This is a genomic window from Cohnella sp. (assembly GCF_041641335.1).
In the GTDB taxonomy this organism is placed as follows: domain Bacteria; phylum Bacillota; class Bacilli; order Paenibacillales; family Paenibacillaceae; genus Cohnella.
On the sequence record NZ_JBEPYQ010000031.1, the window covers coordinates 1 to 57,671 of the forward strand.

Below are 57,671 nucleotides of genomic sequence, written 5' to 3' on the forward strand. Positions count from 1 at the left end.
GCCATGGCGGCCAGCGCAGCGACGGAGCGCCACGCGAGCCGCGCGCGCGGGGCAGGCAGTTGGACGCGCTGGCGCAGGGACAGCGCGTTGAGGGTTGCGGCGATCGCGTAGGCGATCGCGATGGCTGCGGCGGCGCCCGCGATGCCGTGCTGCGGCACGAGGGCAACGTTCAGCGACAGCTTGAGCAGCGCGGCAGCGGCAAGGTTGACGGCGGGCGCCCTCAGCTCGCCCATGCCCTGCAGCAGGGCGGCGCTGACCGCCTGCAGCGTGCCTCCGGCGGCGGCCAGCCCAACGAGCGCCATCGTACCGGAGCCGCTGTCGTCGCCGAACAGCGCCGTATTGATCGGCGCCGCAAGCAGCGCCAAGCCCACTGCTGCCGCGCAGCCGAACCACCAAGCCATCCGCAGCGCAAACGTCGCCCGCCCGACGAGCTCTCCCTCGTCTCCGCGCGCCCGGGCGGCCGTCAACGCGGGCACAAGCGCGGCCGCCGCTCCGGACGCGCCTAGAATGACCAATTGCAGCAGCGCGATTCCGCGACTGTAGATGCCGAACTGGGCGAGCGCCCACGATCCGCCCTCGTCGAGCAGACGAGGGATGGAGAACGCATCGATCAGCGCGAACATCGGCGCGACGACCGAGGCGATCGCCACCGGCACGGCAACCCGAATAATCCGCTTCACGAGCTCGGTTCGAGTCTCGCCCCAGATGACGACCCGTCCGGCAGGTCGACCCGCAGCGACGTTACCCTCGCGACCGGCCAGTGTCGACTCTGTCACCGTCCCGTCCTCTCCGGTACGCTTCCTGACACCGTCCGATCGTCCGGAAAGCTCGCTCGCCCTTCCGGCTGCCACCGTCTCTACAACAGCCTCTCCCGCCGCTCCGAAGCGCTTCCTGGCTCCGGAAGCCCGAAGGACGACCGGCTCAGCTGCTCGCCGCCGGTCACGCGCGGAGAACCAGGCCATAACAAGCAGCCCGGCAATCGCTCCCGCCGCCAAACCGCCGTGCACGGCCGCCGCCGTGGCGGAAGCCGACCATGCCCCGCCCAGCGCGACCGCCAGCGCGACGAGCATAAACGCCACTCTCGCCATCTGCTCGACGAGCTGGGACACCGCCGGCCCAAGCATCTGCATCCGGCCCTGGTGATAGCCTCTGAGCACAGCCGTGGCGGGAGCGAACAACAGCGCGAGCGAGGACATTCGAATGGCCGGAGCCGCCGCTTCCAGCCCCATCCATCGGGCGAACGCGTCCGCTCCCAGCCACAGCGCGAGGAACATCGCCAGTCCGATAAGCCCGATGAGGCCGCCGGCCCAGCGAAGCACGCGCATCGCGCCCTCTTCGTCGCCCTTCGCCGCCTTCTCGGCGACCAGGGCGCTGACCGCCACCGGGATGCCCGCCGAGGCCAGCGTCATCCACATGATCGCCAGCGCGTACACGGCGGTATACAGTCCGAACACTTCGTCTCCGGCCAGATTCTGCAGCGGAATTTTCTGCAAGGTGCCGATCAGCTTCGTCAGCAGGGCCGCTCCTCCGAGCAAGGCGGCCCCTTGCCAGAGCGCTTTTTTCCCCGGACTCCCGGTTTCGTATTCGATTCGCATGCCGCCCATTCCCCATTCCTTGGTCGAACCGCTTCCGCATTTCTCCGTCCTGTTCCCGTGACTTGATTATAATCGAAAGCCGTAAAGCAAAAAAGCTTCCCTAAGAACGGGAGCGAAGCCATCCGTCCGGGGAAACTTTTTCGTCCATTGCGCTCTGTCTTACTGCTCCATCTGCTTCGCCAGGAAGCCCGCGGCCGTCTCGACCATCTTGCTCTCCATTGCGCCCATCTTCACCGAGTCGTCCTTGCTGAGCAGCACGACCGTGCCGATCGGATCTCCTCCCGCCACGATCGGCGCCGCTGCGAACGAGCTGATCGACTCGGATATGTCCCTGAGCACCTCGTGGCTGCCCGGAGACGACTCGAGAATGATTTTGCGATTCTCCATGCAGCTTTCGAGCAGGTTGCCGATCGCCTTGTCGAGATATTCCTTCTTGGAGACGCCGGCCACCGCGATGAACGTATCCCGGTCGGAGATCATGGCGATGTGCCCCGTGCTCTCGGACAACGATTCGGCGTACTCCTTGGCGAAATCGCCCAACTCGCCGATCGGTGAGTATTTTTTGAGGATAACTTCACCGTCGCGATCCACGAAAATTTCCAGCGGATCTCCTTCCCGAATGCGGAGGGTGCGACGAATTTCTTTGGGAATGACGACTCTTCCGAGGTCATCGATGCGGCGTACAATTCCGGTTGCTTTCATGCTCGTGTTGCCCCACTTTCGTTGATGTATTCGCTCTGCTGCTGCCGCCGGCGCGGATGGCTTGCCAGCCTGTATGACGAACCTTGTACAGTCGGAAAAAGAGATCTCGAATCGTAAGGGTAGTATTCAACCTCTCCCATTTTCTTATGCGTTCGCCCTCGGCTGACGTATTCCTCCAGTCGAGACGGCTTTCGTCTCGTTCCGTCGGGGGTGCATGGGGGACGGGGCTTGGCCCTTCATCCGTCCATTGGCTATTTTAGCATGAACGACCGCCCGGTTTCCTCTTTTCTCCAACGCGGTTTTGGACGTTAATGGCGTTTGTAGAGCGTTCTAGCCAGCCGAAATGCCAACTTTTTCTAGTTTCTCCCGTTGTATCCCCGTTTTCCGCCGCATAGCTCCCTTTTCTGTTTTCGACAACCGACTTGTTCTTGTCCGGCACTCGACTTGCCCTTGTCCCGACGCCTAATCCTATTTTGATCCGGCACACCACTTATCTGAGACTCAGCATGCGCGCTCATCCGCCGCCCGGCCTCGACTTGGCGACCGAGTCCTCCGGGTCAACCGCGCCGGCGAAACCGCCGGAAGAGCTTCTTGCGATCAGCTTCCAGATCGCCTGCGCGGCCTGCTTCACCGTGCGCGGCTTGGCGTCGGTCGCCTCGTCCAACAAGCGGAACGGCCTGGCGAGCCGCGGCAGATGCAGCGACGCCTGCTCGATCAGCCCGTCGTCGAACAGCAGCTCGACCGTGCCGGAAGCGAGCAGCCTGCCGTCCTTGAGCAGCAGCACGCGATCCGCCCATTCCGCAGCGAAATCGACGTCGTGCGTTGCCACGACCACCGTCATTCCGGCCGAGGCCATCTTCTCCAGCAGCGCCTGAAGCTCGTCCCGGCCTTTCGGATCGAGGAAGGACATCGGCTCGTCGAGAATGATCAGGTCCGGCCTCATAGCCAGCACGCCGGCAATGGCGACCCGTCTCTTCTGGCCGTAGCTGAGTTCGAAGGGAGACCGCTTGCGCATGCCGTCCATGCCGACGCTGGCCAGCGCCGTCTCGACCCGTTCCTCCGCCTCCTCTTCGGACAATCCCATGTTGCGGGGGCCGAATGCCACGTCCTCCTCCACCGTCGAGGAGAAAATTTGATCGTCCGGGTCCTGATACACGACGCCGATTCTGCGCCGCAGCCGCTCTCCGTTGTCCCGCTTCACCGTCTCCCCGAACAGCCGAACCTCTCCCGCCTGGGACAGCTCCAAGCCGTTCAGCAGAGAGATCAGCGTTGACTTGCCCGCTCCGTTCGGCCCCATCAGAGCGACCTTGGAGCCGACGGGAATCTCGAAGGAAACGCCGCCGAGCGCCTTCAACTTGCCGTAAGAGAAGCTGACGCCTCGGACTTCTACGGCCAATTCCCCTTCGTCACGCCTACTCGACCTGACAGCCGCCTCTCCCGTCCCTGTTGCGTGCACCTTTTCTCCTTCTCCCCGAGGACATTCCTCTGTACGCGTTTCCCCGCTTCCTCCCCCGGATCGTTCCCCTGCGCGCGCCTTTTTTCCTTCTTTCGGGTACCGTTCCTCTATGCGCATTTCTCCCCTGGCTCTTTTCCCGGAACGCACCTTATTCGTCGTCTTCTCCCCCTCCAGTCCGCCTCTGGCCGACATGGCGATGTAGATTCTTTTGCTCCGCTCGTACGACCGCAGGAACAGTACGCCTGCCAGCTCGCCGAACCGCTTGTAAGTTCGCGGCCCCCAGCGCCAGCCTCGGAAGCTCATTCCCCGCGCCCGCTGCGCCTTAAGCATGCTTGCCGCCTCTTCCTTAAGCAGAAAGAAGTATCTCACCATCAGCAAAATCAGCTCCAGCAGCACGGCCGGCACCCCGACGGAGCGCAAGCTGCGCAGAAGCGTGAACAAAGGCGTTACGGCCAGCAAATACGTGAGCAGCAGATTGGCGACGGCCAGCTTCAGAAGGATGACGGCAGCCTTAAGCACGCCTTCTTCCGTAGCGACGAATCCAAGCCCTGTCCAAACCGCGGTCCCTTCGGTATGAAAGGGAATAAAAAGCGCCGCCCCCGCTCCAAAAGGCAGCAGAAGCAGCATGCGACCGACAATCCATCTTATGGATATTCCGCACCAGAGCAGCAGGAGCAGGAGAACGCCCCCGGCCGCCGCCAGTACATAGGGATTCCCCGTCGCCACCGTCGCGCACAGCAGCGCGGCGACCGCCCACAGCCGGCGGGACGGCTTGGCGATCAACGGATGGATCCCTTCCTGTTCATGAAGCGTAACGATCGCCTTGCTCATTCGCGGCCTTCTTCTCTTTGCTTCGCCGACAACGGCCTGCTGATCGCGTAGAGCACGCCGAACAGGATTGCCGCTCCTATGACGCCTGCCAAGCCGACCTTCAGCATAGGCGACGAGATGCCCGGAACCTCGTAATCCGGAATCCAGGCCCTCCAGGAAGGCTCGCTCGCCTTCTCCAGAAAACCGTGATCCTCCGCGACCCGCTCCAGTCCGTCCGGATGAGGAGATGCGAAGTAAGACACGATTCCGGCAGCCAGCAGCGTCACGATGGCCATCACCAGCCATTTGCGCTTCTTGCCGGTCACCTCCACTCGCGCATCGCCCGTATCGGCCCGCTCCGCCGACCGTTCCTTTGTTTCATTCACGGGATCTCTCCTGCTCATACCGCCGACGCCTCCTTGCTTGCGGAAGCCGAGTCGAACGTCACGTTCCGCTCCGCCAAATAAGCGACGACCAGCGCGGTGACCAGACCTTCTCCGATGCCGATCAGACTATGCCAGCCGGCCATCGCCGTCAGCGCGACGTTGAGCGGGAACGTACCCGACCACGCCAGCAGCACAGCGACGGCGCAGGAAGCCGCTACGATCGAACACCAGGCCGCCAGGAACGTGACCGCCTTGGTCGCCTTGCCGCGAAGCAGCGTCAAGCCCAGCCGATAGACGCCGTATCCGACGTAAGAGCCGATGACCCCGGAACAGAAAATATTCGCGCCCAGCACGGTCAACCCTCCGTCCTGGAACACCAGAGCCTGCACGATCAGCACCGCCGACATCATGACGACGCCTACCGCCGGCCCGAATAGAATCGACGCGAGCGCCCCGCCGAGAAAGTGTCCCGACGTCGCTCCGGACACCGGGAAGTTCAGCATCTGCGCCGCGAAGATGAAAGCCCCGATCAGCGCGATCTTCGGCACCTCCGGCCGTGCCAGCGTCATTTTCGTCTTCTTCAGCCCGTAGGCGATCGCCCCCGCGCCGAGCGCGCCGGTCGCAATGCAAGCTTTCGCATCCAGAAAGCCGTCCGGTATGTGCATTTTCTCTATCCCCTCTGCGATTTCGTATGTTGTATTATTTGTCAGGGACCTGCCTTTTTCCTGCTAGATCGGGTTTGCATACACGCCCTAGATCGTCAAGTGCTTCATCACGGCAGGATCGTCCAGGTCCTCGCGGCCGCCCTGCCATACGATCGAACCCTTCTCCATAATGTAAAAGTAATCTCCCACGCTGCGAACGAAGTCGAGACTTTGTTCCACGAGCAGGATCGCGGTTTTGCCTTCGTCGCGGATCGAGCGGATGACGTCCTGGATGTCGTCCACGATCGACGGCTGAATGCCTTCCGTCGGCTCGTCGAGCACGAGCAGATCCGGCTCCGCGATGAGCGCCCGCGCGAACGCGAGCTGCTGCTGCTGACCGCCGCTCAGGTCCCCTCCTCGGCGCTTGTAGAACGTCGGCAGGATCGGGAACTTCTCGACGGCCTCCGGCGGAATGTCCTTGCTGCGCCGCTTGGCGGAGCTCCGGCGGGCTTCAAGGCCGATTCGCAAGTTCTCGTACACCGTCAGTTGAGAAAAAATTTCGCGCCCCTGCGGGACGTAACCGATGCCCCGCTTCGCCCGTTCTCCGGGAGCCCGCTTCGTCACGACCTCTCCCTTGAACGAAATTTCGCCTTTTCTCGCTTTAAGCAGCCCCATAATGCTCTTCACCAGCGTCGACTTGCCCACGCCGTTGCGCCCCATGAGACAGACGACCTGGCCCGGCTCCACCCTTAGCGACACGTCCCGCAAAATGACGCTTTCCCCGTAACCCGCTTCAAGCCGTTGAACCGACAGCATCGTAATCCCGCCTTTTCCTGCCCAGGTACACTTCCGCGACCCGGTCGTCTCTTTGCACCTCGTCCATCGAGCCCTCCTTCAGCAGCTTGCCCTCGTGCATGACGGTCACCTTGCTCGCGAAGTTCCGCACGAACTCCATGTCGTGCTCCACGACGACGACCGTGCGCTTGCGCACGATTTCCCGCAGCAGCTCTCCGGTCTTGTCCGTCTCCTTGTCCGTCATCCCCGCCACCGGCTCGTCGAGCAGCAAAATCTCCGGCTCTTGAAGCAGCATCATGCCGATCTCCAGCCACTGCTTCTCTCCGTGGGACAGCAATCCGGCGCGCAGCCGTTTCTTGTCTTCGAGGCCGATCAGCTCCAATTCCGCATCCACCCGTTCACGGTCCGCCTTCGTCATCGCCGCTCTCAGCGTTGCCCATACGCCGCGATTTTGCGCCATCGCGATTTCCAGGTTCTCCTCGACCGTCAGGCCGGAGAAGATCGAAGGGGTCTGGAACTTCCGTCCGATGCCGAGCTGCGCGATCTCGTGCTCCTTGCGCCTCGTGACGTCTACCGTACCTTTGAGGCCGCGGAACTCGACGACGCCTCCGGCCGGCTTCACCTTGCCGCAGATTGCGTCCAGCATCGTCGTCTTGCCCGCCCCGTTGGGACCGATCAGAAATCTCAGCTCGCCTGAAGCCAGCTCCAGACTCATCTCCTGCACCGCCTTGAACCCGTCAAACGACACCGTTACTTTTTGGCACGATAGAATCGAGGGTGATTTCATTTTCGCTCCGCCTCCTCAGAATGGCCTGGCGCGCTTGCCGGATCAATCCGACAATGCCTCCGGGCATAAACACGGTCACGATGATAAACAACGCCCCGAGCAGAAACAGCCAGAAGTCCGGATAAGAAGCGCTGAGCTGGCTTTTCGCCTGGGTCAGGAGAATAGCTCCGATGACGGCGCCGATCAGCGTTCCCCGGCCCCCGATCGCCACGAGCAGCACGAGCTCGATCGACGGCACGATCGCCATCATCGTCGGGGAGATAATGCCGACGTGGAGCACGAACAGCATGCCCGCCAGTCCCGCGAGACCGGCTGACACGGCAAACACCGCCATCTGGTAATAAGCCGGATCGTAACCGAGAAACCGCGTCCGGTTCTCCCCGTCCCGGATCGCCCTAAGCACCTTCCCGAACCGGCTGTTGACCAAGTACCTGCAGACCGCGAACGCCGCGAGAAGCGCCGCCGCCGTCGCCAGATACGCCAGCGTCTTCGCCGTGCCCGACGTCAGACTGTATCCGAACAGCTTCGTATACCCGGTCAGGCCGTTCGTTCCTCCCGTGTAAGCCTGCTGTCCGACGAACAACGTAACCGTAATGATGACGAGCGCCTGAGTCAGAATCGTAAAATAAACGCCGCGAATCCGATTCCGGAACGTGAAGAAACCGAGCAGCAGCGCCAGCGCCGAAGGAAGAATCAGACCCATGGCGGCGGCGAAGGCGAAGCTCTTGAACGGCTCCCAGAACCACGGGAGCTTCGTCAGCCCCATCCAGCCCATGAAGTCGGGGATGCGCGAGCCTCCGGCGGCCAGCTTCAAGTGCATCGCCATCGCGTAGGCTCCCAGTCCGAAGAACACGCCGTGGCCCAAGCTCAGAATGCCCGTGTAGCCCCACAGCAGATCGAGTCCGAGCGCGACGATCGCGAACGCCAGACATTTCGCAAGCAGATTCAACCGAAAATCGTTCAAATATAGCGGCGCCGAGAACAGGGCGGCGGCAGCGGCCGCATAGCCGATCAGCAGCCAAGCCCGGCGCGGCAGGCGGGACATCCATTGCACCGCGATCACCTCCATTGCGCGAGTTCGTTGTTGCGGGACGGCTGCTTAGCCGTCCAACGAGCGGGACCGGACCGCGAACATCCCCATCGGCTTCCATTGCAGGAAAGCGACGATGCAGAGGAACACGAGTACCTTGCCGAGCGAGGCGTCCGTCCACCATTCGAACAGCGTATTGAACACTCCGATGCCGAGCGCTCCCGCGACCGTGCCGACCAGCTTGCCGACTCCGCCGAGCACGACGACCATGAACGCGTCGACGATATAGTACGTGCCGATCGAAGGGCCGATCGGCCCGATCAGCGTCAGCGCGCAGCCGGCAATGCCGGCGATGCCGGAGCCGATCGCGAACGTGAACGCGTCTACTCGCCTGGTCGAGATGCCGAGGCAGGCTGCCATGTCGCGGTTCTGCATGACTGCCCGCATCCGCCGCCCGGCGTTGCTGCGGTAAATATACAAGTACATCGCGAACAAGCAGAACGCGACCAGCGCGATGATGAACAATCGCTTGTAGGGCAGCACGACGCCCGGCATGAGCGCCCAGCCTCCGTCCAGCCAAGTCGGGCTCGACACCGCCACGTTGGGCGCGCCGAAGATCGTCCGCGCCAGCTGCTGCAGCATCAATCCGACGCCCCAGGTGGCGAGCAGACTGTCGAGCGGCCGACCGTACAAGAAACGGATGAGCGTCACTTCGAGCAGATAACCGATCGCGAAAGCCAAGACGAAGCTGGCGAGAAGAGCCACCGGAAAATAAGCGTCGAACAGGCTTCTGGGCAATGCCGATTTGAAAATTTGCTGCGTCATATACGCCCCGTAGGCGCCGATCATGATGAATTCCCCGTGCGCCATGTTGATGACTCTCATCAGGCCGAACGTAACGGCCAGACCGAGAGCGATGAGCAGCAGAATCGAGCTGACGCTAAGCCCGTTGAACAGCTGCGAAATCCAGATCTCCATCCTCGTAACCCCCGTCTCTCACTGGCCGCATGGACAAGCGAGGGGAAGCTCCGGCTTGCACCGGACACTTCCCCAGCCGAGACCGCGACCGCAGCGTCGTTATTCGCTCAAGCCCTTCGCCCACTCATAAGTAGCCAGATACGGGTCCGGCTTGACGGGGCCGCCAGAATTCCACAGCTCCACGATCTGGCCGTCTTCCTTGATCTCCCCGATGCGAACGGTTTTGTAGATATGCTGGTTGTCGCCGTCGATCGTCACCTTGCCCTCGGGAGCGTTGAATTCGATCCCCTTGGCCGCTTCCTTCACTTTGTCTACCTCGAACGAGCCCGCCTTCTCGACCGCGGCCGCCCAGAGATAGACCGCCACGTAACCGGCTTCCATCGGATCGCTGGTCACGCTGTCCTCGCCGTATTCCTTCTTGAAGCTTTCGACGAACACTTTGTTCTCCGGCGTATCCGTCGTCTGGAAGTAGTCCCAAGCGACCAGATGTCCGGTCAGGTACTCCGCTCCGATCCCTTTCACTTCTTCTTCCGCGATGGATACCGAGACCGTCATCAGGTCGGCGGAAGTAATGCCCGCATCCTTCAGCTGCTTGAAGAACGCGACGTTGCTGTCTCCGTTCAGCGTATTGTAGACGACATCCGGCTTCGCTTCCTTGATCTTGGCGATAATCGTCGTGTAGTCCGTATGTCCAAGCGGCGTATATTCTTCGGCGACGGTCTCTCCGCCGTTAGCGGCGAGCTGCGCCTTGATGATCTTGTTCGCGGTCCGCGGGAATACGTAGTCGGAGCCGAGCAGAAACACTTTCTTCTTGCCTTGCTCAAGCAAGAAATCGATGGAAGGAACGATCTGCTGGTTCGTGGTTGCGCCCGTGTAGAAAATGTTGGGGGAAGATTCCATGCCTTCGTACTGAACGGGATACCACAGCAGACCGTTCAGCTCTTCGAATACGGGAAGCATCGCTTTCCGGCTCGCGGACGTCCAGCCGCCGAACACGGTTGCGACTTTGTCTTCCGACAGCAGCTTGCGGGCTTTCTCGGCGAACGTCGGCCAGTCCGATGCGCCGTCTTCCACGACCGCTTCGATCTGTTTGCCGAGCACGCCGCCTTTGGCGTTGATCTCCTTGATCGCCATGAGCTCGGAGTTTTTCACGGTTACTTCGGAGATGGACATCGTTCCGCTCAAGGAATGCAAGATGCCTACCTTGATTTTGTCTCCGCTCGCCGCCGCTTCGGACGCCGATGCGGACGGCGAACCTGTGGCAGAGGCGCCTCCCGCTTCGTTGTTCTTGTCGCCCCCGCAGCCCGCCAACACCAAACTTGCCGCCAACACCGTTGCAAAACCTTTTAACCAGCCGACTTTCCTCATCCTTCCACTCCCCAATCCTTTGTTTTGGTTTTTCTCTATTTACGAACGTTCAGGTCTTGTTACGACCCGGTCGTTCGTTAGTGACATTATATGGTTATGTTAGTTTTTGTGTCAATATAACTTACATAAATTACTGAAATTCGAATCTTTAGACGTGTTTTTGCTATATTGTGTTATGTATTATTACCCAAATATAACACTATCGGCAGCGGAACTCCGGAGACTCTCTTCGAAAAACAAGAAGGAGCCGTCTCAAAGGCAGGTTTAGTCGCCTGATGAGACAGCTCACTTCTTGAATGAATCCGCTGAAATGAAGAAATGACGGGCGTGTGAACGAAGGGAGGGGGGGGGAAGCTGCAACTCGTGTGCGCCGGGTTAGAATGCCGGAACGACCGCAACCCCGTAAGTATCTTCAATGAATTTTTTCACTTCCGGCGTCGTCAGCGCGGCGTCGAGCTTCTTCACCGCTTCGTTGTTCTCGTCTCCGGTCCGAACGACGATGATGTTCGCGTACGGAGAGTTGGCGTCCTCGCGGAACAGAGCGGAGTTCGGATCGATCTTCGCCTCCAACACCAGGTTCGTATTGATGATCGCTCCGTCCAGATCCGGCAAGGAGCGCGGCAGTGTCGCGGAATCGGCTTCGATGAACTTCAGGTTCTTCGGGTTGTCGACGATATCCTTCGGAGTCGCTTCGTAAGTCGTGATTCCTTCCTTCAGCTTGATGAGACCTTGGCGCTCAAGCAGCACGAGCGCGCGATATTCGTTCGACGGATTGTTCGGAATTCCGATTGTCGCCCCTTCGCCGATCTCGTCTTTCGACTTCAGCTTGTTGGAGTAGAACCCGATTGGTTCAACGTGAACCTTCGTCGTTACGGCGAAGTCGTAGCCCTTCTCGCCTTTCACCGAATCCAGGTAAGGAACGTGCTGGAAGTAGTTCGCGTCGATCTGCTTGTCGTGCAGCGCCGGATTCAGCTGCCCTTCGTCGTCGAATACGACGACGTCCAGGTTTACGCCTTGCTCCTTCAGAGCGGGCTTAACGAAGTTCAAAATGACGGCGTGGGGAACGGCCGCAGCTCCGACCTTCAGCGTCACTTCGGACGCCCCGGACGAAGACTGCGAAGCGGACGGAGATGCGCTGCCCCCGTTGTTGTTTTTCGAGCCGCAGCCCGCCAGAACCGCGCTTGCCAGCACTAACATCGAAATAAGAACGACCCCATTTTTCTTCTTAGTCATAACCCTTCACTCCTGATTTATATTTGTTTTGACCTTGTTACTCCGGCTTGTATCGCCTTCTGTTAATCGATCGGACGATCGAATCTCCGGTCCACTGAAGGACCTGAACGAGCAAAATAATGACGATGACGGTAGCGAATAAAATATCTTCCCGGAACCTCTGGTAGCCGAACCGAATGGCCAAGCTGCCCAGCCCTCCCGCTCCGATCGCCCCGGCGACGGCCGTCAGCTCGGTAATCGCGATGACCGCGATCGTCAAGCTCCGCACCAGAGCCGGCAGCGCTTCGGGAATCAGCACGCGGAAGAGGATGTCCAGCGGCGAGGCGCCGAACGACTTGGCCGCTTCCACTTTCCCCGATGCCACTTCCTTGAGCGCGCTCTCCACGATCCTTCCCAGGAACGGCGCGGCTCCGATCGACAACGACACGACCGCGGCCGTCGGTCCCAGAGAAGTTCCGATAACCCATCTCGCCACCGGGATCAGCAGAACGATCAGAATAATAAACGGTAGAGAACGGACACCATTGATCGCCAGGCTAACGATCTTGTGGATCGGACGGTTTTCCAGAACGCCTCCCTTCTCGGTCGCCACCAGCGTAATCCCCAGCAGCATCCCGAGCAAAAAGGCGAAAAACGACGACCAGACGAGCATGTACAGCGTTTCTCGCAAACCCTCCCACAGCAATTCGAACAAGTCGTCTCTCATATGCCGGCTCCGACCCCTTCCACCGCGAGCTTCCGCTTCTGCCGATATCGTTCGACAATGTTGACGAATCGGCGGGCGGTATCGCTCTGAGGATTGAGAAAGAACTGATCGACCGTTCCGGTCTCGACGATCTCCCCTTGCTCGATGACAGCGACGTTATTGCAAATGTGCTGGAGCACTTCGAGCTCGTGCGTAATCAGCACGACCGTCAATCCGAGCTGCTGGTTAATCGACTGGAGCAGCTCCAGAATCGAATAGGTCGTCTGCGGGTCCAAAGCCGAGGTGGCTTCATCGCAGAGCAGCACGTCCGGCTCGTTCACCAGCGCGCGGGCGATTCCCACCCGCTGCTTCTGACCTCCGCTGAGCTGAGACGGATAGTGTCCGGCTTTGTCGGAGAGCTGCACCATCTCCAGCACCTCCGTCACCCGTTTGCGGATGAACGTCTTATCCCGACCGGCCACCCTCAAAGGGAAGGCGACGTTCTGAAATGCCGTTTTGCCGTCGAGCAGGTTGAACTGCTGGAAGATCATGCCGATCTTCTGCCTGGCTTCGCGAAGCCGCTTGCCCTCCAGCTCCGTAATGACCGTATCGCCGATTGCGACCGTCCCTTCGTCGGGTTCCTCCAAACGGTTCATGCAGCGCACCAACGTGGATTTACCGGCGCCGCTGAAGCCGATAATTCCGTAAATGTCCCCCTTCTCGATCGTCAGGTCCAGTTTGTTCAACGCCTTGAACACGCCGCTTGCGGTTTTGTAGGACTTGCTGAGATTGCTTATCGCGATCATGTCCCTCACTCCTCGACAAAAAAACCAAGCCAACGCACACGGAATCACGAAATTCCGCCGCATCGCTTGGTTTCCAGTTGACTGGTCAACCCTATAATCCCAAGTAATTCAATTGGTTTTTATTTAATTTATTAGAAAAACCGCGAGTTGTCAACCGTAATTATTGGCAAAAAAGACGTTCGAACCTTCCCGCCGCTCAGGCAGGCGATTCGAACGCCTTATGTTTAGGTCGATTATTGAGCGGACGCCGACTACGACGCACTCGGGGATTCGCTTGGAGACTCAGCCGGCGATTCTGCCGGGGATTCCGACGCGCTAGGCGATTCGGAAGGCTCCTGAGGCAACGTAACGACGATGCCCAGCTTGTCCTGTTCGCTGACGATATATTCGTTCAGCTTGGTCGAAGCCAATTGCATGCTGATCGATTCCTTCGACTCCTCGGACAGCTTGTCCGCGGAAGTCGCTTCCTCGCGGCTCTCGACCTTGATGACGTGGTAGCCGAATTGCGTCAAGACCGGCTCGCCGATCTCGCCGACCGGCTGCGTGTTGGCCGCTTCCTTGAACTCCGCGACCCAGTCTCCGGCGACTTGCTTCTCGTACAAGCCTCCGTTGTTCTTCGATCCGTCGTCCGTGGAATATTCCTTGGCCAGAGCTTCCCAGTCCCCACCGGCTTCGAGCTTCGCCTTCACGTCTTCGGCCGTCTTGAGCGCCTCTTCCTCCGACTTCAGCTCGGCTCCCGTGTTGGGATCATTCGTTCCGATCAGAATATGGCGGACCGTGACGACGTTATAGTCGGACGGAGCTTTGTCGAACTCCGCCTTGATCTCTTCGTCCGTTACCTGAGTTTTGAATTCCTCGCCCTTGGAGGAATAGTAAGATTGGAATTTAAGCGTCTCTTCGTAGAAAGCGACCATGTCGGCCACGCTAAGGTCGTTATCCTTCAGCTGCTGCTTGAAATCCGGCTGCGTGTTGCGCGCCTTCTCCACGTTCTCCTTGAACGTCTTGGAGTCCTTCTTGACCTTGTCCTTCTCCTCAGCGGAGATTTGGTCGCCGAGCACCTTGGCCGCGATGTACTGCTTCACCAGCTGCTCCTTGATTTGCGGGATGGACGCGTACATGGCGATCTGGCTGTTGCCGCTCAAAATCTGGTAAGCGATATACTTCTCGAACTCTTTATCCGTTACCTGTCCCCCGTTATTGTAGGTAGCAATTACGGTATCTTTCTCCTTCTTGCCGCACGCGGACATCAGTGCGACCAGCATGACCGCCGCCAGCGTTAACAAAGCGAGCCGACGATACGGCATGCTTCTATGGTGCAACATCCTGTAGTTCCCCCTTCGATTTTGTCGCTTCTTTGTATTGTACCAGAAAATCCTCCAAGAGCGCCAATAAAGCGTTCTCATCCAACCCTCGTGCCTTGAAGCGGATCATCGGCTGCGGATCGCCCAGAGCGGATGCCATCCGGCCTTGGAATTTCGCCTCCAACGCCTTCAGCTTCTTCTCGTCGATATCCGCGCGGCGGCGCTGCTCCAGCTTCAACGTCACGTCGTCGCCCCTGCGAACGATCGACTCGATGCCGTATTTGCGCCCGTACACCTTCAGCCTGGCGACCGCCATCAGATTGAGCACCGCTTTAGGCGGCTCTCCGAAACGGTCGATGAGTTCCTCGAACAAATCTTCGACGTCGTCCAACGAGGCGGCGGCGGCCACCTTCTTGTAAATTTCGATTTTCTGAATGCTGTCGTAAATGTATTCCGGAGGCAGGTAAGCGTCCACGCCCAAGTCGAGCTGCGTGTTCACCGGCAACGGAGGGACGACGTCCCCGCCCAATTGCAGCTTGCGGCTCTGAATCTCTTCCGCCAGCATCTGGGAATACAGGTCGAAGCCGACCGACGCGATAAATCCGTGCTGCTCCGCGCCGAGCAGATTGCCCGCTCCGCGGATGGACAGATCCCGCATGGCGATCTTGAAGCCCGATCCCAATTCCGTGAATTCCTTGATCGATTGCAGGCGCTTCTCCGCCACTTCGGTCAACACTTTGTCCCGTTGATAGGTAAAGTAGGCGTAAGCGATCCGATTCGAGCGCCCCACGCGTCCGCGCAGCTGGTAGAGCTGCGACAGCCCCATTTTGTCCGCGTCGTGCACGATCAGCGTATTGACGTTCGGAATGTCGACTCCGGTCTCGATAATGCTCGTGCTGACGAGCACGTCGTATTCTCCGTCCAGGAAGTCCAGAATCGTCCTCTCCAGCTCCTGCTCCGACATCTGGCCGTGCGCCACGGCGATTCTGGCATCGGGCACGAGCGCGCTGATCTGCTCCGCCGTCTGGTAAATTCCCTGCACCCGGTTGAACAGATAATAAACCTGTCCGTCGCGGGCCAGCTCGCGTTCGATCGCCTCGCGAACGAGCGTCGCGCTGTATTCGACGACGTAAGTCTGCACGGGGAACCGGTTCTCCGGCGGCGTCTCGATGACCGACAGGTCTCGCACGCCCAGCATCGACATATGGAGCGTGCGAGGAATCGGCGTTGCCGTCAGCGTCAGCACGTCCACGTTCGTCTTGAGCTTCTTGAGCTTCTCCTTATGCGTCACGCCGAAGCGCTGCTCTTCGTCGACGATGAGCAGCCCGAGATCCTTGAACACGATGTCCTGGGACAAAATCCGGTGCGTTCCGATGACCACGTCGACGGTGCCGGCCTTCAATCCTTTGATCGTCTCCGTCTGCTCCTTGCGGCTCCGGAAACGGCTCAGCACCTTGATGTTGAACGGATAGCCGGAGAACCTCTCCCGGAAAGTCTCGAAGTGCTGCTGCGCCAGAATCGTCGTCGGCACGAGCACGGCTACCTGCTTGCCCTCGATCGCGGCCTTGAACGCGGCGCGTATCGCCACCTCCGTCTTGCCGTAGCCGACGTCTCCGCACAGCAGGCGGTCCATCGGGCGCGGGGTCTGCATATCCTTCTTGATCTCCTGGATCGCCCGCAGCTGGTCCGTCGTCTCTTCGTACGGGAACATCTCTTCGAATTCCTGCTGGTACGGCGTATCATCGCCGAAGCCGAAGCCGGTCGTCGCTTGCCGCTCCGCATAGAGCTTGATCAGATCGTCCGCGATATCCTGCACGGAAGAACGGACCTTCGACTTGGCCCGGTTCCATTCCGCGCCGCCGAGCTTGCTGATCTTCGGCTCCTTCTCCTCGTTGCCGACGTATTTCTGGATCAGATCGAATTGCTCTACCGGTACGGAGAGACGATCTCCTCCCGCGTATACGATGTGAAGATAATCTTTGTGAATGCCGCCGACTTCAAGCGTTCCAATGCCGAGATACTTGCCGATGCCGTGATTCTGGTGCACGACATAGTCGCCCACCCTCAGCTCGGTGTAGCTCTTAAGACGCTCCGCGTTGTCCAGATGACGATCGACTCTTCTGGCCTTGCGCTGCTTCTGCGTGAACATTTCGCCTTCGGTAATGACGACCAGCTTGATGGCAGGCAGCTCGAAGCCGCTTTGCAAGTTGCCCTGCAAAATCTCCGGAGGCTCGATCTGATAGTCTTCAAGCACCCGCCTCATCCGATCGGCTCGCTCCGCGTTGCCCGCGAGCATCAAAATTCGGATGCCGCTCTTGCGCCAGCGCTCGGTCTCGGCCTTCAACACGTTCATCTGACCGTGGAAGTTCTGCATCGAGCGGCAGACGAAGTTGATAATATTTTGGGGCTGCGTATGCGGAATTTGCCGGACGAAGAGCGACAGGTAGACGGTCTGGAACCCTTTCGGATAGAGCGCCTGCTCCGCCGATACGGCCAGCACGTAACCCGGAAGCGACTTGCCCTGCTGGAGAAGATGGGTCGTCCACTCCGACTCGTCGCGTTCCAGCTGGCGTGCCGTTTCTCCGAGCCTGTTCGGTTCGTCCATCAGCAGGATCGTATCTTTCGGCATGTAGTCTAGCAGCGTCTGGCGTTCCGGATAGAGCAGAGAAATATATTTGTAAATCTCGGGAAAATACACATTTTGTCGCAAAAGCTCAATTTCCCGGGAAATCTCGGAGCTCAGCCGCTCCTTGGCCTGCCGGTCGGTCATTCTCTCCAATTGCTTGTCGAGAAGGTCCCGGGCATGCTGGGCCGCGTTCTGGAATCTCCTCTCTACGGCGATCCATTCCCGGCTCGGCTGCACGGTATACGTCTCCACCTTGTCGATCGAACGCTGATCGGCCGGATCGAACGTGCGGATGGAATCGATCTCGTCGTCGAACCATTCGACGCGATAAGCGAGCGCGGAAGCGAGCGGGAAGAAGTCGACGATGCCTCCGCGCACGCTCATATGGCCTTTCTGTTCGACCCGATCGACTCTCTCGTAGCCGAGCTCGACCATTCTGCGCAGAAACTGCTCCATCGGCAGATTCTCTCCGACGCGCAGCACGATGTGCGCCTCCGACATCGTCTGGCGATCCGGGAGGAATCTCCGAACCCCCGCGAACGGCACGACAATAACGCCGCGGAAGCCATCCGCGAGCTTGAGTACGGCGTCCAGCCGCCGCGCGGACGTCTCCGGGCTTGAGATTGCGGTCTCCGCGGCGATCAGCTCGTTGGCGGGATACAGCAACACCTCGTCCGACGATAGACACTCCTGCAGGTCGTCCGCGATTTTCTGCGCCGAGAACATATTGTGCGTAACGATGAGAATCGGCCGCCCCAACTCCCGATACATGCCGGCGATCGCCGCCTGCCTGGCGGAACCGGATAAGCCCGCGACGAGCTGCTCCCGCATTCCGCTTTTCAGTCCTTGAATGACGCTGATGAGATCGGGATCCTTAACGAGCGATTGGATTAACGGCTTCATGGCATTTCCCCTCTCCGAAACCAACCTTCCACGACCGACGCGCCCCCGTCTCTCCGAAGCGCTGCTGCGCGCGCCCCGGTTAACTGCGCTCGATCGTCGAAGCCAAATGAATAATATACTGCCTGCCTCAAATCGCGCCTAGGAAATCAAGAAAAAAGCCCCGGCACATGCCAAGGACTCCTTGAGGATGTCGGAACGTGATGCTTTCGGCGCTTATTGCAACGGATTGGACAGCAGCGCAAGCTCGGGATTCGCATCCAGCGTCTGGCTGCAATAATCGCAGATTACCCGTACGGTCACGTCCCCGTTGGAATTATACGCTATTATACGCTTTCGCTCTTCGGGGGTCAAGAATTGCAGGCCCAGCCGGTATTCGCCCACCTCCGAATGATTGAAGCTTCCTAGCGACATGCCGCAATGGCGGCAAATATAGTTCACAGTCATAGCTATGCCTCCTGGAGTGAGCATATGCGGCATCCTCCGCATCTCTATCCAGTATTCCCGCAAGCAGCCATTTTTAACGATTCGGCAAGATAAAATCCGCTTTAGCCTTTCGAGTTAAATTTTGCCATTGTCTGTTCGAACGTATGCGCCAGAGCGTATTCGATCGCGTCGCAGGCCTCTTCAACCGAACGCTGCAGCGCTTCCTTCTCCGACTTCGCGAAGCCCGACAGCACGTAATCGGAGATGACCATTCCCGGCTCCGGCCTGGAGATGCCGACGCGAACCCGGTTGAACGTCTGCGTGCCCACATGCTGAATGATCGACTTGATCCCGTTGTGTCCGCCGGGGCTGCCTTGATACCTGAGCCGGATTCGGCCCACTTCGGTGTCCAGGTCGTCGTAGACGACGATCAGGTCTTCCAGCTTCGCCTTGTAGAAGTCCATGAAGGCTCTTAACGACTCGCCCGACAGATTCATATAGGTCATCGGCTTAATGAGCGCGACCTTCGCATCGCCGACTCTCGTCTCGCCCACCAAGGCCCTGAACTTCTGCGTGCCGACGTCCGCGTTCAGTCTCCGGGCCAGCTCGTCGACGACCATAAATCCGGCATTATGCCGCGTATTCGCGTAAGCGGCTCCGGGATTTCCTAATCCGACAATCCAACGCATAACGATATTCATCCTCCCAGTCCGAACAATTTCGTCAAAAAAATCGACAGCCGATGCAACGATTGCAATTTCTCGCGTGTCCTATTCATTACAGATTCCAGAGAGAGGGGTGAATTGACGTGTACATGAACGGGCAGATGATCTATGACGATCAGCATTTCCTGGATCACATGTCTTCTCAGGTTCCGGTTCAGATCTATTGCGGACGGCGGCACAGCGACATCGGTTTCATCGAATATTATGGCAAAGAATTCGTTCAGGTCAACAGTATTTTCTACAACCGCAAGCAATTTACCTTCGTATCTCGTCCCGGATATTGATCGGCCGCGGTTCCGTCGGCTATTCTTTCCTTGATCGTCAAAAAGGCCCCGCTCTCGCGAGAGCGGGGCCTTTTTGCGTGCGCTCCGAACTTAATCCTTCTCCACCGCCAACGCGGCTTCCGCATGCTTGCGATCTTCCTCGGCCTCGTCGTTAAGAGCCTCGACTTCCTCCTCGGAACGCTCCTTCTGCGGCGCCAGAACGGCGACGATGATCGTCTCCGGGTCCTGTGTCGCCGTCACGCCGGACGGCAGCGACAAATCTCCGATCATCAGATGCTCGCCCATTCCAAGCCCGCCGACATCCGCCGAGATGACATCGGGAATATCCTTCGGATAACATTCGATGTCGATCTCGTGAAGCACGAGCTGCAGCATGCCGCCTTCCTTCTCTCCGGGAGATACTCCGGTGAAGTCGAGGCGCGCCGACGTCGTAATCTTCTCGTTCATGTCGATGCGGCGGAAATCGATATGCATCACTTGCCGGGAGATCGGGTCTCTCTGCAGCTCCGACAGCATCACCGGCTGCTTGCCCGCTCCCGGAATATCCATGTCGATGACCGCGTACGGATTGCCCTTCAGCATGTCCGCCACGGCTTTCGCGTCGACCGCGATCTTAGAAGGAGTTGCCAACCCTCTGCCGTACACCACTCCGGGAACTCCTCCTGAAGCGCGTATGCGCCTTAACTCGCCTTTGGTCGAAGCTTCGCGCAGTTGAACTTGAAGCGCGGCACTCATATCGGATTCCTCCCCTGCTAGGTATATCCTTGTTGTACCCCAGGGAGGCGCTCGTTAAACATGCGGCTCGAACAACGAGCTGAGCGACTGCTGCTCGTGCACCCGGACGATGGCTTCCGCGATCAGCGGAGCCACGGACAGCACCTTGACCTTCTCTGTGCCGCAAGGCTGTCTAAGCGGTATCGTATCCGTCACCACAATCTCGACGAGCGGAGAAGCTTCCAGCCGCTCTATCGCCGGTCCTGACAGCACGGGATGCGTGCAGCACGCGTAGATGTCCCCGGCGCCGGCTTTCTTCAGCGCGTTGGCGGCCAGAGCGATCGTACCCGCCGTATCGATAATGTCGTCGATCAGAATCGCCGTCCTTCCCTCAACGTCTCCGATGATGTTCATCACCTCTACGACGCCGGGTTCGGGCCTGCGCTTGTCGATAATCGCCAACGGCGCCTGGAGGGAGTCCGCCAGACGACGAGCGCGAACGACCCCTCCGTGGTCCGGAGAGACGACGACAGGCGATTCAAGCTTCTTCTCGTGAAAATAATCCCCCAGAATCGGCACCCCGAGCAGATGATCGACGGGGATATCGAAGAAACCCTGGATCTGCATCGCGTGCAGGTCCATGGCAATGACCCGATGAGCCCCCGCCGTCTCGATCAGATTGGCCACCAGCTTGGCGGTAATCGGATCGCGGGAACGGGCCTTCCGGTCTTGACGGGCGTACCCGTAATACGGCATGACGACATTGATCGTCTTGGCCGACGCCCGCTTAAGCGCATCGACCGTGACGAGCAGCTCGATCAAGTGATCGTTGACCGGCGCCGAAGTCGATTGCACGACGTACACGTCGCTCCCTCTCACGCTGTCGTCCAGCTGGATGTGGATCTCCCCGTCGCTGAACCGGCTCATCGTCACGTTCCCCAGCTCGACGCCGATATAGCGGGCGATCGAGCGCGCCAGCTCGGGATTCGAGCTGCATGAGAAGAGCTTTAACGTTGGATCCGAATAGGCCATCGTATTACCGCCTTCGTTATTCGGTTTCTTGATTCTTCTTGGCCCGGGCGCGGGCGCGAATCTTGTCCGCGTAGCCCGGCTTGTTGACTTGACGCTCGCGGGCAATGGCCAGATCATTGTCCGCCACGTTGTTCGTAATCGTGGAACCGGCAACCACGTATGCGCCGCTGCCGATCTTGACCGGGGCGATCAGATTGGCATTGCTGCCGATGAACGCATTGTCTCCGATCTCGGTCATTGATTTATTATACCCGTCGTAATTCGCCGTAATCGCCCCGCAGCCGATATTTACGCCCGAGCCGACGATAGCGTCGCCGACGTAGCTCAGATGCGGCACCTTGCTCTCGTCCCCGATCGTGGCGTTCTTGATCTCGACGAAATCCCCGACCTTCACGCGACGCCCCAGCTTCGTTCCCGGCCGCAAATAAGCGAACGGACCGACGTTGCAGCCTTCGGCCACTTCCGCGTCTTCGGCCACCGTCTGACGAATCGTCGCGCCGTCTCCGACGGTTGTATCCGTCAAGTCTGCCGACGGCCCGATTGCGCAATCGGAACCGATCGAAGTCGCGCCGCGAAGAAACGTTCCGGGATAAATAACCGTATCCGCGCCGATCGTAACGCCCGCTTCAATATACGTATTCGCCGCATCGATTATAGTCACGCCATTCGCCTGATGGGCCTCATTAATTCTTTGTCTCATAAGACGTTCGGCTTCTCCGAGAGCGATCCGGTCGTTAACTCCCGTCGCCTCCGCCGGATTCTTGCACTTGCTGGCCGAAATCCGTTCGCCGCGGCCCCGCAGAATGCCGATGACGTCGGTCGCATAGTATTCGCCTTGGGAATTATCGTTCGTCACGTCCGAGAGAGCCGAGAACAGCTTGCGGTTGTCGAAGCAATACGTTCCCGTGTTGATCTCCCGGATCGCCGCCTGCTCCGGAGAACAATCCTTCTGCTCGACGATTCCAAGGACGCTTCCGTCTTCGCCGCGAATGATCCGGCCCAGCCCTAAGGGTTCGGCGACATCCGCCGTCAGCACCGTCGCCGCCGCGCCTTCCCGAACGTGATGCGCAATCAATTCCTTGATCGTATCCGCCGTCACGAGCGGCGTATCGCCGTAAGTGACGACGGTAACGCCGTCTTCCTGTCCGAGCAGCGCTTCGGCCTGCTGTACCGCGTGGCCCGTGCCGAGCTGTTCCGCCTGCAAGGCGTACTCGACCGATTCCCCCAACGCCGTCTTCACGTCTTCCGCGCCATGCCCGACGACGACGACCGTTCTGTCGCACTCGGCGTTCCGAACCGCGTCAAGCACATGACCGACCATGGGCTTGCCGCATACGGGATGCAGCACTTTATATAGTTTGGATTTCATTCTCTTGCCTTGCCCCGCGGCAAGGATGATCGCCATTTTGTTCATTAATGCACAGACCCCTTTCTGTCGCTCCGGTAAACCTTATCTATCATCAGAATCATAGCTTATTCAGGTGTAAATGAAAAGAGAGCCTGTCCAGGCTCTCTCCTCAATATTTCATCATTATGCCCCTTCTACCATGACTTCTTCGTCTTGCGCTGCCCGTTCGTATTCCGCCAGTACTGCGGCTTGGATCTTCTCGCGCGTTCCGGAAGAAATGGGATGGGCAATATCCCGAAACTCTCCATCCGGTGTCCGTTTACTCGGCATAGCGACGAACATGCCATTGTTGCCGTCGATAACGCGAATGTCGTGGACGACGAATTCGTTATCGATCGTGATCGAAGCAATGGCTTTCATGCGCCCCTCCGAATTGACACGGCGGAGTCTCACGTCTGTAATTTGCACTTGTGTTCACCACCTTTGTCCCTCAGAAAGACTTGGTGTAATATTCCACAAAGCAACGCAAATTCCTTCTTAAATATGGAAAAACTCCTGCTAAAAATCAAATAATTTTTTAATTCCTGACAGTTTCGACAGATATCGCCGCGATCAATTCTATTTCGACAAGAACATCCTTCGGCAGCCGTGCCACTTCAACGGTCGAACGGGCCGGAGTGTGCGTTCCGAAGTACGAAGCGTACACTTCGTTGAACTCCGCGAATTGATTCATGTCCTTCAGAAACACGGTCGTTTTGATCACATTCCGGAGGTCGGCGCCCTCGGCGGCCAGAACCGCTTTCAAGTTGGTCAGCACCTGGTGGGTCTGCTCTTGAATGGTTCCGAGTACGAGCTCGCCCGCGGGAGTGAGCGGAATTTGACCTGACGTATACAGCAGGTTGCCCGTCCGAACCGCTTGCGCGTAAGGGCCGATTGCGGCTGGAGCTTCGGATGTGGAGACGATTTTCAAAGTCATGATGTCATCCTCCTAGAAAAAAGTTGCCCGGTTGGACTTTGATTTGCCGAGTCTTCAGATCTACCTCGGACAGACTCGCCAACGATACGTAATCATGAAGCAGCCGTTCCTCGCTGTCGACCTCTCCGGATTCCACGAATACGCCGACTCCGGCGACGACCGCGCGGAATTCGTACAGCAGATCGACCATGCCCTGGATCGTTCCGCCCGCCTTCATGAAGTCGTCTATAATGAGAACCCTGGATTCTTCCTTAAGCGCCCGGCGCGCCAGCGACATCGTCTGAATGCGCTTCGTCGAGCCCGAGACGTAGTTGATGCTGACCGCGGAGCCTTCCGTCACCTTATGATCCCGCCGCACGATGACGACGGGCAGATTCAAGTACTGCGCGGTGGCATGAGCTAGCGGAATCCCCTTCGTCTCGACGGTCATAATCACGTCGATATTCCGGTCCGCGAACGCCGTCGCGAACATTCGGCCTACCTCTTGCATCATCGCCGGTTGACCCAGCAAATCGGTCATATACAAATAACCGCCCGGCAGCAGCCGATCCGGCTGTTCGAGCTCGCGGCAGATCGATCCGATTCTCTCAAGCGCTTGGTCCTTGCGGCACTTCGGCACGAACCGGACGCCGCCGGCCGCGCCGGCCAATGTGTTCAGTTCCCCGATTCCTTCGTCCTCGAACACTTCTTTGATGATGGCCAGATCCTCGCTGATCGAGGATTTAGCCGACTGATACCGTTCGGCGAATGCTGTCAGGGAAATTAACGTATGGGGACGGGCCAATAAATACTGCGTCATCTCTACGAGCCTGGCGCTGCGTTTCAATTTCTTCACGTTCCCCTCTCCCGTCCAAATCCGAATATTTTACCAGTATCATAACACCTTTATACGGTTTTGTTCAACAGAAACGAGAGACAGAGCCTAACGGTCTCTTACTATGTCAACATTCTTACCACATATACCTCTTTGCAGAACCCGCGCAGCGCATTATAGACGCGTGCGACCTTCACTTCCTTGGACACGAGACCGAAGACGGTCGGCCCGCTTCCGGACATGAGCACCCCGTCGGCTCCCGATTTGACCATGCAGTCCTTGATCTGCCTGACCTCCGGATAACGATTCAGCGTGACGTTCTCCAGCACGTTGCCCAGCGACGCGCACATGTCCTGGAACGACTGCCGCGACAGAGCGTCCAGCATGCGCGGAATCGAAGGATGCTCCTTCACCTCGTTCACGCGGAACTTGCCGTACACGTCGGCCGTGGACACGTTGATCGGGGGCTTCGCCAGAATGACCCAGCATTGCGGAGGGGGAGACACCGTCTCCAGCTTCTCTCCTCTTCCTCTGGCCAGCGCGGTGCCTCCGCGAATGCAGAACGGAACGTCCGAGCCGAGTTCGGCGCCCAGCTCCTCCAGCTCCTTCGTAGGCAGCTCCAGATTCCACAGCCGGTTCAACCCTTTCAGCGTCGCCGCCGCGTCGCTGCTGCCGCCCGCCAGTCCGGCCGCCACCGGAATCTGCTTGTCCAGATGAATGTATACGCCGCGCCTGACTCCGTATCGCTCCTTGATCAGCCTCGCCGCCTGGAAGGCCAGGTTCTTCTCGTCGAGGGGAATAAACCCCGCCTGGCTAGACAGCACGATCTGATCGCGGGGAAGCTCCTCCATCTCCAGACGATCGGCCAGATCGACCATCGTCATGATCATCTCCACTTCGTGGAAGCCGTCTTCCCGCTTGCGCAGCACGTCCAGCACGAGGTTGATTTTGGCCGGCGCTTTCTCATAAATTTTAGACAACGTTCTTCACCAACTTCCGGACGATACCTGTATGTAGGCTTGCTCCCAACCAAGAAAACTTTTACATCATTATAGCAAAGGATGCTCGCAAATGCGAAAAGAGGTCGAATTCTCGCGACCCGCGGGAATCCGCCCTCTTGGTTCGTCCGCCGTCAGGATCTCGGCGCTCTGGACGCCGCCTGCTCGGCGATCTGAATGGCGCGTTTCACCATATTGCCGGCGTCCTTCGTGCTGATGCCGCCCCATCCTTCTCGCTGAACCTTGTCGTAGATGCCCAGGTCCTTCGCCAACTCCGCTTTGAATTGCTCCGACATGACGCTTCTTCTTCTGCTCATCGTACGCCTCCTGCTCTCGATGTCTTGGGACGTTCAAGATTAGAATGCCTCGGATGTTCCGCAGGCATGCAAAACGGGCAGCACGGCGCCTTCGGATCGGCGCGGTGCTGCCCGTACTATTCAACCGTCTAATGCGACAAATAATTGATGCGAACCTGACCGTCGTCATTGCACAGCATCACTTCAACGGATTCGGTCAAAATATCGGCGTAGCTGTACGAAACCCGCTTGAACGTGTGCTGCTCCTGGTCCAGCTTGACAATGAAAACCGATGGGTAGATTTCTTCCAGAACCCCCGTGCGTTCGATGGTTTTGCGTCGTCCACCGTTGGCGCGGAGCATGATTTTGGAACCGACGTGAGGCTCCAGGCTTCGCTTGATATCGAGAAGCGTGTTTTTAGCCATGATCCACTACCACCTCTTTCCCTGTAAATTATATCTAAAAACAGGGGAGGTGTCAAATGAATCAAAATATTATATCAACGATGCGGATTTACTGTCAACGGTCATTTTCCTTGAGATTATCCGGTTTTTTTAAAAGATCCTTCATTTCCGTCACAAAATGTTCACATTTTGTTCAGAACTGGCTGCTTTCAAATTCGGGACGCCTATCCGGTAACGCCCCATCGTCTCGATGCCCCCTACGCCCTGCTTGCCGCTGATCGTATGCGCGATGACATCCGTAATGTTGATCGTGTCGCGGAACGGCGTGAACGCCGCGCGTACGGCCACATAGACGGGATCGAGCGCATGGATCATGATGCGGCCGGGAGAGCTGGCGAAATTCGCTCCCGCCTGAAGCAGCGCCTCGAAATGGGATTGGCATGCGCCCGCGACGACGACCAGAGAGTCCCGACTGCGCTCGTAATCCCTGGCGACGTTCACGGCGTGCACGAAGTTCAAGGAGTTCTTGTAGCTACTGAGCTGCTGCAGGTCCTGCCGCTGCTTCAGGACGCCGTCATGGCCTGTGATGACGACGATATCCGGATGGACTTGGGGAAGCATGCGCAGCAGCATGTGCGGCATCTGCGATTCATGGCAATGAACGCCTTCCGCGGGCACCTTCAGCTGCGCGTATACCTGCATGCTCTTCTTCAGATAATTCGGGTCGCCGTCCAGATGAAGCACTTTGCCCGGCATTTCGAAGAACGGCTGCCTCCGGTCGTCCAGCGCTCCCATAAACCCGATGCGGCTGAACTGTCGGCTTCGTTCCTCGCTGATCTTGCGCAGCGATTCGTTCGCTTTAATACGCGCTTGGCGCGTCCCTCCGAGCTCGTCCGGGTTTCGTACCGTTTGAAGATCCTCGATCGGCGCATCCGCCAGCAAGCGATAATCCGTCCCTCTGAGCACGGCTTGCCGAGCGGCGAACGCCGCGACCCGGAATAACACGTCTCCGCCATAGGATTTCCGTACGACTAGATCCCCCTGCTTCATGGGCCACTCACCTCTCCGTCTATCCTATGGAGTCATGAGACGATGGGTGCGCGTCCGGGGGAACGGGATTCGCGCCGACGGGACGTTTTTATCCGAGCATGCCGCTGCGGGTCAGCGCTTCGCACACGGAGGCGAACTCCTCCAGAGACAGCGTCTCCGCACGCCGCTCCGGCTGAATGCCGATCTCCCGAAGCAGATCTCCCAGCTCGGCTTTGCGGTCCTTGCCCGAGAAGGCGGACAAATTGTTCGCCAACGTCTTGCGGCGCTGCGCGAACGAAGTCTGAACGACGCGGAAGAACTTCTCCTCGTCCGCAACGCGAACGGCAGGCTCCGGTCGGCGCTTCAGCTTGATGACCGCCGAGTCCACGTTCGGCTCGGGGATGAAAGCCTTGCCTGGCACGACGCATACCAGCTCGGGCTCGCAGTAGTATTGGACGGCGATGCTCAAGCTGCCGTAATCCTTGCCTCCCGGCTTGGCGGACATTCTTAAGGCGACTTCCTTCTGCACCATGACGACGATGTTCTCGATCGGCAGCTTGTCCTCCAGCAGCTTCATGATAATCGGCGTCGTCACGTAATACGGAAGGTTGGCGACGACGCTGACGCCGGCCAGGCCCGCGAATTGCTCCTGCCAGAGAGCGTGCAAGTCGGTCTTCAGAATATCGCTGTGGACGATGCTCACGCGCTCGTAAGGGGCCATGACGTCCTTCAGGATCGGAATGAGACGCCGGTCGATCTCCACCGCGGCGACCTTGCCCGCGGCCTTGGCAAGCCTCTCCGTCAGCGAGCCGATTCCCGGGCCGACCTCCAGCGCTCCGCGGGTTCCGTCCAATTCCGCCGCGGCGATGATCCGGTCGAGCACATTCCCGTCGATCAGGAAGTTCTGCCCGAGACTCTTCTTGAACGTAAACCCGTGCTTGCGAATAATTTCGCGCGTCCGGTTCGATGTGGCGATGTCGTGCATGCTGATTATCGTCCTTCCCGCTCCAACTGTTCCAGCGCCGCCTGAAACTCGGCCTTCGTAATCCGGAACATGAGACATCTCTTATAAAATTGTTTGCCGTTCGCGTAGCCGATGCCCAGAATTTCTCCCATCCGCTCCCTGCGGCTTGCGGACGCGGCATGAACGATGAGTCCGGCTTCGAGCAAGTCGTTCCATTCGATCTCCGCAGGCTCGTCCGTATCCGTCTCCGGCCCGCGAACCCGGTCCAACGCGCGGCGGATCGCCTCATCGGACGCATGCTCTACGCCGATGCCCCTGCGCCCGCGCGCCTCGTCCTTCGTCAGGAAGGCATGCTTGCACCCCGGCACGCGCTCGGAGACGATCTTGCGGATGCGTTCCCCCGGAGAGTCCGGATCGGTCAGCACGATCACCCCTCTGCGGGCTTGCGCAAGCTCGATCCGCACGAGCACGTCTTCCCCGATTGCCGAGCCTCCGGTCTCGATTGTGTCGGCGCCTACGGCCCGCTTAACCGCCGTCGTATCGTCCTTGCCCTCCACGACAATCATTTCTCGAATCATTCGTTTTCATTCCGCCTTTACTCCGCGCATTCCTTCAAGCGTATACGAGATCGCGGAAGAGGGCAAGTCCGGATGGTCGGCCCTCTAGGGCGTGTATGCATACTCCGAGGGTAGCAGATATGGCCGAATTTTTGTTCCATGCAAGGAACTTTTGTGAAGGCGTACCGGGGGTACGTCAAGCAAAAGTGACGAAGCAGGGGGCGAAAAGGCGGTGATAGATGCCCCTGAGCGGGTTTGCATACACGCCCCTAGCCCGCGCAACGCAAAAATCGGGAAGAAGCCCCAAGAGGCTCTTCCCGACGTAAAGCTCTATTGCATCGCAGCCGACCGACGCGACTAATCCGAGGACGGTTTGACCGGCCCGATCACGTATACCGTATACCCGCGTTTCAATCCGAACTTGTTGGCATACGATTCGCTGTCGTAGTAAATATCGATCTTCTTGCCCTTGACGGCGCTGCCCGTATCTTCCGCCCGGCGGAAGCCGATGCCTTCGATGTAGACCCACCAGCCCAGAGGAATGACTCTCGGGTCGACGGCGATCGTACGGCCTTCCTTCACGGTCGTTCCCGAACGGGTAACTCCGTAGCCTTCGTCCCCCTTGCTCTTGCCCGTGGAAGCGAAGTCCGCGGAATACGCGGTCAACGTTACGTTGCTCAGCATCCGTTTCACTTTGACGCTCTTGCCGTTCAGCTTGACGACCTTCGCTTCCGCGGCTGTCGGCGGTCCATTGTACGACGCCAGAGCCACTTCGGCCTTCTTCTTCGTTCCGATCGCGACGACCTGCTGCACGGCCGGCTTGGCGATCGTCTTCTCGATCATTTCCTGGCTGATCAGCTTGCCGTCTTCGTACACCTTCTCGGTTTTGTAGACGACTACGCCTTTTTGACCTTCGGTAACGACCTTCGTCTTGCCTTCTTCAAGCTCCGCGCTCTTCTGCTCCACAACCTTGAAGGCGATCGGGCGCTGGGTCTCTGTAACCTCTTTGCGCACGCGGACGACCGACACGGTCATTCCTTCCCGCAAGGGACTGCCAAGCTCCGGAACGACGCGGTCGTGCTCGGCCAGCTTGATGTTTAACGACTCAATGACTCCCCTAATCGTATCTTCGCTCGAATAAGCGATTTGCTGTTTGCCATCCGCTTTGATCATGACGCCTACCGCCCGGTCGATGACGAGCCGGCTTCCCTCTTTCAAGAGATCCGTGGCCGCCAAGGAGAGATGGTCGTTAGGTCCGATATAGATGTCCTGTTCTTCAAGCAATCCGAGCACGTTCGACGTTTTCGTGGAAATCACCTTCGAAACGCCGTTGTCGATAATCGTGATGCTCTTGGTCGCCGCCTTCTGCAGCAACGATACGAACATGATGGTGATGGCAAAAACGAGAATTGCGGCCAATAGCGCTGCACGCAAATGCTCATGCTTCCAACGCAGTGCGAAAAGCTTGCCGGTCGGTCGTGGATCATGGGTTTCCTGTACAGGAATTGCGCCCATATCTCGTTCCTCCTTCATAGCCCCGCCGTCGACTGTAATGCATGAATATTGTCAGACGCGACTAATCCAAAATGGTTAACGACTCTTGGCGATCGGACTCGAAATTTTCGCGGATTTCAGCCGGATCGATCAAGCGCCGCCTTCCCCAGTTCAGAATACTCACATGAGAGCATGTTACCCCAGGCAGTTGTGCTGGCAACACAAAAAGCCATCGAGACAGAGGATCTGTTCGTGGCTTCCGCATGATTGGAATTAAGCTAAGTAAAGTAGCGGCACGAGGGTGACCTCTCTCTATCACGCTTGCGGGGTTAGCTGTCGGATTCGGGCAAAGAGAGTCGCCCTAACGGCTGCATGCCCGACGCGTCACTCAGATAGAGCCGCCGTCCCGGCACTTGCCGTATTCACCCCAAGATTGCTCGGACCGCATTGGACGCTCACCTCATGATCGTCGCCGCGTTGGGTCCCCCACTCTCCCGTTCGGGAGATTAAGCGCACTGGAAAAGGAATGTCGTATTCAAACTTTCTGATGAAGATCATAACCTCTGCGCGATAACGGTGTAAAGACGACCGATTGAACGAATTTGCCCATTTTTAAGGAAAAACGATCGGAACCTGCGCGATAATCGCAACAAAAGTCAGTTTTTTCTTCGAAGTGGTCCGTTTTTCTTCCGTTTCTTCCGTTTATCTCGTTATCCCAAAACAGCGCCGGGCATTTTCGCTTGTAATTTCTGCAAGTTCCTCCAAAGAAATGCCTTTAATCTCCGCCGCCGTCTCGGCGACCAGACGCACGTAAGCGGACTCATTTCGCTTCCCTCGATAGGGGTGAGGCGTCAAATATGGAGCATCGGTTTCGATCAGCAATCGATCCATCGGAACCCTCTCCAACACCTCTTTCGGAACGCGAGCGTTCTTGAAAGTGACCGGTCCGCCGAAGGAAATATGGAAATTCATATCCAGGCATATTTTGGCCGTCTCCCAGCTTCCGGAGAAGCAGTGCATGATCCCTCCGACCTCCGAAGCCTTCTCCTCTTTCAGCAATTTTACAATATCCTCGTGCGCGTCCCGATTGTGAATGACGATCGGTTTGCCGATCCGTCGCGCCAACCGAATCTGTTCCCGGAACACCGTGTGCTGAACGTCCTTCGGCGAAGTGTCCCAGTAATAATCAAGCCCGATCTCGCCGATCGCGACGACTTTCGGATGGGTGGTGCACAGCCGTTCGATCCAGGCCAGATCTTCTTCCAGCTTCATGTCGACCGCATCGGTCGGATGCCAGCCTACAACGGCGTAAATAAACGGATATTTCTCCGCCAGCTCCAGCGTAGTCGGGATCGTTTCGCGGTTAAATCCGATGTTGACGATCGTGTCCACGCCGGCTTCCAGCGCGCGTTGAATCATTTCTTCTCGATCGTTGTCGAACTTGCGTGAATCGAGGTGGGCATGGGTGTCGATAAGCATGTCGATTCATATCCTCTTTTCTTCTATTATATAGACAATCTGGCGCGCGTTTCGGGACTGAGCAGATGAGCGTGAGGCAATAGCCGCTCCTCTGGGTAATAGATGTAATAGTTGCCCCGGTGCAAGCCCGCAATGGAGCGTATAATATCGGATTGGACCGAGATTTCCGTCAACTGATCGCGCTTGTCCAACAGCAGGATCGGAGGCTTCTCTTTGCCGTCCGGAAGCGCTCCCGGCTTGTAGACGTCATAGGGAGAATCTTCGGGGGTATCGACTTCCATATGATAGGAAGGATCGAGGCCGATGCTTCGCCACTGGCTGCGGACATCATCAAGCCATTCCCTGTATTCTCCGGTCAGCGGAGCGTACTTGTACAGCTGACGGTTCAGGAAACGCCGGCACAGATCCGACAGCAATTCGTCTCGCTCTTCCGACCACTGGCCGAACGCCGTCTGCACCATCGCTTCGTCGAGCTTCATATATTGTTCCAGCGTAACGGAGCGCGACAGCAAAGACCGGATCGGAGCTAGCATAAAGGAGAACTCGTATCCTGACGACAAGAGCTCGCTCGCCCTGCGGAAAATTTGTCTCAGCAGAATTTCGGAGCTGCGGGTGACGGGATGGAAGTAAACCTGCCAATACATCTGGTACCTGGACATCAAGTAGTCTTCGACGGCATGCATCCCGCTATCCTTCACGACGATTTTTCCCTGGAACGGGCGCAGCATGCGCAGAATACGGTCCAGATCGAACGTGCCGTAGTTCACTCCGGTAAAATAAGCATCCCGCAGCAGATAATCCATCCGGTCCGCATCCAGCTGACTCGATACGAGACTGACGACGATCGGCTTTTCGTACTTCTTGCGGATGACCGCGGCGACTTTGTTCGGAAATTCGGGGTCGACCTCGCGCAGCACGCGGTTGATCTCCGTGTCGCCCAAGACGACATTGCAGGTCCATTCTTCATGATCCGTACCGAATATTTGCTCCAAAGAATGGGAAAACGGACCATGTCCGACATCATGCAACAAAGAAGCACAAAGACTGAGTAATTTTTCCTCTTGCGGCCAGTCGCCGTATCCATTACGCTCAAACTGAGAAATTACTTTTCTTGTAATTTCATATACACCCAGCGAATGGGAAAATCGACTGTGCTCCGCCCCATGAAACGTAAGATAGGAGGTGCCTAGTTGGCGGATTCTTCGGAGTCGCTGGAACTCCGGCGTATTGATGAGCTTCCAGACGGTTAGATCCTGCACGTAGATGGAATGATGCACAGGGTCCTTGAAAACCTTCTCCTCATGTAATTTCGTCAACATGGACATCACCTCATATTTGTCAGCTTTCGACAAAGTCTTTGTCAAAAAATCGATTAAAGTCGAATTTTGTCGAATATCGTTTCCCTTTAATTTTCTCTTCGCCTAATTCCGCTATTTTTGAGAGATCGCCATAACTGAGAGGATTCTCAGACTTTATTTCAGGATTTTAAGTAATTCCTACATGCTTTCAGGTTGACTTTTTTGGGAATGGTTGGTACGATAGAGTACGGAAAACAGTGAACTTTGTCGAAAACTGGCGATAACGGACATAACTAGATTTACACGTTCGTTTTGTACTTATTTAATCTTACGAGAGGGGTATTACCAAATGATGAAATCTACCGGTATCGTACGTAAAGTCGATGAATTGGGACGGGTGGTTATTCCGATCGAGCTGCGCCGCACGCTTGGCATCGGAGAGAAAGACGCTCTGGAAATTTACGTGGACGGCGAGCGCATCATGCTTAAAAAGTATGAGCCAGCATGCATCTTCTGCGGCAACGCGGAGAACGTCACCTACTTCAAAGGAAAAATTGTTTGCAGAGAATGTTTGAAGGATTTACCTTCCCCTGTGACAAATTAGAGAAAATAGTTTATAATAAAATTTGTATTCTAATAATTGTTAATTCCAACCTTTTTATACTCCTTGCCCCCTCCCGATGTCGATCTCGGGAGGGAATTTTTTTGCTTTGCGGTACTACTCGTCTCCATTCTCCTCGAGCAGCGCCCGGTAGACGTCCCGCTTCGATATTCCCCGATCTGCCGCAGCCGATTTCATCGCATCCTTGCGGGCTTGTCCGGCCGTCTCATAATGCGCGACATGCTGCGTTAGCGATACGGAAGTCCACCATGCGTCCGCTTGCTCTGCGCTCGCCTCCCGATTTCCGTTTTCCGAACGCGTTCCTTCTATTAATATACAACATTCCCCGAGCGGAGCGTTCTGCTCGATGTGCGCCAGACAAGCCTCGACCGTGCCTCTGACGACCTCTTCATGCTTCTTCGTCAGCTCGCGAACGATGGCCATTTTTCGGTTGCTCCATCTCTCGCCGATCGCCGCTACGGTTTTCTTGAGCCGATGAGGGGACTCGTATAAGATTAGCGTTCCGCTCTCGCCCTCCAAACCTTCAAGCAGCTTGTGCACGCCCTTGCGTTCGCGCGGCGGAAAACCGACGAACAGGAAGCGATCGGTCGGCAGGCCGGAGATGATCAGCGCCGACAACGCGGCGTTCGCGCCCGGAATCGGCACGACAGGAATGCCGGCAGCGGCGGCGTCCCTCGCCAGATCCTCTCCGGGGTCGGAGATTGCGGGAATGCCGGCGTCGCTGACAAGCGCCACGTGCTGGCCTTCCAGAAGCAGCCGAATCAATTCGGGACCGCTGGCCTCCCGGTTATGCTCATGATAGCTGACAAGCCGATTCTGAATGTCGAAGTGCGTCAGCAGCTTGCGCGTCTGCCTCGTGTCCTCGGCGGCGATCAGTTGGACCTCCTTGAGCGTACGAATCGCGCGAAACGTCATGTCCTCCAGGTTGCCGATCGGCGTCGCCACCAGATACAGCGTGCCCGGCTTCTCGCGCGCGGCGAAGCTCTTTTGAACCGTTGCCGTCTCCGAGGAAACTGGGCTCGTTGCCGGACTTTCTCCGCGCTTGTCCTTTGTTTTGTTCACGACCGTTTCTCCTCCCCCTCCCGATTTCTTTTGACCGCCGGCGTGCGTCCGTTCGTTCGCTTAAAGTCGGGCAATTCCGCCGCTTGACCGTAAAATACGGCCAACAGCTCCTGCGTATACTCCCCGTCCTCTTCGTAGACGATCAGCGGCGGCAGCAGACGGACTTCGGGCCTTCCGTCACGCGTTCCTTCTATTAATATCATATTCGCCTCCGCATCCTTGCGGGGGTGCACGAAGCGAATTCTCTTCGGCTCGATCCGGTAACGGCGCATCAGATCGATCATATCGGCCATCCGGCTCGGGCGGTGGACCATCGCGACTTTTCCTCCGGCCTTTACGCTCCTGGCGCACGCCGCGACGACGTCCTCCAGCTTGCAGCCGATCTCGTGCCGGGCCATCGCCTGATGAATATTTTCTTTGCGGTCTCCGCTGGCCACCGGCAAATACGGCGGATTCACCGTGACCGCATCGTACAGTTCGCCCTCCGGCTTCCACTCGCGCAGATCGCCTTCTATAATATGTATCCGATCGTTCAAGCGATTAAACTTCACGCTCCTGCTCGCCATGTCTGCAAGGCGGGGCTGAATTTCGACGCCGTCGATCGTCGCAGCCGTCCTCGTCGTCAGCAGCATCGGAATAACGCCGTTCCCCGTGCACAGATCAAGTATACGCCCCCTCGGGGGCACTCCGGCAAATCGAGCAAGCAGCACCGCATCGAGCGAGAAGCTGAACACTTCGGAGCTTTGAATGATTTTCAGATCGTGGGTAAGGAGATCGTCCAGCCGTTCCCCGGGCTGCAGAAGCTGTCGTTCCGCGTTCACAGGCTCGTGCCTCCTCTTCTATATACTTACGCCACACTTAGCTTACTTGATTCGACGCTTGATCGCAAACCGGCTTGCACGTTGTCTTCAAGCCCGACAGAACGGTGATCGAGGACCCGGTTTCGGGTTCCCCGTTGGTCGTTTCGACCGGACCTCCGCCAGGCGCTCGCGGCTCATGCCAACGCCGTTGTCGACAACTGCGTTGCGGAGAACATCCGCAGGGTGTACACGAAAGAGCCCCTGCATCTAAGCGATGCGGGGGCTCGGTACTCACTGAACCCAATGGGCAGCTGCAAAATAGAAAGGAATTCCGATGATGAGGTTTAAGGGGAACGTTATTCCCAGAGCCATTCCCAAGTAAATGGAAGGGTTGGCTTCCGGCACGGATGTCTTTAGGGCCGCCGGTGCCGCAATATAGGATGCGCTGCCGGCCATCACCCCCATCAAGGCCGTCCCGCCGAGCGATAAGCCAACAACATCTCCTATTATTACGCCTAGGACGCCACACCCCAACGGCATGAATAGACCAAACAGGATTAGCTTCATTCCGTGTTTTCTTACTTCCGGCAGTCTCTGTCCGGCAGTTATCCCCATGTGGAGCAAAAACACCATTAAAACGCCTTTATACATATCTATAAACAGGGGTTTCACAACGGAAATCGCGTTATCGCCGCTCATCCATCCAATAAGAAGACTGCCCAATAGGAGAAGCACGCTCTTGCCAAATAAACTTTCTCGAAGCAGCTCTTTGTCAAAAAACTTGACCCAGAAGGCCGCATCTCCCGCCATGATTCCCAGTCCTCTTGAAGCCCCCGCCGCGGTCCCTTTGCTCTTCTCTATCCATCTTAGTAGAAATAATGAAAGGATGATCGCCGGACTTTCCATAATTACAATCAGAGCATTCATGAAGCTTTCGTAGGATTCCCCTCTATGCTCAAGAAAGGATAAGGCTGCGCCATAGGTGACTATGCTGACCGAACCGTATGCGGCCGCCAAACCAATAGAGTTTTGCAGGTCGATCTTCATCCATTGAAGGATAGGAAGAACGACTAACGGGATTACGAAACCTAGAAACAAAACCCCGCCTATGGGCTTTATTAAAGTAACCAGCGAATAATGGGATAACTCTAGTCCCCCCTTCAAACCTATGGAGATGAGGAGATATATACTTAAGGCTTCACCTACGACCGACGGAATCTTCAAGTCGGATTTAATCCATACCGAAATCAATCCCAACGCGAAAAATAAAACGACAGGCGATAGTAAATTTTGAAAGATGATCTCGTTCATTCCGCACTCCTTCTTCTGAAATAAAAAACCGGCTATTTCATGCATTGCGATTAAGATACCCGTCATCCTTGGCATCTTTCGCTCCGCATGAAGCAGCCGGTTTATCCTCAACTAACCGTCATTCAGGACGGTCATTTGACGATCTCCCGTTTCCTTTATTAGGACATCATAGTTCTTTCCAGATCTTTTGCCAGCCGAAAGACCATAATACGCTCACCGGTCTTCGTGCTTAAATCTGTATGAAACGAAACAACCTCGGCTCCCGATAACTTGAACATGATATCGGACAGCTCTTCGATTCCCGATTCCACTAAATCGGAGCGCATTTTCTTTACCGATAGTAAACCTTCCCGGGTCTCTGCCAGCTTATATTCTGCCTGTGTCAAAACTCCTTTAAGCATGACAATCACCATATCCCGAAGGATGTCCGTCTTTACCGTGACAGAACCTCTTCCTAAATAGTCCTTTTCCCATTGCGTTAATGCCTTGCTTATTTCGGATTCCAATCGCCCTTTCGTCAACCCTCTCACCTCCAATAAAAAACGGCATACAGCTTCACCAATATAGGTGGCCATATGCCGATTTACTTCAAACTAAATCCCAACTAATCGTCCTTATTTTCACCTGAACAATAACCCATTATTCAGCCGCTAATAATGATTTGTATGGGGTTTTATTATGAAATCTGTCGGGCTATTAAACTATAATCATACTATATCTTTGATGGTCTTTTGTCAATGTATGGCCCCCCTCACTGCCGAGCCCGATAATCCCCCGGAGTGACCCCGCAATACTTTTTTGAAATACTGAAAAAGTGCCGCACGTTCTCGTACCCGACCTTCTCCGAGATCTGGTGAAAGGATAGCCAATTCCTTCTTATGCGTCGAATCGTTCGGTGACGAACCCGTCCACTTCGCCGGAAAATACGTTTATCGGACCGGACGGACGCAAAGCCGCCGTCAGCCTCCAACGTTGGGAGATAGACGCTCATCCTTTTTTTATCGACAATCTTGTACGTCCCTAAATATGGAGATGGTCGGAGTCATTGAGCAATACCATTCAGAAACACAGTAATTCGGTTTAAGTTTACACTTCTCCGGAAATAATGTAATGTATGATTAACATTTTTCGAGGAGTTGTGCGGATATGAACTTTATTACGGATGAGAAGATTTTAAAAGTGCTTCGAGGATACAATGACTGGTGGAGCACAAACCAAATATCCTCAGACCTAACGAAACCGGTCAAACGACTGGCTTATTACGAAGCCAAAAAGATATTCGAGCATCCTCAAATTAGAAGAGAAATTATTTTGTCCGGTCCTCGTCGCGTTGGAAAAACCACGATCATGTACCAAACCATTGAGGACTGCTTACAACGGGGAGTTCCTTCAAAAAGTATTTTGTATGTTTCCTTCGACCATCCCATGCTAAAGCTATGCGATATCGGAAGAATACTCGAGGTTTTCCAAAACAACTTAAATCCCAATGAGCGCGAACTCTACCTCTTCTTCGATGAAATTCAATATGCGCAGGATTGGGATCTTTGGCTAAAGACGCTTTACGATCGTAACCCCGGCTTCCGGATCATGGCGACCGGTTCGGCAAGCCCCGTACTTGCCGAAAAAGCAAAAGAGAGCGGCGTAGGCCGTTGGACAACCATCCGTATTCCAACGCTTTCTTTTTACGAGTATATCGATCTCATGGAAATTCCCAAGCCGGAGCTGGCCAAGGACATTTTCCCACCCGCTTTAGGTTCGTTGGAGCCAGCCAAGCTGGCCCAGGTTATGATGAGTTTAGAGCCTTTGCAAAAGTATTTTCATCGCTACTTGCTGGTTGGCGGCTTCCCCGAAGTAGCTATTGCGGATGATGTCCATTTGGCCCAGAAAATCATTAGAGAGGATGTCGTGGACAAGGTTCTGAAACGCGATATGGTCTCCCTGTTTCCCATTCGAAATGTTGCGGAATTGGAACAAATCTTCCTCTACCTGTGTATGATAAGCGGCAATATTGTCGTTCAAGATACCATCGCCAAAGAAGTCGGCGTTTCGAGGCAAACTGTCGCGAATTACATGGATTTTTTAGAACAGGCCAATTTGATTTATATCAGTCCCCCTACGGAGCAAACCGGAAAAAAGGTGCTTAAGGCAAAACCGAAGATTTATTTGGCAGATGCAGCTATTCGAAATGCCGTACTGATGATTGGCGAGGAAGTACTTACGGATTCGGATGAAATGGGAATGATTATCGAAACGGCTATCTATAAGCATATCCATTCCTTTAACTACTTGGACACTACCCAAGTCGGTTATTATCGAGATCCGAAAACAGACAAAGAAATTGATATCATCGTGACTTATCGAACCCTATCCAAAATTTTGATTGAGGTGAAATATCGCGAAAATACGGGATTATCTAATAAGGAAGCGATTGTAGAGTGGGCCAATGATGCGAAAAGTGCCGCTGCAATTGTCGTTACCAAAAACAGTTCCGATTACGGCAACACGAGCCATTTTACCAGAACTCCGATTACGAAAATCCCTGCCTTTGCTTTCTTGTATCTGCTCGGTCATGCAGAATATACAAGGTATTTAGACTCTATAAAAAGAAAATAAGATCAGCCGCAAAAAAGCAACGTGCCGATCAGGCCCGTTGCTTTTATCTATTATTTACTTAAAAAAGACAAACAGAACAAGCAATCGCCTTCCATCCGCAGATGACCGTAGTACACGTTGCAGATATGGAAGCCTTCGTGATACAGTCGGGCAAGGTTGTCGTACCCTTCCCCGACGCTCGCGCTGGCCGCGGGCGCTTGCTCGGCGTTCCCCTTCGCGACAGCCGGTTCTTCCGCCGCTTCCTGGGTGACCGCTACGGGTTCCGTTTCCCGCTTCAATACTTTTCTGAGCTGCTGATTTTCGATTCGCAGCCGCTGGTTCTCCTCCAGCAGCTCCTTGAACTTCAGCTTGAGATCTCCGAATTCGGCATATACTTTACCCAAATGCGATTCGAGTTCATCCATATGAAGGAAAGTGTCTTTCATGAACAGATATCCACCTCAAGGCATCCGCTTATGTCATTTCGGAAGGTCCGATCACTTCAAGACGACATCGTCGAAGGGCATTTCTTTGACCTTGCCCAGCTCGAACAGCTGTACGTGCACGCTTCGGGAACCGAGGTTAATGCCAACGACTTTACCCTCTCCGAGCGACGTCACGACCGTCTTGCCTACCGCCGGCAATTCTTCTTTGGCGCTTTCATAGTTGTCATGCTCGTACTTCAAGCAACACATCAATCGGCCGCACAAACCGGAGATTTTCGTCGGATTCAGCGACAGATTCTGATCCTTCGCCATCTTGATGGATACCGGCTCGAAATCCCCCAGCCACGAGGAGCAGCACAGCACTCGCCCGCACGGCCCTATTCCGCCAAGCATCTTGGCTTCGTCGCGCACCCCGATCTGCCGCAATTCGATGCGGGTCCGGAATACGCCAGCCAAATCCTTCACGAGCTCCCGGAAATCGACTCGCCCTTCGGCCGTGAAGTAGAAAATGATTTTGTTCCGGTCAAACGTGTATTCCACGTCCACGAGCTTCATCTTGAGCGCGTGATCCTTGATTTTCTGCAGTCCGACGGTAAATGCGTTCTTGGCTGCGTTGCGGTTCTCCTCGACGGCCTTGGCGTCGGGGTCCCCCGCGATTCGGATGACCTTCTTCAGAGGAAGAACGACATCCTCTTCTCCTACCGTCTTCGGGCCGACGACGACTTTGCCGTATTCAACGCCGCGTGCCGTCTCCACGATGACATGCTGATCTTTGGATACCGGATGCTCGGCGGGATCGAAATAATAGATTTTGCCCGCTTTCTTGAAGCGGACTCCCACCACATCGTACAAATCTACCCCTCCCGCACGTTCACCAGAAATTGCTCCAGCGCCAGTTGCGGCGCCACGTGAGCTTTAATTCTCCTTGCTGCCGTCAACGCGGACTCCATGATGGTTACCCAAGACCCGATCGAACGGCTCCAAGCCGTCTTGGAGATCCATTCCGCCTGATCCGGGAACACCATATGGCTGTGACGGTCGGTCATGGCGTAAATCATATCTCTATACCACAAAGCTAACAATTGTAGCAAAATGTCAACATGTTCGGCGAGCTCCGTCTTAAACACCTGCTGTTGTGCTTGAAGCACGCTGGCGGCGAACCGGGACGGACTCTCCTTGCCTAATTGTATCACTACGTTTCGGATATCTGCAAACCAATTCTCGTCTACCAATTTCCGGCTGGCCGAAAGCCCGGACGACAAGTGGACGGCCGCTCGCGCCAGCAGCGGCGATTTGCCCTCTTGTACGAGAAGATTCTCCAACGCCTGACGATCGCCCGGAACGAACGGGACGAGCTGCGTCCGCGACAGAATGGTCGGCAGCACGGCTTGCGCGCTCGGTGCAAGCAGGATGGCGACGACGGGGGAGGGAGGCTCCTCCAGAAACTTCAGCAGGCTGTTGCCTGCCTGGACCGTCATCGTCTCGGCCGCTTGGATGATGTACACTTTATAGCCCGCTCCGGAGCTGCGATAGGAGAGCTCGCGCTGCAGCGAACGAATCTGCTCGATCTTGACGGTCGCGCCGTCCGGCTGAATGACGTGCAGATCCGGATGGTTGCCGTGAAGCACCTTGCGGCATTCCAGACATTCTCCGCAAGCGTCTCCGCCGCCCCTCTCGCAAAAAATCGCCTGCGCGAACGCTTGCGCCATCTCCATTCGTCCCGAACCGGGCGGTCCCGCGAACAGGTAGGCATGCGCAAGCCGGTTCGCCGCAAGCGCATTGCGCAGAAGCGATTTCGCCCTGTCTTGTCCCGCAATCTGTTGAAAACCCATCTAACGAAAGCTCCTTAGTCGAGACTCAAAATGCAATGTTGATCAGAAGGCCGCGAATCTCCCCGACCTTCTGAAGTAAATCGATCCGTCCTTCTTCACTCTGCAGCAGTTCTTCGCCCATGCCCACGAGCATCGCGTCGACTTCTTCGAGCAGCTTGTAGCGCTTGCCGCGGCCTCTCCGGTCCCAGCCTCTCGTCTCCTTCAAGGCAATGCCGCGGCGAACCGTATCCTCCAGGAACGCCTTGACCATCTGCCGGTACAGCACCAGCTCCCGAATCGTCATGGAACGGGTCAACCGATCCCCCTGCATCCGAATGTCCTCCAGCTTGCGCTGCAGCTCCTCGTGCGTCCGCTGTTCGTCCTGCTGCTGCATCAGATCGCCGAAGCTCTGGGACTGTGCGGGCCTGGCCGGCAAATCTCCGCGTTGGATCGTCTTGCCGACGGGATATAGCCCCGGTTGGATTTTCATGTCCGTTCACACCGCCCAACCGTTAGAAATGTTCGAACCTTTCGACCGGAAGCACGAATACGGCCGCTCCGCCCACCTGCACCTCGACGGGGAAGGGAATGTAGGAATCCGCCGCTCCGCTGACAGGCGATACCGGGGTAACCAACTGGTCGCGCACTTTGCAGCTCGAACGAATGACATCCAGCGCGCCCTGCACCCGATCGTCTTCGATCCCGATCAGAAACGTCGTATTGCCGGCGCGAAGAAATCCGCCGGTACTGGCCAGCTTGGTCGCCCGAAACCCTTCCTTGATCAACGCGTTGGACAACCGGTTGCTGTCCTTATCCTGAATGACTGCAATAAGTAATTTCATGTTCAGGCCTCCTGTTAGATGTAATAGGGGTCTGTCGAATTTTTGCTTATTTCTACTATATTAAATTGGACACGGGTATGCTAAAATCCTTTTTTAAATGACTCCGTCAGCGATTTCTCCACCAGTTTCCAAGCCGACTCGGCCAGAAGGGCAGGCTCCTCGCTTGCATCCAGCGTGCGGATGCGTTCGGGAAACTTCTCGGCGATCTGCAGATAGCCTTCGCGAACTTTCCGATGGAACGCCAGTCCCTCCAGATCGAGCCGATTCACCTCGCGATGTTCGTTGTCCGCGATTCTCGCCAACCCGACCTCGGGGTCTAGATCCAAGTACAAGGTAAGATCGGGCATGCAATCTTCGGTGGCGAAACGATTGATGTCCCAAACCTTGTCTACGCCGAGCCCGCGCGCATGCCCCTGATACACCAAGCTGCTGTCCACGAATCGATCGCAGATGACGATGCTTCCCCGCTCCAGCGCCGGCATGACGATCTCGGCGAGATGCTGCCTCCGGGCTGCCGCGTAGAGCAGCGCTTCCGTCCTCGGCTCCATCTTCGTGTTTTTCGTATCCAGAATGACGCCCCGAATCGCTTCCGCGATCGGGCTTCCCCCCGGTTCGCGGGTTCTGATCGTCCTTTTCTTCGTTTCCTTATATATTCTCTCCGTCAATCGCGTGATCAGCGTCGTCTTGCCCGCTCCATCCCCGCCTTCTTATAAAGACTTGCAAAAATGTCTAAACGGCTGAATCCCTTATCACACAGGGATTTTTACTTAATATGGTTCCATTATATTATTAGACAGCTCGATAGTCCATGAAACTGAATTAATGTTTAGGATATTACAAAAAATGGATAAAAACTTAGACATATTTCTATATAATGCTCCCATAGTCTGAGACACGGGAGGTAAAAAAATAAGTTATAATGAAACCATGGAAAAACGGAACCGATATACCGCAGAGTTTAAAACAAAAGTCGTGCTGGAGGTGCTCCGTGAGGAGCAGATCGTAAACGAGATTGCCGCTAAATACGAGCTCAGCCCTGTAATGATTAGCCGATGGAAGTCGGAGTTTCTAGAACGTGCCACCACGGTGTTTGAGAAGAAGACCAGTGAAGTGGAAAAAGCAAGAAAGGAGTACGAAAGCAAGCAAGAGCATCTGGAGAAGCTGGTTGGCCAACTCACGGTAGAGGTCGACTGGCTCAAAAAAAAATCTGGCCTCAAATGAACCGTGTGAAGCACGTAAGGCAATGATTGAGCGTGACAATGTTGAGATCACCATCAAACGCCAGGCGGATCTTCTTAGTATTAACCGAACGAGCGTATACCGTCCCGAGAAGGAGCGAACGGAGAACGAAGCCAATGTAAGGATGATGCATCGGATCGACGAAATCTATACGAAGCAGCATTACTTCGGCTATCGGCGCATGACCTGGTTTCTTCAAGAGCAGGGTTTTGAGATTAATCATAAGCGTGTGCAGCGTCTCATGCGACGTATGGGCTTGGAAGCGATCTACCCCAAGCCGAACCTGAGCAAGCGCCTGCATGCCACATATACCCGCCCTTATCTGCTTCGCGGCTTACCAATCGACCGTCCAAATCAGGTCTGGGGGATTGACATCACCTATATCCGGATGGGTAAGGGATTCATGTACCTGTTCAACATTATCGATTGGTACAGCCGTAAAGTCATCGATTACGAACTGTCGAGCACGCTCGAAAAGGGCTTTGTCCTGAGATGTCTCAAACGTGCCTTCCGTCGCGGCAAACCTGAGATCATGAACAGCGACCAGGGCTCCCATTTCACAAACCCCGATTATCTTGAACTGCTAGAGAAAGCAGGAGTGAAGGTTTCGATGGAGGGCAAAGGCCGGGCAACGGATAACAGCCGCACAGAGCGTTATTTCAGGTCGCTTAAGTACGAATGCATCTATCTCAATGAATTTGAAGACCCTCGCGCGCTGCGTAAAGGGATAGCTCACTATGTCCAATTTTACAATACAGAACGGCCTCATGCATCTCTAAGAGGAGCCAAGCCTGATCAATTCTATGCCCATTCCACTGACAAAATCGCATCGTAGACTGCAGTCTACAAGATAAGGAGGATTAACTTATTCCTTAGAAATTCGTCTTGACAATAGGGGGCATTACACTAGACATACTTCTAGATATAATAAAAGGGTGAACCCAAAGTATCACCCCTTTAGCTAGTACTTATTCATTCTTTGCTAAAAATTGATCCAATACTTGCTTCACCTCTTCAAACACAACGTTAAGTGTCTCATTTGCATTTATTTTTATAATTCGATCTGGGAATCTATTGATAACCTCTAAATAACCTTCTCTTACTTTCTTATGAAAGGCAAGCGATTCGAGATCTAAGCGATTTATTTCTCTATTTTCATGTTCCTGTATACGTTTTAGTCCCAACTCTGGATCGACATCCAAGTATAAAGTCAAATCGGGAAACAGATTATCAGTGGCGAACTGGTTAATCGACAGAACTTCATCTACTCCCAGCCCTCTTGCATACCCTTGATAAGCAAGACTACTATCAATAAAGCGATCACAAATTATCGTTTTCCCTTCACTAAGTGTGGGGGATATCTTCTCTTTGAGATGCTGTCTTCTTGCGGCTGCGTATAAAAGAGCTTCAGTTCGGCCGTCCATCATGGTGTTATTCTTATCCAGAATAACTGACCTAATCTGCTCAGCAATTGTGATCCCTCCTGGTTCACGTGTGGTAATCACTTCAAGCCCTTTTGAAGTAAGATATTGGGATGCCATCATTACAATAGTTGACTTTCCCGCACCTTCATTCCCCTCTGCGGAAAAAAAATAACCTCTTTTCATTTATTACGGTCCCCGATCATTTTTTATTGAAACAAACTTATTTCGTTTATTATAACTCAAAAGCTCATTGCTTAGGCGGTGATTTTCTTCCTCCAGCTTTTGGTTAGTCGTTATTTGCTCTCCCAGCTGCTCATTTTGTTTTTGAAGTTGATAACTCAGATGTTCTATTGAAGCATCTCTTTGTTGCATAAGGTAAATTTGATGTTCTAATTCGACAATTCTATCGATCAGCATTGCTTCTCTACGAAATAGATCACTCTTTAACTGCTGTTCTCTAGAATATTCAATGTACCTCTCAAGTATATTGTTATTATATATGGTCTGTCTCGCGATACCTAATCTTTCAACAATATAGGATTTATTAATCGCCGAGTTTTTATAGGTTTTTAGGCTTTCACTTCGGGATAAATCAAGCCCCCTTACGATTTCCTCTATCCCTTTTATGTATTTCTGAACGTTTGGCTTTAATGATTCAACCCCATTAGTTTCACCAATAGCTTTTAATTTTATATTTATTACTATTTCATCGGAGATATCCATTTCGCCACCTCATCATAAATCTGATTTCGATTATTAATGATTTCGACAAGATGAGGGTAATCTTGCCTTGTTCTTTCCTCACCTGTATATTTAATGTCTTCATTCAATTCATTGAGTTCAGGAATAAAATAATGAGTAATTAGTCGATATAATTTCTTTTCTTCCCTTGAACTTTCGACTAGGTATCCATTTTTTTGGTTATATTCGATCGTACTCCTTATTGATAAGTAACGGTTATATGTAATGTCAATGTATTCAAAGCTTACTATGTGATGCTGTACTTCTGGTATATCAAGATATTCATTTTTGGGACACTTTCGTCCATAGTTACTTTTTATACAAAAACCTTGTTCTTTTTCTCTTATAGGAACCTCGCCCTGTACCTCATCAATAAGTGACTGGATATCAATTGAGATGTGGTATTTACCTTCGTTTATAAAACGATCGATCTTTCTATGGATGGACTTCGAATCCGAATCAGTTGCAACAAGTTCTTCAATTGTTTTTTTGATGAGTTTTTCTTTGTTTTTTCGCTTCTCATGTTCCCTAATGTAATGTAACGTCATTTCATGACTCAGATGATTCATGTGTTCTCGTATCCAGTCAATATGTACCCCTTGTTCGTATAGTATTGTCGCTAAAGTCACTCTAAATTGATGTGGTAGTGGAAAGTGAATTGTATCAGTGGGATTAAGTCCCTCTAAATATGAGTTGTTTAAATAGTAGTCCATTCTATTTTTTGTTTCTTGAACGAACAATTTATTTAGCCTTGTTTCTGTGAGATTAATACAATCAATTGTTGTTTTATACCTTGCGACGAATCGGAGAATGTTTCTCCGAACCCAGGTAGCAGGAGCACTATATGTCCCAGCCTCAAGTAAATAATTCGAATTATCTCTGCGCTTCTTCTTCAAATAAACAAGTAAATCATATGCCTTTTCAGCTTTATCTGTTAGGATTGTCTTTGTCCATTTGTATTCATCACTTTGGATTGTCTTAAATGTTTTATATTCTAAATAAGAAACCTGTTTGGTTCCTTCTAATATTGATATAGTTTCTTTTTTATCGCACTCTAGCTTCACCAACTCTCCCACTCTCATGCCAGTTTGCGAAAGCAGCATGATAATACAAGCCTGTATTTGTTCATTTTCAGGACTGTTTGAATCATTAATAATTTGCATAGCTTGAACTATCAGTTGATTGAAGAAAACCCTCGGGATTTCATCTGTTTTGCCATCTTCTCTTTCAGCAAGGTATAAACTCATATCTGCTTTTTTTAACGCATTACATTGTTCGGAATATTCAAGCCTTTTGTTAAGCCTCTCAAGCTGCTTTAGTAAATCAATAAATGTAGTATAGTATTGTATTCTTGTGGCCTCGGTCCATTTTTGATTTAAACATGCTTTGAATTTAACTATTACATCATTTGTTATAAGTTCAGGCCGAAAGATATGACTTTCAGATAAAAATTTGCTGATAAAATTCAAATGATTCATTTTTGAATAAATCGTTGAAAATTCCAACTTGTGAAGTACTACCGACTTAAAGATCAGTAACTTGGCAGCATTTTTTATAACCACTGTCAATTTTGTAAAGTCAAATTTCAGTAAATGTTGCGGCCTATTCAGTTGGTCAAGCTCCGAGAAATCCCACTCATCTTCAGAAAAATATATTTCTTTTCCAATTGCAGGAATTGGGAGCTGGAAGATCCCATTTACTTCCTCTTCCCATGCAAATATATTTGCAATCCTATCTTTTTCCCAATGGATGCCATTTACTAGGACACTTGATGATTTACCCAAGCTTTTTTTCCAACCTCTCTTTAAATTCATACATTTTACAGAGATATGCTACGTAAATTTTCTTTAAAGAAAGAAGTTCTTCTTTTTCGTCGTCTTCTTTGCATTCGGAGATTGATAAATCTAATTTTTCTATACTTCTCTCAAAATAGGGGATTCTATCAACTGTCGTAACAAAGCTTTGACAAACAAGACACTCCGAGTCTTTCTCTTTAATACAGGTATTAAAGCTACAATAACCGCACTCATCTTTAACCTTTCTTTCATTAAGGTTGTCAGCCATTTCAACCATTGCTGATTTTGGAGAATCAACAATTTGTCCTAAAATATTGACGTCTCCAATAATAACTTTATGTAGTGCTTCAAGATAGTCCTTATAGTTAGGCTGGCGATAATGTTGCAATGTAGTTCTTAAATCTCTATGACCGGTTCCAAGATGAATCTCAAAAATACTCTTCCCCTCTTTTTTTCCCTCCTCATAAATAAAATTCATGAAAGTATCTCGTAGGTTATACAACTTATACGGACCACCGGCAAACGGTAAAGATCGTATCATTTTGATGAACCTTCTGCCTACTAAATCCCTGGTGATCACTTTGATTTCATTTTTTTTCGAAGTATGTAAAAATAAAAACCCCCTAATATCCGGTTGAGCATTTACTCTTATTTCTTCTGTAACTTGAAAGGCTTTCTCAATCAATCTAACGGTATATAAATTGATGTAATAGTCTTCAGTATGATTTCCGGACCCTTTCCGTTTAGTCATTAATATTTTCTCAGCAGTATTCGGACCATCTTCTAAAGCGGAGGTTCTCATATCTAGGACTTCGCTAATCCTCAAATTTGTAGTTAAGCATATATTAACAATAATCCAATTCAGTTTTTCTAAGATCGTCCCTTCTCTTGATTGCCTTTTGTACTCAGTTACCAAGAGCTCCAAATCCTCTTTAGTAATAGGATTTCCGCCTGAAACTTTGATTTTTTTACGCCTCAAATAATCGAATGCAGCGTTCTCTACCTTGCTTAAATCAAACTCTTGGATATGCTTAAGAAAAGTTTTAACTGCGTCTGTAATAGTATTTCGCGTTTCTTGATTGCTGTATTCGCTATAAATATTCATCCGATATAAAGCTATTACACTGGTTGAAAAATAAAACTGTTTGCTATTAAAACTTTTCAGGTTTCCGTTAATGTCAATCCAATTTAAAAACCACCGTATCACTTGATATATTTTTATTCTTGTATTGATATTATTTGAGCCAAACCAAATAAAGTGTTTTGCCATGTATCGAAAATTCGGATTGTTGATTTCCGAAAAATCAATTGCATAAGTCTGGCTTTTCCGTAACGCGGTAGTAAATTCCTCTTCACCATTAAATATTAATATCCATCGGTCAAAGAATGGAATTTTGTCATGAGGATTTAAATAAACGGATCTATAACCACGATCATATGAAAGATGAAATTGACCTCTCCCTAAAAATTCTCTCGATAGAACATCACCTGGTGAAAATAAGGCATGTTTGTTCAATAAAAATAAATAAAACCTACACAAGTAATTAATAAGCCTTTCCCTTCCAATAGAAGTACCGTGTTTTAATGAAGAATAATACGTATATTGTCTATCAAACGTTGAGTTATTAAAATCTGAGTACAGCTGTAGACTTTCACTTATTTTTCCTAAACTATTATTAAAGTGTTTAATAAATAACTTCAAGGCAGTCTTCTTTAACTCAGATTCATTAAAACTAAGAACGAACTCATGTATTATTGTCCTTAGAAATATTGACTTTGTTTGTAAGTCAAAATAAACTTTATAATTTTTTACATCCACATAAAACAAATTGAAAGGAATTGATTCAGGCGAAAAATATTCCATGGAAGTACCTTTGCATTCATCAAACAACCAAGTATTTTGTCTCAAATAATCAGAGAACTCATCTCTAATTATTTCGTTTAAATAAACGATTTTATATAACTTTCGGTAGTAATTTGCATTAATACGATCTTTATTAATTGCTCTGCACATATGATTCCAGCATAGTTGGTCAATCGTTAATGATGCGAAACTGGAAACAAAAGACTGGGGACGAAAGTGACCATTTTCAACCTCAAGTAAATACTCAATTAGTAGATCTTTTAATCGTATATCAGCTACTTGCTTATGAACTAGTCTCTTAATATATTCAGATCTGCTAAGAGATGTCGAATTCATTTTCATCCCTCTTTCAACTCCGGAATTATTCTGTGCATATAATTTGTTGAATCTTGGTTAGCCTTATATTTGTCCTCAATAGTAGGTCGGAAATAGTACAAAACTGACTGCAAGCTCGTCTGGCGTAAGGCATGCATAACATCTAAATGCGAAGCATTCTGATATTTGATTAGGAACATCGCATAACCGTGTCTAAACCGATGACTAAGGTTATTTCTCCTTACATTACGATCAATTTTCAATCCGCATTTAGTAAATATTCCTCTAAGAACCTTATTCCAGCCATCAATCGAAAGCGAGGTTCCATTCTTATTAAGAAAAATATAATAATTATCTTCTGACTCGACAGAATCGAGGTTCGTTACGTTATCTGCCCGTGCACTGCTTAAGTAGTTAGCCCTTTTTGTTTTTGACATTCTTCCATGAGTTTGTTCAATGTATTGTTCAATTCTTTCAATCAAATCAATACTGGGGTAAATATTTTGAAATCCCTTCTTTTCGGTCAAATATATCTTATGTGAGTAGTCCTCTTTATTTTTCGGGGTGAAGCATGTTTTAGCTAATTGATAATCTTTGTCTGATACTCGATTACGAATTACTATTGTTCCGAAACTGTCTTGATCATTACCTTCAATATTTATTGTCTTTGAATGGACCTCAATATCTTCCAATGTCAATCCTAATACCTCACCAATACGTGCTCCACATTCAAACATAAGCCTAACAATAATCTCTTCTCGCAAAGAGTATTGCCCTCTTATCACCTTTAATATTTTTTTGAAATCAGCAACACTAATGTACATAGGTACCACCGTTGATTCAGGGGTCGCCCTTTCACTTATATTGTACTTTTCTTGTTGGACTCTTTTGGCGTGAGCTAAAAAGCCGGAGTTACTTTTGCTGTTACTGTTGATTGTTTTCGAATAAAAAGCCGATTCTTTAATGCTGAGATATTTTAGATACTTTCTATACACACCAAAATACATATTCAAGGTATCCGAGTTTCTTTTTGTTAAGTTCTTAAATACCAAGTCGTATCCTTCGTGATTAACTCCATATAAAAAGTTTTTCAATTGCCGGATATTCTCCATAGAGATGCTATGAATATCAACGTTATTCAGTAACAAAAAGGAATAGAGCAATTTTAACGCAATCATTGCTACCTCTATTGAATTAGGAGATAATTCACTAATTTCATAATTTAAGTACTGAAACGCAGAAGAAATAGGCTTTTTAGTTGGGTCGTACAAAATGTAGCTTATTTTGTCAGTGAGCTCACAGGGGACTTTGACAGTTTGAATATTGACTTTTATATGCTCAATCAAAGATCCATCTGTCTTCTTGAACCACTTAATAAAACTGATTCCATTCGAGGACTGTACCTCTTCAATAATGTATGTCACTTAGGTCACCGCCCTGGATTCGTTAGTTGATTAATAAATGACAAAAACCCAATTATCAGCAAACAAAAGCAAGCCCGGCATAAATATCGCCAGACTTCCTCCTATATTGCTAATAATTGGGTTGTAGGACTTTAAAACAAATTTTCAACTATTGGGTTGCAATTAATGTATCAAAATTTGTCTTATTTTGCAAGACGGTTTCTCTAAGATACGTTGCTCAATAATGAGAAGGCTAGAAATCAACAGATCAACGCCGCAATGTGAGTAAGTGTTTTCCGTGAAAATGGCCAGTTGAAGAGAGAGACGATAAACAGGACGGACATTATTAACAAATGCCTTGTGACAAGCCGAGCAATTGTAATTTCATTAAAAAACAAATAAACCAGAATGATGATTACTTCATTCCGGTCAGATAAGGCAGAAAATCTATTGGTTTTTCATAATCATTTGCAATAATAAATTTGTATTCGTTAGAATCCTCCTTACTTTCACCAACCTGGAATGATATACCAACAACGCGATAAATTGCTTTAGCTTGATTGTTCAGTCGAGTTTCTATGTGTTGAAGTTCAAACATTCCATTCTCAGTTTGAACTACTTCGTATATATATGTTCCATTCTTCCCCACCAGCGTTACTGCCTTTTTTACATCTCTCGAAATAAACTCCATAAAATTAAAACTTAACTTTTCGCCATCCTGTGATTCTAAGACAATTGTATGGATTTTCGACACAATGGCCCCTCTTTCGACTATATTTCAGCGAGATCTACTGACCTATTATAACCCCAGAATGATATCATGTTACCACAAAAGGAATTTGTAGGCAATAGCCTACAGAAAACCCATCCTTAAAAAGCTTACCATTATTTAAATAAGCTTTAAGGGGTATGGGATGTGAGTAAAAAAAATCGAGAAAAAGATTTAGAACTCATTGCTTTCGGAATTACTTTAAAAAATATTCGGAAAGAAAAGGGATATACCCAAGAACAATTAAGTGATTACTCTCGCATTGATCGTTCTTTTATTTCTGAATTAGAAAATGGCGAAAAAGCTCCTACATTACTTACACTCATTTCACTCGCCAAGGCACTTCGAATAAAACCATCAATACTTATGCAGATTTTAGAATTTGAATTAGACAAGCTAACTCAAAAATAAATCTTTCACCTTGTTAACTGGCATAAATAATTCATTAATGACTCTTTTCAAGCCAGGGTTAATAGTTAGAACCATCTTTTAATAGAAAAAAGTAGCGGAAAGTAATTGCCGCTACTTTTTTCGCATTATGACCTTAATCGAATGATTTCAGCTACTTCAGCAATTTCATCATTAGATATAAATGGTACCTGTCCAAAAATCAGACCGGGTTCTCCCTGTAAGCGTGCTGCCAAATGCCCCTTACCCAAAAGCTTCTCGGCACCTTTCTCGCCAAGTGAAATCTCCGATGTTCCAACACTTTCAACACGTAAAATCAAACGGTTTCCTAGGTTGTCGCGTAATTGTACTGGTAATACATTGGCATCAGGACGTTGCGCGGCGAAAATTAAGTGAATACCAGCAGCACGTGCTTTTACCCCAAGGCGTTGAACAATGGAGGAAACAGAATTTTTATAAGTATCGATTAACATCCATTCAGCAAACTCGTCATGAATCAGGAACAATAAGGGCAGTTTTTCGTCAGCCGAGACTTTGGCGTTGAAATCCCTTAGATTATTTACACGTTGTTCTCTGAATAACAAATACCTTCTATCCATTTCCTCGGCCAAATATTCTAATACACTTATTGCTCTCTGCTGATCAATAATAATTCCTTCTGTCAAGTGTGGTAAGTTTTCAAGATGCTGATAATCCACACCAAACTTAGGATCAATCAGAAATATTTTCGCTAATAATGGAGAATTAGTAGCACATATATCCAAAATCAAATTTTGTAATAAAACTGATTTTCCACTACCCGTTGCTCCTGCTATTAATGTATGTGGCGCATGTTGTTCCATGCCTTCGAATGGACCACCGAGATTTAGATATAATATATTGCCATCAACTTCCTTTACTCCGACAACAAAACTCATATTCATTTCCGACGGATTCTCTTGTACTCTCCGGAATTTCCATACATCTCCAAGAGTTATGGTTTGTCTGTTAGGCCGGGCTATCGACACAATTATCTCACCGGGTTGCGCTTGAATGTTAATAATATCAAGCGCATGCGTTGTCAGCAATTGTGACTTCTTCTTTTCGATATCTTCGATCTTTAATTGATCTGACCCTTTTAGCCTTATTACAGCTGCGTTAGGAGTTAATCGGTAATCCAACACTTTCGCCTGTAGATTATAACTTATCAAGGCAGCTTTTAACACAGTTACAGTTTGAGATGCCCATTGATCCGCCGCTGCATTTCCTTCCTCAGCGGATAAATGATTCAATACCCAATTAGAAAATTCAGAAGATGCCCACGTAATTTTTTGTTCACTTTCTTGGATTGTTACTTCCTGCTCTGGTTGCAGTTCTTCAGATGGGGCAGGGGTGAAAACCACGTCTAACTGCTGAATCGAAGAAACTACACCTACTGTATTAGTTTCGTTGTCAGCATCGACTTCGTCTTCTCCATCAATAGTCCATTTTATCCTCTTTGCTGGAAGTTGTGCATTGGAGGTCTCCCAGGGGCGAAAATCTCCAACTTGTTCTCTGATCTTAGTGAGGTCCTCATTTCGATGGAATGCAAGTACTAGATCCTTTACAAATTGACGAGAATACACTTCCTGATAACAATTATCGACATTAGTAATAATAATCTGTTCACAGTCCATCTGATTATCTGTAGACGTTGATACAAATACATGGGAATATCCTTTTAATTCTATAGGAATGGAACCATTACGAATTCCATCCCGCCATTGATCAACTGACAGCGAGATATTCTGCGTAAACTCCAAACCGTCATTAAACATGTCTCCTATACGAGACAACCATAGGTCTCTATCTAATCTTCCTGGGTTTCCAAAAATAGCATTATGCATTCTTAAAACTGTGTCACGCAATTGCTTCTGCGAATTTTTCTTAGCCTCAGCCACACTTTTAATATCAATATACTTTGCTTCAGTGACTAGGACTTGAAGATATGCTTGCCCATCTTTTTCCATTGGACAAAGCGCTAAAATATCAGCAATCTGTTCCTCTTTTTGACCTAACCACGAAGCATAGTCATCAAGGAAGAACCACCCAATAGCAGAAGAGTTCATTTCGGATTGTAACAAAAGCTTACTTAATACTACTCCAATAAGTTCCCCTGCAAATACTCCCCGTTTTGCTGCGCGCAATACAATATCACCAGAAATGCCGTTTGCCTCATCTATAAATCTATTTGTTAGATCAAATACTTCTTGATCTTCTAAACCAAGATTTAAGGATTCAAGTCTTCTTTTGACGAGCACTTGTAATAGATTTAATTTTGAGCGCGATGAAACAATTAAGTTCGGACCTTGCGTACGACTGTGTTGATACTTGATCACTTTGACTCCCTGGTTTTTCAACTGCCTTCTATCAAGCAAGTCGTCATAATTCACTACCCACTCACCAAGTGTATGGGCTTCATCAAATATTCCACGGATGTCCTCATTTTGAAACGTAACCTGTCTTGCGGGTAAATAAAGCATGTCGTTATCTGATTGAACGGCGTTTGTTATTGAGTATATCGCCGCTAGATAGGATATTCCTAATTCAGGCTGGCTCGGACATGTCAAATATACAGTGGATTTCAAATCATCTTTCGCAGCAAACCGTCTGCGTGCCCATCTTGATGGGCTATGTTGTAAGATATCAGGTTTACTAATAACGCTCTGTGGTAACCAAACTACCTTAGATTGACGAGATATAACATCCTGTAGAAAGACAATATCCGCTGGCTTTCCATCCCTGGTATCTAAAATCGGTGCTGCATCAGCCATTACTTCTACACGAAGTCTCGCCATAAAATCACGAGAAACTTCACTGGCAACTAATGAATCCGGGTCATTCTCATCGTTTTCAACCATTTTCATGTAGAGCTCATTCAACTTTTCGGAATCGCGATGCCTCAATATCACTTGGCAACGAACTTCATCTTCATTTTCATGAAGTTCAGACAATGAACCTACTATTGTTTCCGGCAAGCGCGTCGAATCACAGTTGAACAACACTACACTAAGATTTGTACCTTCATGAGGCTGAAGGGTCAGATATTTCTTAACAACAGAAAGTACTTTTGAACTCGCCTCACGCGGATCTTCATTAGTATCATTTCCTTCACCTTTTACCGGTAGTTCCATTAAGCTGTAATCGTTCACAGTATCAGAAACAGTTAGTAAATACGCTTGTTGCCCGCGATATCCCGTAGCGACTTCAGGATAGTATGGGTGACGAATCTCTTCACGCATATCAGAAAAAAATAAATCAGCATCGCCAAACTCAACATTATTAGATTGCAAAATATAGTTTATTAACCCGCTTATTTGCCTAGCCTTAATAGCTTTTGCAGCCATCCTCATGGAATGCCATGGCGCAACAATAGTAGTAGGATTAGTCCCGTTTACTTGTACATTACCTATCTTTAAGACAGGGTGCCACAAATCAATTCGATTCACGTCACCGCGAGCATATTCTTGAAGGCACTTAAGCAACTCATTATAAGCCTCACCCTGTTTTAGCAACGAATCAGCAGAGATTCCCACAGTTCTCCACTCCTCAATTGCTTTAGTATACAAGGCTTCAAAGTTTTCCCACTTGGTTTCAATTAGCTTGAGACCATCTAATGAAACTCTTCCTTCGGCTAATGCTTGTTTCAGATTTTTTTTAAATAACTTACTTATATCCTCAGACTTTGCGGAAGGACCAATTAATGAACCACGGTCCTGCCCATATACTGCTTGTAATGTTCCTACATCGTTAAGTGATATACTTTGAAGTTTCCCCTTTTTGCTAATAGGATTCTTGGAAACAGTGGAATATGAAAACGGGCGCGCCGCGAGTCGTTTAAGATCATCTGACAATTCCATTCCTATAGAAGCTGGTTTCCCATGCCACACAAGTCGAATTGAGTTTTTCCGACGATTATTGGTCATGTCTGTATATATTAATTCGATGTCAAATACGATCTGAATGGCCGATCTAGCGGTTGAAGTATTCTTTTTGGGGTCTGTTTTGTTCGCGATTAACTCGTCAAATTCAAATAACTTTTGTGTTTCCCATTCAACAAGTCGATTTGTTAGTTTTTCAATCCCCCTGTAATTCATACAAAAATACATTCCGACATCTTCATTAAGCTCTAGCCATTTTTTCTTTCCATTTCCCCGTACAGTTCGAATCTTTAGGGACTTTACACCATTCACATTATCGCATTGAGCAAACACTCGCTGTAAGGCTTCTAATAAACCAACATAAAAATCATCACAATCAATTGGTTTTCCAAAAACAAATTTATCCCAGTCGGATTTTAATAACCGATCTAACTCTAGATCTTGTCGGTGCCGTTCGTAGAAGTCTTTATCTTCATCATTTGCTGTCTTATCTTTTCTTTTTTCAAGGGCGGTCAAGTAACTTCTTTCTTCATTGGTTAACAAACCAGGGTATTCATCATCAAAAAAATCTATTGTTCTTATTGCCAAATGAGGTCGTAATTTTTTAACGTCCAAAAATAATAAGTAGATTTTGTCTCTTTCCCATTCAATATTGGCCAATTGTTTAGAAGCTGCCGTCCATCCCGCGGCAGCCTCAATAAAAGACTCAATTACAGGATGATGTTCTTGGGGAATTTGATCTCTTTTTACTAAATAATTTGAATTTAAATCCTCATTTTCGTACAATTGACGGTTAGGGTTTTGTTTAACTAAATAACACGCTCTTTTAGCGAATGCATCCTGAAACAACTTCTTCCATTTCAACTTCAAATTAAGGGCTTTTTCTGGAATGGCTTCAAAATATGAGGAATCCCTTGGAATCCGAAGAGCAGGCAATGCCCAGCCAAGGGCATTAATCAATGGGATACCTTCCTGAAGCATAATTTGCCGTGTTTGGATAACATAACTGCTAAATTGCTCTAAACTACATTCATAAGCTTCTTGCAACCCAATTAGCGCCTGCTTCCAATGACCCTGTTGATCCGAGGATAATACTAAATCACGACATGCACATTGGACCCAGAGCTCAGGTACAGCTTTAAGGTCACCAGATCCTATTGTTGTTATATCACGTAAAGAAGTCCCTTGGTCATCGTTGGTATTTGCGACAATTAATGCCTCTTTTGAACAAGGGGCATGCCTCCAGTGAGTGGTTCGACGTTCTGTCATAATTTCATCCGGCAAACCAAAACCAGAGACCAGCGCTTTTGGCACTTTGATTTCTACTTTGGAGTTTAATTGAACATCTTGTATTATGTGATGACAAATGGATGCAACTACCTCACCA

The 57,671-nt window shown here is 51.8% G+C and carries 53 protein-coding genes, 1 pseudogene and 1 riboswitch (1 of these 55 running past the window's edge); of the genes and pseudogenes, 5 read left to right on the plus strand and 49 right to left on the minus strand.

Going from position 1 to position 57,671, the window contains the following annotated elements:
• From ACESLM_RS12200 to pth, 17 genes are all read right to left on the minus strand, one after another.
• The coding region (locus ACESLM_RS12200; protein ID WP_372631851.1) for an oligosaccharide flippase family protein at positions 1 to 1,595 on the minus strand (1,595 nt) is incomplete at its 3' end.
• 159 nt (positions 1,596 to 1,754) lie between these two features.
• A complete protein-coding gene (gene spoVT / locus ACESLM_RS12205) occupies positions 1,755 to 2,297 on the minus strand; it encodes a stage V sporulation protein T (RefSeq protein ID WP_372631852.1) in 543 nt (180 codons plus the stop codon).
• A 514-nt stretch (positions 2,298 to 2,811) separates the two neighbouring features.
• On the minus strand, positions 2,812 to 4,584 hold the full coding sequence (gene cbiQ, locus ACESLM_RS12210) for a cobalt ECF transporter T component CbiQ (protein ID WP_372631853.1): 1,773 nt from the start codon (positions 4,582 to 4,584) through the stop codon (positions 2,812 to 2,814).
• Positions 4,581 to 4,949 (minus strand): PDGLE domain-containing protein, encoded by a 369-nt coding sequence (locus tag ACESLM_RS12215; RefSeq protein WP_372631854.1) that lies wholly within the window; start codon positions 4,947 to 4,949, stop codon positions 4,581 to 4,583. Before ACESLM_RS12215 ends, cbiQ begins: the two co-directional genes overlap by 4 nt.
• Before the next feature lie 14 nt (positions 4,950 to 4,963).
• The gene (locus tag ACESLM_RS12220) at positions 4,964 to 5,614 is read right to left on the minus strand and encodes an energy-coupling factor ABC transporter permease (protein WP_372631855.1); all 651 of its coding nucleotides are present in this window, start codon (positions 5,612 to 5,614) and stop codon (positions 4,964 to 4,966) included.
• Between the two features lie 87 nt (positions 5,615 to 5,701).
• Positions 5,702 to 6,409 carry an urea ABC transporter ATP-binding subunit UrtE gene (gene urtE, locus ACESLM_RS12225; protein ID WP_372631856.1) on the minus strand — a complete coding sequence of 236 codons (708 nt, stop codon included), beginning with the start codon at positions 6,407 to 6,409 and terminating at the stop codon, positions 5,702 to 5,704.
• Positions 6,387 to 7,175: an urea ABC transporter ATP-binding protein UrtD gene (gene urtD / locus ACESLM_RS12230; protein WP_372631857.1), complete on the minus strand. Its 789-nt coding sequence runs from the start codon at positions 7,173 to 7,175 to the stop codon at positions 6,387 to 6,389. Before urtD ends, urtE begins: the two co-directional genes overlap by 23 nt.
• Positions 7,126 to 8,220, minus strand: a complete 1,095-nt coding sequence (urtC, locus tag ACESLM_RS12235) for an urea ABC transporter permease subunit UrtC (protein WP_372631900.1) — start codon at positions 8,218 to 8,220, stop codon at positions 7,126 to 7,128. The genes urtD and urtC overlap by 50 nt, the downstream gene beginning before the upstream one ends.
• A gap of 54 nt (positions 8,221 to 8,274) precedes the next feature.
• Complete coding sequence (urtB, locus tag ACESLM_RS12240) at positions 8,275 to 9,183, minus strand: urea ABC transporter permease subunit UrtB (RefSeq protein WP_372631858.1); 909 nt, start codon at positions 9,181 to 9,183, stop codon at positions 8,275 to 8,277.
• Positions 9,184 to 9,282: 99 nt separating this feature from the next.
• Positions 9,283 to 10,551 carry an urea ABC transporter substrate-binding protein gene (gene urtA, locus ACESLM_RS12245; protein ID WP_372631859.1) on the minus strand — a complete coding sequence of 423 codons (1,269 nt, stop codon included), beginning with the start codon at positions 10,549 to 10,551 and terminating at the stop codon, positions 9,283 to 9,285.
• 375 nt (positions 10,552 to 10,926) lie between these two features.
• Positions 10,927 to 11,784, minus strand: a complete 858-nt coding sequence (locus ACESLM_RS12250; protein WP_372631860.1) for a MetQ/NlpA family ABC transporter substrate-binding protein — start codon at positions 11,782 to 11,784, stop codon at positions 10,927 to 10,929.
• Between the two features lie 37 nt (positions 11,785 to 11,821).
• Positions 11,822 to 12,490, minus strand: coding sequence for a methionine ABC transporter permease (locus ACESLM_RS12255; RefSeq protein ID WP_372631861.1), 669 nt, complete (start codon positions 12,488 to 12,490; stop codon positions 11,822 to 11,824).
• Positions 12,487 to 13,275, minus strand: a complete 789-nt coding sequence (locus ACESLM_RS12260) for a methionine ABC transporter ATP-binding protein (RefSeq protein WP_372631862.1) — start codon at positions 13,273 to 13,275, stop codon at positions 12,487 to 12,489. The genes ACESLM_RS12255 and ACESLM_RS12260 overlap by 4 nt, the downstream gene beginning before the upstream one ends.
• Before the next feature lie 251 nt (positions 13,276 to 13,526).
• A complete protein-coding gene (locus ACESLM_RS12265; RefSeq protein WP_372631863.1) occupies positions 13,527 to 14,597 on the minus strand; it encodes a peptidylprolyl isomerase in 1,071 nt (356 codons plus the stop codon).
• Entirely contained in the window at positions 14,584 to 18,105 is a 3,522-nt protein-coding gene (gene mfd, locus ACESLM_RS12270; RefSeq protein ID WP_372631864.1) for a transcription-repair coupling factor, read from the minus strand. Before mfd ends, ACESLM_RS12265 begins: the two co-directional genes overlap by 14 nt.
• 213 nt (positions 18,106 to 18,318) lie before the next feature.
• Positions 18,319 to 18,549, minus strand: a complete 231-nt coding sequence (fin, locus tag ACESLM_RS12275) for an anti-sigma-F factor Fin (protein WP_094048593.1) — start codon at positions 18,547 to 18,549, stop codon at positions 18,319 to 18,321.
• 101 nt (positions 18,550 to 18,650) lie between these two features.
• Positions 18,651 to 19,217 (minus strand): aminoacyl-tRNA hydrolase, encoded by a 567-nt coding sequence (pth, locus tag ACESLM_RS12280; RefSeq protein WP_372631866.1) that lies wholly within the window; start codon positions 19,215 to 19,217, stop codon positions 18,651 to 18,653.
• A 125-nt stretch (positions 19,218 to 19,342) separates the two neighbouring features.
• Between pth and ACESLM_RS12285 the strand changes: the two genes are divergently transcribed.
• The gene (locus ACESLM_RS12285) at positions 19,343 to 19,537 is read left to right on the plus strand and encodes a hypothetical protein (RefSeq protein ID WP_372631901.1); all 195 of its coding nucleotides are present in this window, start codon (positions 19,343 to 19,345) and stop codon (positions 19,535 to 19,537) included.
• Positions 19,538 to 19,627: 90 nt separating this feature from the next.
• Here the strand turns inward: ACESLM_RS12285 and ACESLM_RS12290 are convergent, their stop codons facing one another.
• From ACESLM_RS12290 to ACESLM_RS12360, 15 genes are all read right to left on the minus strand, one after another.
• Positions 19,628 to 20,272 carry a 50S ribosomal protein L25 gene (locus ACESLM_RS12290; protein WP_372631867.1) on the minus strand — a complete coding sequence of 215 codons (645 nt, stop codon included), beginning with the start codon at positions 20,270 to 20,272 and terminating at the stop codon, positions 19,628 to 19,630.
• Between the two features lie 54 nt (positions 20,273 to 20,326).
• Positions 20,327 to 21,283, minus strand: a complete 957-nt coding sequence (locus tag ACESLM_RS12295; RefSeq protein WP_372631868.1) for a ribose-phosphate diphosphokinase — start codon at positions 21,281 to 21,283, stop codon at positions 20,327 to 20,329.
• A 16-nt stretch (positions 21,284 to 21,299) separates the two neighbouring features.
• Positions 21,300 to 22,697: a bifunctional UDP-N-acetylglucosamine diphosphorylase/glucosamine-1-phosphate N-acetyltransferase GlmU gene (gene glmU / locus ACESLM_RS12300; RefSeq protein WP_372631869.1), complete on the minus strand. Its 1,398-nt coding sequence runs from the start codon at positions 22,695 to 22,697 to the stop codon at positions 21,300 to 21,302.
• A 117-nt stretch (positions 22,698 to 22,814) separates the two neighbouring features.
• Entirely contained in the window at positions 22,815 to 23,099 is a 285-nt protein-coding gene (spoVG, locus tag ACESLM_RS12305; RefSeq protein WP_035119511.1) for a septation regulator SpoVG, read from the minus strand.
• Positions 23,100 to 23,208: 109 nt separating this feature from the next.
• Positions 23,209 to 23,607, minus strand: coding sequence for a RidA family protein (locus ACESLM_RS12310; protein ID WP_372631871.1), 399 nt, complete (start codon positions 23,605 to 23,607; stop codon positions 23,209 to 23,211).
• 4 nt (positions 23,608 to 23,611) lie between these two features.
• Positions 23,612 to 24,442 (minus strand): pur operon repressor, encoded by an 831-nt coding sequence (purR, locus tag ACESLM_RS12315; RefSeq protein WP_372631873.1) that lies wholly within the window; start codon positions 24,440 to 24,442, stop codon positions 23,612 to 23,614.
• Positions 24,443 to 24,543: 101 nt separating this feature from the next.
• Positions 24,544 to 25,401, minus strand: coding sequence for a 4-(cytidine 5'-diphospho)-2-C-methyl-D-erythritol kinase (gene ispE / locus ACESLM_RS12320; protein WP_372631874.1), 858 nt, complete (start codon positions 25,399 to 25,401; stop codon positions 24,544 to 24,546).
• A 152-nt stretch (positions 25,402 to 25,553) separates the two neighbouring features.
• Positions 25,554 to 25,736, minus strand: a complete 183-nt coding sequence (locus ACESLM_RS12325) for a small, acid-soluble spore protein, alpha/beta type (protein WP_094048611.1) — start codon at positions 25,734 to 25,736, stop codon at positions 25,554 to 25,556.
• A 128-nt stretch (positions 25,737 to 25,864) separates the two neighbouring features.
• Entirely contained in the window at positions 25,865 to 26,140 is a 276-nt protein-coding gene (gene veg, locus ACESLM_RS12330) for a biofilm formation stimulator Veg (protein ID WP_094048613.1), read from the minus strand.
• A 150-nt stretch (positions 26,141 to 26,290) separates the two neighbouring features.
• Complete coding sequence (gene yabG, locus ACESLM_RS12335; RefSeq protein WP_372631876.1) at positions 26,291 to 27,169, minus strand: sporulation peptidase YabG; 879 nt, start codon at positions 27,167 to 27,169, stop codon at positions 26,291 to 26,293.
• Between the two features lie 88 nt (positions 27,170 to 27,257).
• Positions 27,258 to 28,133, minus strand: coding sequence for a 16S rRNA (adenine(1518)-N(6)/adenine(1519)-N(6))-dimethyltransferase RsmA (rsmA, locus tag ACESLM_RS12340; protein ID WP_372631877.1), 876 nt, complete (start codon positions 28,131 to 28,133; stop codon positions 27,258 to 27,260).
• A 5-nt stretch (positions 28,134 to 28,138) separates the two neighbouring features.
• Positions 28,139 to 28,690, minus strand: a complete 552-nt coding sequence (gene rnmV / locus ACESLM_RS12345) for a ribonuclease M5 (RefSeq protein WP_094048620.1) — start codon at positions 28,688 to 28,690, stop codon at positions 28,139 to 28,141.
• A gap of 336 nt (positions 28,691 to 29,026) precedes the next feature.
• Positions 29,027 to 30,184, minus strand: coding sequence for a resuscitation-promoting factor (locus tag ACESLM_RS12350; RefSeq protein ID WP_372631878.1), 1,158 nt, complete (start codon positions 30,182 to 30,184; stop codon positions 29,027 to 29,029).
• A 282-nt stretch (positions 30,185 to 30,466) separates the two neighbouring features.
• Positions 30,467 to 30,686, minus strand: a riboswitch (cyclic di-AMP (ydaO/yuaA leader).
• 179 nt (positions 30,687 to 30,865) lie between these two features.
• A complete protein-coding gene (locus tag ACESLM_RS12355) occupies positions 30,866 to 31,642 on the minus strand; it encodes a TatD family hydrolase (RefSeq protein WP_372631879.1) in 777 nt (258 codons plus the stop codon).
• A 26-nt stretch (positions 31,643 to 31,668) separates the two neighbouring features.
• Positions 31,669 to 32,961: an HD domain-containing protein gene (locus ACESLM_RS12360; RefSeq protein WP_372631880.1), complete on the minus strand. Its 1,293-nt coding sequence runs from the start codon at positions 32,959 to 32,961 to the stop codon at positions 31,669 to 31,671.
• Positions 32,962 to 33,289: 328 nt separating this feature from the next.
• Here ACESLM_RS12360 and ACESLM_RS12365 point away from each other — a divergent pair, with 328 nt between their 5' ends.
• The gene (locus ACESLM_RS12365) at positions 33,290 to 33,544 is read left to right on the plus strand and encodes an AbrB/MazE/SpoVT family DNA-binding domain-containing protein (protein ID WP_027086730.1); all 255 of its coding nucleotides are present in this window, start codon (positions 33,290 to 33,292) and stop codon (positions 33,542 to 33,544) included.
• A gap of 114 nt (positions 33,545 to 33,658) precedes the next feature.
• Here ACESLM_RS12365 and rsmI read toward each other — a convergent pair whose 3' ends face one another.
• The 4 genes from rsmI to ACESLM_RS12385 form a co-directional block, all read right to left on the minus strand.
• The gene (gene rsmI, locus ACESLM_RS12370; RefSeq protein WP_372631902.1) at positions 33,659 to 34,516 is read right to left on the minus strand and encodes a 16S rRNA (cytidine(1402)-2'-O)-methyltransferase; all 858 of its coding nucleotides are present in this window, start codon (positions 34,514 to 34,516) and stop codon (positions 33,659 to 33,661) included.
• Positions 34,517 to 34,620: 104 nt separating this feature from the next.
• Positions 34,621 to 35,445, minus strand: coding sequence for a tRNA1(Val) (adenine(37)-N6)-methyltransferase (locus ACESLM_RS12375; RefSeq protein WP_372631881.1), 825 nt, complete (start codon positions 35,443 to 35,445; stop codon positions 34,621 to 34,623).
• Between the two features lie 270 nt (positions 35,446 to 35,715).
• Positions 35,716 to 36,735 carry a sodium-dependent bicarbonate transport family permease gene (locus ACESLM_RS12380; RefSeq protein WP_372631882.1) on the minus strand — a complete coding sequence of 340 codons (1,020 nt, stop codon included), beginning with the start codon at positions 36,733 to 36,735 and terminating at the stop codon, positions 35,716 to 35,718.
• A 158-nt stretch (positions 36,736 to 36,893) separates the two neighbouring features.
• Positions 36,894 to 37,310, minus strand: coding sequence for a Na-translocating system protein MpsC family protein (locus ACESLM_RS12385; protein WP_372631884.1), 417 nt, complete (start codon positions 37,308 to 37,310; stop codon positions 36,894 to 36,896).
• A gap of 571 nt (positions 37,311 to 37,881) precedes the next feature.
• Here ACESLM_RS12385 and ACESLM_RS12390 point away from each other — a divergent pair.
• A complete protein-coding gene (locus ACESLM_RS12390; protein ID WP_372631885.1) occupies positions 37,882 to 39,348 on the plus strand; it encodes an ATP-binding protein in 1,467 nt (488 codons plus the stop codon).
• Positions 39,349 to 39,398: 50 nt separating this feature from the next.
• Here ACESLM_RS12390 and ACESLM_RS12395 read toward each other — a convergent pair whose 3' ends face one another.
• The 6 genes and pseudogenes from ACESLM_RS12395 to tmk (ACESLM_RS12420) all read right to left on the minus strand — a co-directional run.
• Positions 39,399 to 39,752 carry an initiation-control protein YabA gene (locus tag ACESLM_RS12395; protein ID WP_372631903.1) on the minus strand — a complete coding sequence of 118 codons (354 nt, stop codon included), beginning with the start codon at positions 39,750 to 39,752 and terminating at the stop codon, positions 39,399 to 39,401.
• A 72-nt stretch (positions 39,753 to 39,824) separates the two neighbouring features.
• Positions 39,825 to 40,625, minus strand: coding sequence for a PSP1 domain-containing protein (locus tag ACESLM_RS12400; RefSeq protein WP_094048676.1), 801 nt, complete (start codon positions 40,623 to 40,625; stop codon positions 39,825 to 39,827).
• Between the two features lie 2 nt (positions 40,626 to 40,627).
• Complete coding sequence (gene holB / locus ACESLM_RS12405; protein WP_372631886.1) at positions 40,628 to 41,605, minus strand: DNA polymerase III subunit delta'; 978 nt, start codon at positions 41,603 to 41,605, stop codon at positions 40,628 to 40,630.
• A 25-nt stretch (positions 41,606 to 41,630) separates the two neighbouring features.
• On the minus strand, positions 41,631 to 42,074 hold the full coding sequence (locus tag ACESLM_RS12410) for a YaaR family protein (protein WP_094048680.1): 444 nt from the start codon (positions 42,072 to 42,074) through the stop codon (positions 41,631 to 41,633).
• Between the two features lie 22 nt (positions 42,075 to 42,096).
• Positions 42,097 to 42,426: a cyclic-di-AMP receptor gene (locus tag ACESLM_RS12415; RefSeq protein ID WP_094048682.1), complete on the minus strand. Its 330-nt coding sequence runs from the start codon at positions 42,424 to 42,426 to the stop codon at positions 42,097 to 42,099.
• Between the two features lie 80 nt (positions 42,427 to 42,506).
• Positions 42,507 to 43,133 (minus strand): annotated as a pseudogene (gene tmk / locus ACESLM_RS12420) (dTMP kinase); the annotation flags it as partial.
• Positions 43,134 to 43,353: 220 nt separating this feature from the next.
• On the opposite strand from tmk (ACESLM_RS12420), the gene ACESLM_RS12425 reads away from it, so the two are divergent.
• Positions 43,354 to 44,500 (plus strand): IS3 family transposase gene (locus ACESLM_RS12425; protein WP_483862598.1). Its coding sequence is split into 2 segments (ribosomal slippage): positions 43,354 to 43,625 and positions 43,624 to 44,500, totalling 1,149 coding nucleotides; the frame shifts between segments, so codons are not numbered across the junction.
• A 133-nt stretch (positions 44,501 to 44,633) separates the two neighbouring features.
• Here the strand turns inward: ACESLM_RS12425 and tmk (ACESLM_RS12430) are convergent.
• From tmk (ACESLM_RS12430) to ACESLM_RS12455, 6 genes are all read right to left on the minus strand, one after another.
• Positions 44,634 to 45,272, minus strand: coding sequence for a dTMP kinase (gene tmk / locus ACESLM_RS12430; RefSeq protein WP_372631888.1), 639 nt, complete (start codon positions 45,270 to 45,272; stop codon positions 44,634 to 44,636).
• A gap of 3 nt (positions 45,273 to 45,275) precedes the next feature.
• Positions 45,276 to 45,812, minus strand: coding sequence for a hypothetical protein (locus ACESLM_RS12435; protein ID WP_372631889.1), 537 nt, complete (start codon positions 45,810 to 45,812; stop codon positions 45,276 to 45,278).
• Positions 45,791 to 47,614 (minus strand): tyrosine-type recombinase/integrase, encoded by a 1,824-nt coding sequence (locus ACESLM_RS12440; protein WP_372631890.1) that lies wholly within the window; start codon positions 47,612 to 47,614, stop codon positions 45,791 to 45,793. Before ACESLM_RS12440 ends, ACESLM_RS12435 begins: the two co-directional genes overlap by 22 nt.
• On the minus strand, positions 47,607 to 49,826 hold the full coding sequence (locus tag ACESLM_RS12445) for a hypothetical protein (RefSeq protein ID WP_372631891.1): 2,220 nt from the start codon (positions 49,824 to 49,826) through the stop codon (positions 47,607 to 47,609). Before ACESLM_RS12445 ends, ACESLM_RS12440 begins: the two co-directional genes overlap by 8 nt.
• A 2-nt stretch (positions 49,827 to 49,828) precedes the next feature.
• Positions 49,829 to 51,229: a tyrosine-type recombinase/integrase gene (locus ACESLM_RS12450; RefSeq protein WP_372631892.1), complete on the minus strand. Its 1,401-nt coding sequence runs from the start codon at positions 51,227 to 51,229 to the stop codon at positions 49,829 to 49,831.
• 394 nt (positions 51,230 to 51,623) lie between these two features.
• Positions 51,624 to 51,962, minus strand: coding sequence for a hypothetical protein (locus ACESLM_RS12455; protein WP_344915535.1), 339 nt, complete (start codon positions 51,960 to 51,962; stop codon positions 51,624 to 51,626).
• 162 nt (positions 51,963 to 52,124) lie between these two features.
• On the opposite strand from ACESLM_RS12455, the gene ACESLM_RS12460 reads away from it, so the two are divergent.
• A complete protein-coding gene (locus ACESLM_RS12460; RefSeq protein ID WP_372631893.1) occupies positions 52,125 to 52,388 on the plus strand; it encodes a helix-turn-helix domain-containing protein in 264 nt (87 codons plus the stop codon).
• Between the two features lie 125 nt (positions 52,389 to 52,513).
• On the opposite strand, the gene ACESLM_RS12465 is transcribed toward ACESLM_RS12460, so the two are convergent.
• Positions 52,514 to 57,671, minus strand: partial view of an FtsK/SpoIIIE domain-containing protein gene (locus tag ACESLM_RS12465; RefSeq protein WP_372631894.1) — the 3' portion only. 119 nt of this gene lie beyond the right edge of the window; the window shows 5,158 of its 5,277 coding nt (coding positions 120–5,277); its start codon lies off the right edge, out of view; it ends in the stop codon at positions 52,514 to 52,516.

Bases quoted from the DNA above. Each gene is read 5' to 3' on its own strand.
- spoVT (WP_372631852.1), bottom strand. From the start codon at position 2,297: ATGAAAGCAACCGGAATTGTACGCCGCATCGATGACCTCGGAAGAGTC.
- cbiQ (WP_372631853.1), bottom strand. From the start codon at position 4,584: ATGAGCAAGGCGATCGTTACGCTTCATGAACAGGAAGGGATCCATCCG.
- ACESLM_RS12220 (WP_372631855.1), bottom strand. From the start codon at position 5,614: ATGCACATACCGGACGGCTTTCTGGATGCGAAAGCTTGCATTGCGACC.
- urtE (WP_372631856.1), bottom strand. From the start codon at position 6,409: ATGCTGTCGGTTCAACGGCTTGAAGCGGGTTACGGGGAAAGCGTCATT.
- urtD (WP_372631857.1), bottom strand. From the start codon at position 7,175: ATGAAATCACCCTCGATTCTATCGTGCCAAAAAGTAACGGTGTCGTTT.
- urtC (WP_372631900.1), bottom strand. From the start codon at position 8,220: ATGTCCCGCCTGCCGCGCCGGGCTTGGCTGCTGATCGGCTATGCGGCC.
- urtB (WP_372631858.1), bottom strand. From the start codon at position 9,183: ATGGAGATCTGGATTTCGCAGCTGTTCAACGGGCTTAGCGTCAGCTCG.
- urtA (WP_372631859.1), bottom strand. From the start codon at position 10,551: ATGAGGAAAGTCGGCTGGTTAAAAGGTTTTGCAACGGTGTTGGCGGCA.
- ACESLM_RS12250 (WP_372631860.1), bottom strand. From the start codon at position 11,784: ATGACTAAGAAGAAAAATGGGGTCGTTCTTATTTCGATGTTAGTGCTG.
- ACESLM_RS12255 (WP_372631861.1), bottom strand. From the start codon at position 12,490: ATGAGAGACGACTTGTTCGAATTGCTGTGGGAGGGTTTGCGAGAAACG.
- ACESLM_RS12260 (WP_372631862.1), bottom strand. From the start codon at position 13,275: ATGATCGCGATAAGCAATCTCAGCAAGTCCTACAAAACCGCAAGCGGC.
- ACESLM_RS12265 (WP_372631863.1), bottom strand. From the start codon at position 14,597: ATGTTGCACCATAGAAGCATGCCGTATCGTCGGCTCGCTTTGTTAACG.
- mfd (WP_372631864.1), bottom strand. From the start codon at position 18,105: ATGAAGCCGTTAATCCAATCGCTCGTTAAGGATCCCGATCTCATCAGC.
- fin (WP_094048593.1), bottom strand. From the start codon at position 18,549: ATGACTGTGAACTATATTTGCCGCCATTGCGGCATGTCGCTAGGAAGC.
- pth (WP_372631866.1), bottom strand. From the start codon at position 19,217: ATGCGTTGGATTGTCGGATTAGGAAATCCCGGAGCCGCTTACGCGAAT.
- ACESLM_RS12285 (WP_372631901.1), top strand. From the start codon at position 19,343: ATGAACGGGCAGATGATCTATGACGATCAGCATTTCCTGGATCACATG.
- ACESLM_RS12290 (WP_372631867.1), bottom strand. From the start codon at position 20,272: ATGAGTGCCGCGCTTCAAGTTCAACTGCGCGAAGCTTCGACCAAAGGC.
- ACESLM_RS12295 (WP_372631868.1), bottom strand. From the start codon at position 21,283: ATGGCCTATTCGGATCCAACGTTAAAGCTCTTCTCATGCAGCTCGAAT.
- glmU (WP_372631869.1), bottom strand. From the start codon at position 22,697: ATGAACAAAATGGCGATCATCCTTGCCGCGGGGCAAGGCAAGAGAATG.
- ACESLM_RS12310 (WP_372631871.1), bottom strand. From the start codon at position 23,607: ATGACTTTGAAAATCGTCTCCACATCCGAAGCTCCAGCCGCAATCGGC.
- ACESLM_RS12325 (WP_094048611.1), bottom strand. From the start codon at position 25,736: ATGAGCAGAAGAAGAAGCGTCATGTCGGAGCAATTCAAAGCGGAGTTG.
- veg (WP_094048613.1), bottom strand. From the start codon at position 26,140: ATGGCTAAAAACACGCTTCTCGATATCAAGCGAAGCCTGGAGCCTCAC.
- yabG (WP_372631876.1), bottom strand. From the start codon at position 27,169: ATGAAGCAGGGGGATCTAGTCGTACGGAAATCCTATGGCGGAGACGTG.
- rsmA (WP_372631877.1), bottom strand. From the start codon at position 28,133: ATGCACGACATCGCCACATCGAACCGGACGCGCGAAATTATTCGCAAG.
- rnmV (WP_094048620.1), bottom strand. From the start codon at position 28,690: ATGATTCGAGAAATGATTGTCGTGGAGGGCAAGGACGATACGACGGCG.
- ACESLM_RS12350 (WP_372631878.1), bottom strand. From the start codon at position 30,184: ATGGGCGCAATTCCTGTACAGGAAACCCATGATCCACGACCGACCGGC.
- ACESLM_RS12355 (WP_372631879.1), bottom strand. From the start codon at position 31,642: ATGCTTATCGACACCCATGCCCACCTCGATTCACGCAAGTTCGACAAC.
- ACESLM_RS12360 (WP_372631880.1), bottom strand. From the start codon at position 32,961: ATGTTGACGAAATTACATGAGGAGAAGGTTTTCAAGGACCCTGTGCAT.
- ACESLM_RS12365 (WP_027086730.1), top strand. From the start codon at position 33,290: ATGATGAAATCTACCGGTATCGTACGTAAAGTCGATGAATTGGGACGG.
- ACESLM_RS12380 (WP_372631882.1), bottom strand. From the start codon at position 36,735: ATGAACGAGATCATCTTTCAAAATTTACTATCGCCTGTCGTTTTATTT.
- ACESLM_RS12385 (WP_372631884.1), bottom strand. From the start codon at position 37,310: ATGGCCACCTATATTGGTGAAGCTGTATGCCGTTTTTTATTGGAGGTG.
- ACESLM_RS12390 (WP_372631885.1), top strand. From the start codon at position 37,882: ATGAACTTTATTACGGATGAGAAGATTTTAAAAGTGCTTCGAGGATAC.
- ACESLM_RS12395 (WP_372631903.1), bottom strand. From the start codon at position 39,752: ATGGATGAACTCGAATCGCATTTGGGTAAAGTATATGCCGAATTCGGA.
- holB (WP_372631886.1), bottom strand. From the start codon at position 41,605: ATGGGTTTTCAACAGATTGCGGGACAAGACAGGGCGAAATCGCTTCTG.
- ACESLM_RS12410 (WP_094048680.1), bottom strand. From the start codon at position 42,074: ATGAAAATCCAACCGGGGCTATATCCCGTCGGCAAGACGATCCAACGC.
- ACESLM_RS12415 (WP_094048682.1), bottom strand. From the start codon at position 42,426: ATGAAATTACTTATTGCAGTCATTCAGGATAAGGACAGCAACCGGTTG.
- tmk (WP_372631888.1), bottom strand. From the start codon at position 45,272: ATGAAAAGAGGTTATTTTTTTTCCGCAGAGGGGAATGAAGGTGCGGGA.
- ACESLM_RS12435 (WP_372631889.1), bottom strand. From the start codon at position 45,812: ATGGATATCTCCGATGAAATAGTAATAAATATAAAATTAAAAGCTATT.
- ACESLM_RS12445 (WP_372631891.1), bottom strand. From the start codon at position 49,826: ATGAATTCGACATCTCTTAGCAGATCTGAATATATTAAGAGACTAGTT.